A 56,496-nucleotide genomic window follows, 5' to 3' on the forward strand; every position below is an offset into this window, starting at 1 on the left:
CTTCGCAGTCGGGCGTCGAGGAACATCACGTCGGCCGCGACGACGGCGACGATCACCTCTCCGGCCGCGGCGACCGGTTCCGGCACCTCGCGTACCTCGAGTACTTCCGGTCCGCCGAATTGCGTCACGTGGACTGCCCGCATGGTCTGCCTCCTACGATTCCTTGTCGCTGACAACGACCAGCATGGAACCTGAAGCGGACTCGAGGTCAAACGCTACGGGCGGATTTCGCTCGGCGCGAAACGTGCGGTCGGATCAGGATCCGCCACCGCAACTACTGCTGCTGCCGCCACCACAGCTGCTACTGCCGCCGCCACCGCACGAGCTGCTGCTACCGCCGCTACAGCTACTGCCGCTCCCCCCGCCGCAACTGCTCGAGCTGCCGCCGCCGCCGCACCCGTGGTGGTGTCCGTCGTGGTGTCCGCCGTGATGCCCACCGGTCCAGTTGTCACCCGAGCCGCCCCAGAATGTGCCGGAGCCGGAGTCGAATTCGACACCCGAACCGCTCGCCGACCAGGGACCGTGCCCGGCTCCGAAGCGTGCCGCGCCGTCGCGGAACTGCCCGGTCGCATGGTTGATCATGTAGACGACGAAGGCGATGATGCCGCCGACCAGCAGCAGCGCGATCACCAAGATGACGAGAACCAGCACCATGCCGGAATGGTAACCGCGTTCGCTCTCGACGTCCCGTGTGGCCGATCCCGCTGCGGCGCGCCCGCGCCGCCGTACAGTGAGTCGTGGTGCTTTTTCGAACCAGAGAGCGGCGCCGGATCGATCTGGGCGAGGTCGATCGGGCTGTGGCGGCACTCGAACTCCCCGAAGCGGTCTTCAAGACCTGCCCGTGGCAGCCTCGGGAGCTGGTCGAGACCGGATTGCGTCAATGGCTGCGCTGCTGCGGCGCGGCGATGCGCGACGGCCAGGTGGTCGGCATGCCGTCGCACGCGGTGGACGAGGCGTGGCACGGGCTGATCCTGTGCACGCAGCGGTACGGGGCCTTCTGCACGGCCGCCTACGGGCGTTTCCTGCACCATTTCCCCGACGGCGACGATTTCGTCGTCTCCGGCGCGCCCTCGGGCGGGTCCAACGGCTCGATGACCGAACAACTCGGCCGCACGGTGGTGGCCTGGTCGCTGGTGGCGAAACCGGGCGAGGACTGTGTGCTGTGGGATCTGGACCGCCGGGTCGGCGTCGATCACCCGTGGGGAGTCGACGCGCGACGGGTGGCCGCGATCGAGGCGGAACTCGGGCGCTCGTCCGCCGTCGACTAGGTGAGTTTCACCCGCGCGGCGACGAACCGGAACGCGGCGGGCGCGAAGCGGCTGATCTGGAGTTGCAGCCGGGCCTCGGGGGTGATCGGGACGATGCTGCGGTCGCGTTCGACGGCGCGCACGATCTGTTCGGCGACCTTGTCCGGTGTGTAGCGCCGTCTGCGGTACAGATCGTCGTAGCGGGCCTGTCTGCGCTTCTCCTCCTCGGCGCTGACGCCGGAGAACGTGGTGGTCGAGACGATATTGGTATGTACGACTCCGGGGCAGACGGTGTGCACCGATATCCCGCGCCCGGCCAGTTCCGTGCGCAGGCAGTCCGAGAACATGAATACCGCCGACTTGCTGGTCGAGTACGCGCTGAAGCCCTGTTGCGGGCTGTAGGCGGCCATGCTCGACACGTTGACGATATGTCCGCCGAGTCCCCTGGCCGACATCGCGGCGCCGAAAGCCCGGCAGCCGTTCACCACGCCGCCGAGGTTGATCCGCATGACCCGGTCGAATTCGGCGGACGGTGTGTCGAAGAATCCGCCGGCCTGGCCGATGCCCGCGTTGTTGATCAGGATGTCGGGCACGCCGTGCACCGTGCCGACCTCGCTCGCGTGTGCACGCACCTGCTCCTCGTCGGCGACATCGAGCTGGTAGGCGTGCGCCGTCCCGCCCTCGGCGACGATCAGTTCCGCGGTTTCCTTCGCGGCGTCGAGGTTGATATCGGAGAGCACGATCTCGGCGCCGCGGCGGGCGAAGGCTCGCGCGGTCTCGCGACCGATTCCGCTGCCCGCTCCGGTGATGACGACCAGTTGGTCTTCGAAACGTTTTTTGTCGCCGTCGGTTTCGGCGCGGCGAAGGCCCCTTGGCGTGACGCCGTCGCGGATGGCGTCGATCAGTTCGGTCGTCGCGGTCGCGAGCAGTTCCGGATGGGAGAACGGCATCCAGTGTCCGGCGGGCACGTCGCGACGCCACAGCCGTGACACCCACTTGTGCGCGTCGTCGTAGCCCGCGGGCCGGATCGCGACGTCACGACCGGCGACGATCAACTGCACCGGCACCTCGGTCCTACGCTCACGCGGGGCGAGCATGCGCGGCAGGATGTTGGCCCGATAGATGAGCAGGCCCTCGATCGCGTCGCGCCGGAAGGTCGGGCCGAGGGAGATGTTCGCGGCCGGGGTGTCGTTCATGATCGAGACGATCCGCTGCCAGCGATTCTCCTGCGCGACCACGCGGAAGATCCGATCGAGTCCCGGTGTCATGGAGAAGACGGTGTAGCCCGAGGACAGCAGTTGGGTGAACGGCTGCCACAGGTTGCGCGGGGTCGGCCGAGAGAGCTTGGCGCGCACCCACTTTCCGAGATGATCGAGGTTCGGACCCGATACCGAGGTGAACGAGGCGACCCGCGCGTCGGCGCCGGGTTCGCAGACGGCTTCCCACACCTGGATCGAGCCCCAGTCGTGGGCGAGGACGTGAACCGGACGGTCCGGGCTGACCGCGTCGGCGACGGCGAAGAAATCGGAGGCGAGCGCCTCGAGACGGTAGTCGGCGGCGCGGTCGGTGCGGGTGGATCGCCCGTGTCCCCTGGTGTCGTAGGTGACGACGTGGAAGCGCTCGGCCAGCAGCGGCACCACCGCGTCCCAGAGGTGGTGGGTATCGGGCCATCCGTGCACCAAGACCACGGTTTCCGCGGCCGGGTCACCGTACTCGTAGGCGGCGATCTCGAATCCGTCGTTGCGCACGACCCGTTCGGTGACCGCCCCGTCGATATCGGTTGTCGTCATTGCGGTTATCTCCTGATTCCCGTGGTGTGCGCCGATGTCGTCACAGGTCGAGCACCAAACGCCCACCCTCGGCGCGCGACACGCAGACGAGCATTTCACCCGCGGCGTGCTCGGCCGCGGTGAGTACGGATTCGCGGTGTTCCGGTTCACCCGCCAGTATGCGCACCTTGCAGGTGCGGCAGAAGCCCTGACGGCACGAGTACGGCCGATCCGGGCGACGCTCCAGGATCGCGTCGAGCGCGGAGCGGTCCGCGGCGACGTCGAATACCTCACCGGTGGAGGCGATTTCGATCTCGAAGGGGTGCCCGTCGACGATCGGCGGCGGCGAGAACCGCTCGGAATGCAGTTCGACACGCCGGTCGCGGAGCGCGGCGGCGACGGCCGTGGTCATCGGGGTCGGCCCGCAGCAGTAGACGGCGGTCGTGGCGTCGACGCCGGGGAGCAGTGCCGCCGCGTCGGGTAGTCCGTGCTCGTCGTCGGTCCTGATCGTCACCCCGGTGCCGAATCCGGCGATCTCGTCCAGGAACGGAATGGTGTCGCGACTGCGGCCGGTGTACACCATGGACCAGTCGAGGCCGAGCCGTCGAGCCAGGCGTGCCATCGGCAGGATCGGGGTGATGCCGATGCCACCGGCGACGAAATGCACTCTGGTGGATGGTGATCCGTATCCGGGGACCGCGAACGGGAAGGCGTTGCGCGGTCCGCGCACGACGAGGGGTGTGCCGGGCGTCACGTGGTCGTGGACTTCGACCGACCCGCCGCCGCCCTCGGGGATGCGGCGCACGGCGATCCGGTAGCCGTGCCGGTCGGCCGGGTCACCGCACAGGGAGTACTGGCGGAGCCGCCCCGAGGGCAGTTCCAGATCGAGGTGCGCGCCGGGTCGCCAGCGCGGCAGTTCCCCGCGATCGGGGGATTCCAGGCGCAGGCTGACGACGTCCTGGTCGCGGGCCTCGATCCTGCGGTCGGTCACCACGAGGGCCTGCCTGCGGTCGCGTTCGGGCGTTCCGACCTCACGGCGGTTGACGATCGTCGTCCATTTCAGCCGCGCCGTCGCGACGGCGTCGAGCACGCGCACCGCTCGGTCACGCTCGCGTCTGCCGAACAGATCGGTCGGCAGCTGTTCGGGGACGGGCCGCGTGCTCACGATGCCCGGGCCGCGGGTGATGCCGCGAGATAGGCGACGGCCTGGGCGGTCGAACCCACCGATTCCGGGTTGTAGCCGGGTTCGAAGGTCGACAGCGCGCTGCGCAGCAGTGAGGGCATGCCGGGCAGCGCGCCCCGCCACATGGCGCCGAAGACGCGGGTGAGCAGGCGCGGGTAGCCGAGGTCGGGCAGCGCCGGATCCTGATGGACCATGAATTTGGTGCCGCGCACGACCAGGGTCAGGAAAACGGGGAAGACCAGGCTCATGACCGCCGCGCGCCGCAGGTAGCCCGCGCCGAAATACACCGCGACGTCGTGCGCGACGTGGCGATGTTCGACTTCTTCCGCGCCGTGCCAGCGGAACAGATCGGCCACCCGCGGGTCGGCGTCGAATTTCTCCAGGTCGGCATTGAGTATCCAGTCGCCGAGGTAGGCGAAGAAATGCTCGAGGCAGGCGATGATCGCGAGCCGCTCCACGAGTTGCTGGTCCCCCACCGCACCGTCGACGTCACTCGAACCCAAGGTCTTGCGGAAGAGGTATTCGGCTTGGCGCACATACGGCAGTGGATCGATGCCGTTGGCGGCGAACACCTCGCGCAGCACCCTGTCGTGCGTTTCGGCGTGCATGGATTCCTGGCCGATGAAGCCGAGCATCGCTTCGCGGAGTTTGTCGTCCTTCACGTACGGCAGCGCCTCGGAATAGGCGGCGCAGAACATGCGCTCGCCCTCGGGCAGCAGCAGGTTCAGCGCGTTGATCAGGTGCGACGCGATCGGTTCGGACGGCATCCAGTGCAGCGGGGTATCCGACCAGTCGAACCGGACGTTGCGCGCGTGCAGGGCGACCTCACCGGGATCGGTCTCCGGCCGCTGCTCACCCCAGCGAAGTAGCTTCATCGGTACTCCTCGATCTCACCCATCCACGCGGCGACCGCACCGGCGGTCACGATCGCGACACTGCGTCTCGCCGCGTGACTGTATCAACGATCATACGCATATATAGAACTGCAAGTAACACACATATCGTCGCGACTCGATATCGCAACTCATACGGATTGGAGCCGTTGCGAGAGGGTAATCACATAGTGAGAAATCGAGCCCGCTCACTGTGATCGATCACCCACCCGTTCGACCCAAAACTAGAACACGTTCTAGTAGGATTTCGCTATGGAACGATTAACCGGATTGGATGCCAGCTTCCTCTACCTCGAGACCGAAACCCAGCACCTGCACATCTGCGCACTGCTGCTACTCGATCCGGCCACGGACGGCACCGCGTACTCCTTCGACGCATTCCGCGAACACCTCGACCGAAGGCTTCCCCTGATCCCGCAGATGCGCCGCCGCATGCGTGAGGTCCCGCTCAACCTGGACCATCCGGTGTGGGTGGAAGACCCCGAATTCGATCTGGGCGATCACCTCCACCGCTGGCAGATCGCGGCTCCCGGCGGCAAGGACGAATTGGCCGACACGGTCGGCGAGATCGCGAGCACGCCGCTGGATCGCGAACGTCCGCTGTGGGAGATGCACGTCATCGAAGGGTTGGAGCACGGCAGGATCGCGGTGCTCTGCAAATATCACCACGCCACCGTCGACGGCATCACCGGCGCCGACATGCTGATGCAGCTGTGCGATACCGAACCCGACGCCGACCGGGCCGTGCCGACCGAGAAATGGGAGGCCGAACCGCAGCCCGCGACGTGGAAACTGCTGGCCGACGCCGTCGTTCGCTTTCCCGGACGGGCGGGAGTCGTCGGCATGGTGCCGAAAACCCTCGGCATGCTCGCCGGTTTCGCGCGGCGGCGGCGCAACAACGAGCAGGGCATGGCCCTGCCGCTGACCGCGCCCCGCGCCCCCTTCAACAAGGCCATCGGCCCGGACCGCGCCGTCGCGTTCGTCGAATCGGATCTCGATTCCGTCAAAAGGATCAAGAAGGCGTTCGGGGTGACGGTCAACGATGTCGTGATGACGGTGATCGGCGGCATCCTGCGCACCTACCTGGATAAACACGACGAGTTGCCCGATCGCTCGCTCATCGCCTCGGTCCCGGTGTCGGTCCACGACAAGTCCCGGCATTCCGAGGGCATCAACAAGGTGTCCTCGCTGTTCGCCGAACTCGGCACCGAAATCGACGATCACGCCGAACGGTTGCGCGCGGTATCGGCGGCGAATCGGCACGCCAAGAGCGAACACGAGATGATCGGCGCGGATTTCCTCCAGGACTGGTCGGAATACGCGCCGCCGAACACGTTCCAACTGGCGGCGCGGATGTATTCCGCGCTGCGACTGGCCGAATTCCACCCGGTCGTGCACAACCTGGTCGTCTCGAATGTGCCGGGACCGCCGATGCCCCTGTACTTCCTCGGACTGAAGGTGGAGGGCATGTATCCGTTCGGACCGGTCTTCCACGGCGCGGGGCTCACCGTCACCGTGCTGTCCAACAACGGGAATCTCGATTTCGGTTTCATCGGATGCCGGGAACTGGTTCCCGATATCGGCGCGCTCGCCGACGCGGTACCCGACGTGATCGACGAATTGCTCGTCGCGGCAGCCGAATCGTCGTAGGCGCGCGCCGACTTGTCCGCCACCGCCGTCGGACACCCGGGCAACGTCGCCCGGCGAACGGCACGGATGCCCCCTCCGCACGCGGCATATCTGTAACGTGTTACAGAAGTACGTTCGAGACAGACCGACGGAGGTTCGCGATGGGGCGATTGACCGGCAAGGTGGCATTGATCAGCGGTGCGGCCCGCGGTATGGGCGCGGCGCACGCCGAGGCGATGATCGGTCACGACGCCCGCGTGGTGCTGGGCGATATCCTCGACGACGAGGGCGCCGCGTTGGCCGAGAAACTCGGCGACAACGCCGCCTACGTCCACCTCGATGTGCGCGACAAACAGCAGTGGCTCGATGCCGTCGCCGAAACCACCCGTCGTTTCGGCGCGCCGAATGTGCTGGTGAACAATGCCGGCATCGTCAACGGGAACCTGCTGGTCGATTTCGAACTCTCCGAATGGCAGCGCATCCTCGATATCAACCTGACCGGCACCTTTCTCGGTATGCAAGCGGTGGCATCGGGCATGATCGAGGCACGCGGCGGATCGATCGTCAATATCTCCTCGATCGAAGGGATGCGCGGCAGTCCCGGCCTGCACGGCTACACGGCTACCAAATTCGCGGTGCGCGGACTCACGAAATCCGCGGCACTCGAATTGGCCCAGTACGGGATTCGCGTCAACTCGGTGCATCCCGGATTCATCAGCACCCCCATGACCGAGGGGATTCCGCCGGACTTCCTCCAGATCCCGTTGGCCCGGGCGGCCGATCCGTCCGAGGTGTCGGCCCTGGTCACCTTCCTGGCATCGGACGAATCCTCGTATTCGACGGGTTCGGAATTCGTCATCGACGGTGGTCTCACCGTCGGCGTGCCGCACAAGAGTCAGTGAGCCGACACCCAGGGAACTCCGACCGTCAGGACCACGAGGGGCGGTAGCGCCAGCAGGGCCAGGCACGCGGTCGTATTGATCCACTTGTATTCGACGATCAGCCCGACGAATTCACGCAGGACGGCGCTGGGCAGGTAGTAGTACGCGGTGCGCGCGCCGACGACCTCCGCGTCCAGTTCGAGTCTGCGGGCCAGGATCGCGGTGCGCAGGATATGGAAATTGCTGGTGACCAGCACCATTCGCGTGCTCCCACCTCGATCGTTCAGCAACTCCTTGGTGAACAGCAGGTTCTCGTTGGTATTGGTCGACCGATCCTCGTGCACGACCGCCTCCGGAGGCAGACCGTTGTCGACCAGGTATGTCGACATGGCGAGCGCTTCGGAAACCTCCTCGTCCGGCCCCTTCCCACCGCTGGTCACCACCACGGGGCTTCTGCCCGAATCGAATTCGGCGCGGAAGACGGCGAGCGCGCGATCCAGACGCGACGCGAGCAACGGCGGCACCCGTCCGCCGTCCAGACCCGCGCCGTGCACGACGATGGCGTCCATACCCGGCTGGTAGCCGAGCCGTCCGTAGAGGAAGGCGTAGACCAGGAAGGCGATCAGCGACAGGCCGAAATAGCCGATCGCCAGGGTGACCGACGCCGCGCCGACCGCGATCCAAATACTCTCGGCGACAACGGCTGTCACGAGGAGAACATAGGGAACCAAGAGTACGAGCCCCGCACCGAGCGACAGCACATTCGGAATGCGCACCCCCTCACGGGCCACCATCTGCACACCGTTGCCGACCAGCAGCCCCGCCAACGTCAACACCGCCACCGGCGAGAGAACGATCATCACCACCGCCAGCAACCGCAGCATCCCCTCACCCGCCGCGGTCACCAGCGACACCCCCGCGAAGAGCGCTCCGAGTAGCAGGAAGACGCCATTGCCGAGCCGACGCCGATCGGTATGGAACCGCGCCGCGAACACACCGAACATGACCAGGCCGATGGCGAGCAATATCACCTCGCCACGGTACGCGGGGTGTCAGCGCGGGCACCGGGTGGAGGTGGGGTTCGGCAACGGACGGGTTCATCGCGTGACATGCCCCGGCCTGTGCAGGCATTCACCACCCCCGACGACAGGTTCCCGCGAATTCCCGCCGCGATTGTCCGCGCAGGCCGTACCCCACCGTTCATGCCCTCAGGCGAACACCGCCGACCGATCCTCGACCAATCGCAACCGCCCCGAGGCGAATACCCGCTCCGGGTCGACGGCGTCACGCACCGCGCGCCATTCGTCCAGCCGCGGATACATCGCGCTGATCGTCTCCGTGCGGGAGTCCCGGGCGAAATGGAGTCCGGAAAATGGGTGGCCGGGCGGGTCCGGGACTCGAGAGGATCGGTGGATGTCCGCAGCCGTCTATCTGATCACCGGCATACAGGCCGCAGGGAAATCCACCGTCGCGCAGGCGCTGGCCGAGCGCTTGCCGCGGTCGGCGCATGTGCGCGGGGATGTCTTCCGGCGTTTCGTGGTCGGTGGACGGGCGGAGATGTCGGGGGATCCGAGCGCCGAAGCGGTCGAGCAGTTGCGGTTGCGGCACCGGTTGGCGGCGCGTACCGCCGACGAGTACGCCGAGGCCGGGTTCACGGCGGTGTTGCAGGATGTCGTGCTCGGTGAGTTCCTGCCGTTCACCATCGGACTCATTCGGACCAGGCCGCTCTACGTCGTCGTGCTCGCGCCGCGACCCTCCGCCGTCGCGGCGCGTGAAGCCGCGCGGGACAAGTCCGCCTACGGCACCTTCACGGTCGAAGCGCTCGACAGCGCGCTGCGCGAGGGCACACCGCGGCTGGGTCTGTGGCTGGATACGACCGATCTGTCCGTCGCGGAGACCGTCGATCGAATCCTCGAGCAGGCGCGGCCATGGTCTTCCTGATCGGGCGATGACGTCAGCGCAGCGCGCCGGGACCCGTTCGGGTCGAGCGATGCGCGGCCGACAACCCCTCGTCGCCGAGAATCTTGCCGACGGGCACGTCGGCCACGACGCGAACCGCATCCAGAACGACCGCCCGATCTCAACTCAGCCGATGTGCTGCCAGCAACTCCTCGTCGCCGAGGATCTTGTCGATGGGTCCGTCGGCCACGACGCGGCCCGCGTCGAGAACGACCGCGCGGTCGCAGACGCGCTGCGCGTACGGCAGGTCGTGGGTGACCAGGACCAGGGTGGTCGGGAGGGCGAGCAGGATGTCGGCGAGTTCGCGGCGCGCCACCGGATCCAGGTTGGCCGCCGGTTCGTCGAGGACGAGTACCTCGGGGCGACATGCCAGGACGGTGGCGAGTGCGGCACGGCGGCGTTCGCCCAGCGAGAGCCGGGCCGGGGAACGATCGGCACGGTCCGACATCCCGACCGCGTCGAGGGCGAAACGCACACTTTCGGAGAGTATTTCGCCGCGCAGGCCGAAGTTGGCCGGACCGAAGGCGACATCCTGTTCGACGGTGGGCATGAACAGTTGATCGTCGGGATCCTGGAAGACGACTCCGACGCGCTGGCGGATGACGCGCACCGTCGTCCGATCGAGGCGGACCGCACCGATGTGCACTTCACCCGATGTCGCGGTGAGCACGCCGTTGAGGTGCAGCATCAGCGTGGATTTGCCCGCGCCGTTGGGTCCGAGCACCGCGACGCGTTCTCCCGCGCCGATATCGAGGTCCACCCCGTGCAGCGCGCCCGTGCCGTCGGGATAGGCGTAGGTCAGGCCGACCAGGCGCACGGCCGCGGGCTCGGTCACCGCAGCACCCACGCGCAGGCGCAGACACAGATCGCCGCGACGGCGGGCGTGACGCCGAATGACCACTGTCTCCTGGTCGCCGGTTCGGTGCCGAATTCGGTGATGACGCCGGTGAATCCGCGCGAAAGCATCGCCAGATGGACGCGTTCGCCGCGTTCGTAGGACCGCAGGAACAGGCTTCCGACACCGCGTGCGGTCGCGCCTATCTGGCGGATCGTGCGCGGGTCGTCGCCGCGCGAGATCCTGGCCAGGCGCATGCGGGCGGCCTCGTCGGCGATCACGTCCACGTATCGCAGCATGAGCACCACGATCGTGACGACCATGGCTGGCACGCGCAGTCGGCTGAGCCCGCCCGGCAGCTCCCTGATATTCGTGGTGGCCGCCAAGGTCAGTGATATCGCCACTCCGACGGTGCCTTTCGCGATGATTCCCCAGGCGGCGTAGAGGCCGGTGGTCGACAGCGATATGCCGAGAAAGGTCGTTCTCGGCTCCCCCGCCGCGAACGGAAGCAGGACCGCGAGCACGACGAACGGCAGTTCGATCAGCAGTCGCGGGGCGATCCAGCGGAGCGGGATTCCCGCCGACCGCCACAGCGCGAACAATCCGGCCACGTAGACCGCGAACGGCCAGAACAGCTCGCGCGGTGTGGCGACCACGGCGAAGACCGCGACGACGGCGCACACGATCTTCACTTCGGCCGGAACGCGGTGCACCGGCGAGCTGCCGGGCAGGTACAGCCGGTGGCTGACGGTGGTCACCTAGGTCGACTCCGGTTCGGGCAGGCTCGATCCGGGCGAGACGCTCGTGGCGCGTCGGCTGTTGCCCGCCCTGATGACGCGCACCACCGCGAACAGCGCGGCGAAGGCCGCGGCCACACCGAGCACGCCCGCGATGCCGGTGAGCCGGTCGTCACCGTCGACGGTGTAGTCGGCCAGCGGCGAATGCGCCAGCGCGTGATCCCGGGCGTTCCGCGCGATGCATTCGCCGCGCAATTCCTCTGCTCCGCCGACCTCGACCACCGTGCACCCTCGTTGCGTGGTGGCGTCCAAGCCGTCGGGGTGCGAACTCGCCGCGTAGGACAGCACCCCCGCCACGAGCAGGGCGACGGCGGCGAAACCGAACAGGAATCCGTTCGTCGACAGCGCGACACGGCGCGGGGATCGCCGCGCGCGTTCGGTGGCGCGGAGCAGGTAGACGAGGTCGGGTCGGGCGTTGACGACGGCGACCACCGTGATCGCGGTGATGATCCCCTCCCCGACGCCGATCAGCGCGTGCGTCGCGAACATGTACCAGGCGACGGTGCCGACGGTGGAACCCGCCGCACCGCCGATCGCGTATTCGACCACGAAACCCATGGCGGCACAGATCGTTCCGAGGAGCGCGGCGACGAACGCGACCACACCGACGCCGCCGCGTTTCGCCAGGACCGGCAGCAGTCGGCGGGCGAGGAAGTAGCCCACGGTCACACCGATGAGGGCCATATTCGTGATGTTCGTCCCCAGCGCCGTCAGACCGCCGTCGGCGAACAGCAGTGCCTGCACGATCAGCACGATCGCCACGCACAGCGCCCCGACGTAGGGCCCGACCAGGATCGCGGCGAGCGCGCCGCCGAGCAGGTGACCGCTCACGCCGGGCAGGATCGGGAAGTTCACCATCTGCACCGCGAAGATGAACGCGGCGACCAGACCCGCCATCGGCGCCGCGCGTTCGTCCAGTTCGGCGCGCGCCCGCCACACCGCGTAACCGAGCCCCGCGAGCGCGACGACCGCGAAGATCAGCGAGGTCGGTGCGTCGACGATGCCGTCGCTCATATGCATCGCCAGGGTGGTGTCGTTCACCCCCACAGACGATACTCGCAATATATGTTCAAGTGAACCGATATGTGAACATTGCGTCGACCGGCCATCGAGGAGAGAACGGCAGACCAGGACCGTGGCACCGAGCCCCCAGCTGGACCCCGAGGACGCCCGCACGGAAGTGCCGGGCCTGGACGCGGCCGGTATCGAGCACTGGGCGCGGCGCTTCGAACTGCTCTCCGACGCGAACCGGCTCCGGCTGCTGGTCTGCCTGCACCACACTCCGGACCAGAGCGTCACCGACCTCGCCGCCGCGGTCGGCATGTCCGCGACCGCGGCCTCGCACGCCCTGCGTCTGCTGCGCTACCAGGGCTGGGTCACCGCGTCCAAGACCGGACGGATCGTGCGCTACCGCCTCGCCGACGAGACGATCCACCAGCTCCTGCACTGGATCGGCGCCACCCACGCCGCCGAACACTGAGCCGTCCGTCGGGCGATGGACGGCGCAGCGCGCGAAGGTGATTCACGCACCGCTGTTAACCCCGGCGACGACACCCGCGATCAATATCCGACGGCCCCGAGCCATCCACCACCCCCTCCGGTTCGGGGCCGTCTCACCAATTGACCCGGCATCCCGACGGACCCGCGGCCGTCGGGCGTCACTTCCCCGACAGATCCTCCGAGAGATCGCGTGCCTGCACGCCTTCGGGCAATCGGACTTCCTCGACCGATTCGGGTCGGTCGTCGTATTCCAGGCGCAGAGCCCGGCAGATGGTGGCGTGCATGTCGTAGAGGGTGGTGATGTAGGTGAGTTCGAGGATCTCCCGGTCGGTCAGATGGGCTTTCAGTACGTCGAAGACCGCGTCGGCGACCCGACCGCCGTCGTAGACGAGGGCGTCGGTGTAGGCGAGCACGGCCCGTTCGAGCGGGGAGAAGCAATCGGCGACCTGCCAGTGCGGGATCGCCGCGATGGTCTCCTCCGGTACGCCGAGTGATCGCATCTGCTTGCAATGCTGGGAGAAGACGAACTGGCTGCCACGGGCGTAACCCGCCCGGCACTGTCCGAGCTCGCGCAACGTGGAATCGAGTGTGGCATCGCGATATACGGAGAAACCGCGCACGGCGTGGCGGAACACCTCCGGCGACTGCGCGAAGACCGTCCACCAGTCGCCGGGCGTGGCGTGAACGGTGCCGTGGTCGACGGCGGGATCCCTGTCGGGGCCGAAGAGCCGGTCGTAGAAGTACAGGATCCGCTCGTCGGTGACTTCGGCGCGGGGCACTTCACGCAGTCGGGGCATGACGCTGTTCCTTTTCGGTGCGAGGCGGGTTGCGGTCGGCGGCGGTCCTCGGCGCGTGCGAGACGTCGTCATCGGTGAAGGTTCGCGTCCAGCAGGCGAATTCGAGCAGAATGCCGTCGGGATCGCGGAAGTAGAACGACCGGACGAAGGTGCCGGGATGGACCTCGCGCGACACCCCGGACCGGCTGTCGTCGTGGTTGAGCACGCGACTGACCTCGATCCCCTCGGCGCGCATCCGCCGGTGGTACTCGTCGAACCGCTCGGGCGGCACGGTGAAGGCCACGTGATTCATCGATCCCACCGCGCTGACGAGTTCTCCCGCGTCGGGCAGCCCCCTCGGTGCCGAGATTCCCGGGACGGCGTCGGGGGCGTCGGCGAGCCAGAAGAAGGCCAGGGCGTTGCCGTTACCGCAGTCGAAGAAGAAATGCTGTCCGAGATTCCCCGGCAGTTCGATGGTCTTGATCAGCGGCATACCCAATGTGCCGGTGTAGAACTCGATCGTGCGGCGCATGTCGGAGCACACGAGGGCGAGGTGGTTGATGCCCTGTAGTTCGTATCTCGGATCGGTCGAAGTCACGGGAGTCCTTCCGGTGAACGCCGCTGCCGCATGCCACCGATTCGACGGCGCGATCGTGGGAACGGTCGACGGCAGACGACTCGACAGAAGATGACTTGACAGTCATGTCAAGGTGGTGGAAAGTCTGAGCCGTGGCGAAGTCGGCTGTCAATAGCGCACCGGCCCCGATGGACACCCTGCTCATCGATCGCACCGCGCGCGCGATCGCCCGCCGGCAGTCCCACGGACCGGTGCGAGGAGACAGCCTGTGACGATTGATCCGGATGACCACACGCCGCCCGGACCGCTCGAGGGTTACCGCGTGCTCGAACTCGGAACGTTGATCGCGGGTCCGTACTGCGGCAGGCTCCTCGGTGACATGGGCGCGGATGTCATCAAGATCGAAGCGCCCGACCGCCCCGATCCCCTGCGCGAATGGGGTCAGGCCGCCGGCGGGCACCAATACTTCTGGGCCGTGCACGCCCGCAACAAACGCTGCGTCGGTGTCGATCTGCGCACCGATGCGGGCCGCGCGATCTTCCTCGAACTCGTGCGCACCGCCGATGTGGTGGTGGAGAGTTTCCGCCCCGGAACCCTGGAACGCTGGGGGCTCGGATACGACGTCCTCGCCGCGATCTCACCCCGGCTGGTGCTGGCGCGGGTGTCGGGCTACGGGCAGACCGGCCCGTATTCCGCGCGCCCCGGGTACGCCTCGGTCGCCGAGGGGATCAGCGGATTGCGCCACCTCAACGGATTTCCCGGGCAGGCGCCGCCGCGGATCGCGCTGTCGCTCGGTGACAGTCTCGCCGGACTCTTCGCATGCCAGGGCGTTCTCGCGGCACTGCTGGCGCGTGAACGCACCGGACGCGGACAGATCGTCGACGCCGCCCTGACCGAGGCGGCGCTGGCCGTTCAGGAATCGACCGTGCCCGATTACCACAAGACCGGGCACGTCAGACAGCCGTCGGGCACGCGCCTGGACGGGATCGCGCCGTCGAATCTGTATCGCGCCGCGGACGGGCTGTGGGTGATCATCGCGGCCAACCAGGACACGGTCTTCGGACGACTCGCCACCGCGATGGGCACACCGGAACTGGCGTCGGACCCCAAGTACGTCAACCACACCGCGCGCGGCGAACACCAGGACGAACTCGACGAGATCATCGCGGCGTGGGCGGGGAAATACACCGCCGCCGACCTGATCGAACTGCTGACCGGATTCGGCGTCGTCGCGGGCCCGGTCAACACCGTCGCCGAGGTGATGACCGATCCGCAGTTCACCGCACGCGAACTGTTCGTCGAACACCGCGACCCGTCGGTCGGTCCCGGTGAGGCCGGATTCGATCCCGAACCGGCGCGCGGTGTGGGTGTGGTGCCCAGACTCAGCGACACACCCGGCGGCGTCCGGTGGGGTGGCCCGAGCAGGCCGGGCACCCACACCGACGAAGTTCTCGGCGAACTGCTCGGCTATGACGGCGAACGACTGGCCGCACTGCACGCGGCGGGCACGATCGCGTGAATTCGACCGCGCTCCGGCCGCCGCACGACCTCTCCCCTCGCGCGAAGGAGCGTTGACATGAGCTACAACCACCCCGAGGGCAGGGCGGCCGAATCGGCGGCGGCAATGCGCGCGTTCATCGACGACGAGGTCATCCCCGTCGAATCCATCCTCGCCGTCGAAGGCGATACCGCGCGCACCACATTGGCCGGACTGCGAACGCGGGCAAAGGAACTCGGCCTCTTTGCACTCGGTCATCCGGCGGAGCTGGGCGGCGGGGGTCTGCCGTTCCTCGACTTCGTCTATCTCAACGAGATCATCGGCCGGTCCGAATTCGGTCAGCTGGCGGTCGGTTCGGTGTCCATGCAGGACACGCTCATGCTGCATCGGCACGGGACCGACGAACAGCGCGACCGCTGGATCGCGCCGCTGGTGTCGGGAGAGATCCTGCCGTCGGTCGGACTGACCGAACCGGAGGTCGCCGGCTCCGATCCCACCCTGATCGAAGCCCACGCCGAACTCGACGGCGATCACTGGATCATCAACGGACACAAGTGGTTCACCACCGGCGCGGCGCAGGCCGCGTTCTGCACCGTCTTCGCCCGCACCGAACCCGAGTCCGCGCCGAGGCACGCGCGCATCAGCGCGATCATCGTCCCGACCGACACACCCGGATTCGAGATCGTGCGTTCGATTCCGACGATGGGCCACGACCCCAGCGACCACTACGAGATCCGGCTGACCGATGTCCGCGTGCCCGCCGCGGCACTGCTCGGCGCGCGCGGTCAGGGGTTCACGGTGGCACAGGATCGCCTCGGACCGGGCCGGATCTTCCACGGTATGCGCTGGCTCGGTCAGGCCCAGCGTGCCTACGAACTCATGTGCGCCCGCGCGAACACGCGTTTCGCCCACGGGTCACTGCTCGCGGACAAGGGCGAGATCCACCGCTACATCGCCGAATCCGCCGCCCAGATCCACGCCGCGCGGCTGATGACCCTCGATGCCGCGCGGGCGATGGACGCCGGGGAGGACTATCGCGTACACGTCGGACTGGTGAAATTCTGGAGCGCCAGGATGCTGCACGACGTCATCGACCGGGCCATCCAGGTGCACGGCGCGCTCGGCCTGACCGCGGACACGCCACTGGAGCGCATGTACCGGCAGGCGCGCTACGCGCGGGTGTACGACGGACCCGACGAAGTGCACCGCATGTCGACCGCGCGCCGACTGCTGCGCGATCCGGGGGCCGCGCCGTGGCTGTGACACCGTCTCGTGACGAGGGAAGTGTCGAATTCGGGCTGCGCGTCGAACAAGTCGATGTCGTCGAAGACCACGAACCGGCCGTGACCACCCTGATCGACGGTATCCGCGCGGTGCTCGGCCAAGCCGTCGGCACCGAGATCGTCACCGCCGAGATCCGCCGGTTCACCGGAGGCGCGAGTCGCGAGGTGTACGCGATCCACGCCACCGACCGGGACGGCGCGCCGGTCACGGCCGTGTTGCGCCGTGACCCGCCGGGCCACGGTGACCCCGCTCGGATGCGCGCCGAGGTCGCGTGTCTGCGGGCCTCCGCCGGGGCGGGTGTCCCCGTCCCCCGGGTCCTCGCCTCCGGGGACACCGCGCCCGGGATCGACGCGCCTTATCTGCTGATGAACACCGTCGGCGGCGAGTCGATACCCCGCAAGCTGCAACGGAATCCGGAATTCGAGGCCGTGCGCGCGGATATCGCCGACGAACTCGGCTACGTGCTCGGACGGATCCATCGCACACCGCTCGACACACTCACCGCACTCGACGACAGCGATCAACTCGACACCATCGAGCAGATCTATCTCGGCTTCGCCGAACCCCGCCCCGCTGTGGAGGCGGGGCTGCGCTGGCTTCGGGAGCACCGCCCGCCCCCGCGCCCGGTCTGTCTGGTGCACGGAGATTTCCGGCTCGGCAATCTGCTGATCGATCCCACCGGAATCCAGGGCGTGCTGGATTGGGAACTCGCCCACCTCGGCGATCCGATCGAGGATCTCGGATGGCTCTGCGTCCGGGCGTGGCGCTTCGGCGCGTCCGCACCGGTCGGTGGGCTCGGCGGTCGGGAACAGTTGCTCGACGGCTACCACCGTGCCACCGGTGACCGCCCCTCGGCGGACGAACTGCACTGGTGGGAAGTGTTCGGCACACTGAAATGGCTGGTACTGAGCCGATTCCAGGCCGAACGTCATTTCGGCGGAACCGAACGCTCGCTCGAACTCGCCGCGATCGGGCGGCGGGTGTGCGAATCCGAATTCGACCTGATCGACGCGCTCGATCTCCTCGATCCCGCCGTGCCCGGACCGGCGCCGGAACCACCGGGCGCCACCGTGCACGACCGCCCGAGCGTCACCGAGATCCTCGAACTCGTCGCGGCGACCCTCGCCGACGATATCGGCCCGGCGTTGTCCGAAGACGCCGCGCGGCAACGCTATCTGCTGCGGATCTGCGTGTCGCTGCTGAGGATCGGCGGGCGAGAGTTGACCGAGACCGGCGTCAGGTCCCAGGTGCGGGAATTGCTCGGCCGGGTGGACTGCATATCGGAGGCGGCTCTCGCGGAGAAGATCCGCTCGGGGGCGCTGTCGTACGAGGAGAAGGACGTCCGGGCGGCGGTGACGGCGACGGTGCTGGCACGGTTGCGCGCGTCCAATCCGGGATATGTTGCCTGAGCGTCGGTTTCGCCATACGAATTTGACCGCGGGCGCACGCTTGTCGTCCGCGCGGTGGCTCCGCACGTGCCGTCCCGGGGCGGGTGTCAGCGCTCGCGCCCGACCGGCTCCGTCAGAGCCGGACCAGTTCGCTGGAGAGTAGACGGTCGCCGTCGATGTACTGCGCCAGCTGCGCCGCCGTCAGCTTCGCGGCCAATGTGTCGTGCTCGCGGACGATGTCAGCGGCATCCTCGGCATTGATCTCGGCGAAGCTCTGATCGTTGTAGTACTCGATATAGGTGTAGAGCCCGCGCTCGCCGCCGTCGTAGGTGTACACGACCGCGAAGCCGCCGAGGGTCGGATCGAGGGTGTAGTCGGTGCCGTCGAGTTCGACGACGGTCCGGAGGGTACTGGTGAGGTTCATGGATCTCCGTGCGCCGCTGATCATCGAGGTCTGTTCAATTCGATCCCGGGACAGAATTGAATGTCAATGTCGGCTACGCAACACTCAGCCCGCGCGCACCGCGACGGCGTCCTGCGGCAGTTCGGCGGACCGGTCGCATTTCTCCAGCTGACGCCCTTCGATGTCGACGTCGGGCAGGATCCGGTCGATCCAGTTCGGCAGATACCAGGCGTGCCTGCCGAGCAGGGTCATGAGCGCGGGCACGATGATCATCCTGATCAGGAACGCGTCGAACACCATGCCGATGGCCAACGCGAAACCCATGGTCCTGGCGATGGTGTCGGGCAGCAGAACGAACGCGGCGAAGACCGAGACCATCACGAAGGCCGCCGAGGTGACCACCCGCGCACCGTGCCGGAAACCGACGACGACCGCTTCCCGTGCCGCGGCGTCGGTCTCCGGGCCGTGCGCGTATTCCTCGCGCATGCGGGTGACGAGGAAGACCTGATAGTCCATGGCGAGCCCGAACAGGATCGCGATCAGGTAGATGGGAACGAAACTGATCACCGGCTCCGGGTCCGCGACCAGGCCGAACCAGCCCTTCTGGAAGACCGCGACGGTCGCGCCGAAGGTCGCGGCGATGGACAGCAGGAACCCGAGTGTCGCGATCAGGGGTACCGGCAGCGAGCGGAACACCAGCATCAGGACCAGGAACGCCAAGCCGACCACCAGCGCGAGGTAGGGAATGAGCGCGCCGTAGAGGGCGACCGCGAGATCCGACATCATCGCCGTCTGCCCGGCGACCCCGAAGCCGATGCCGTCGCGGTCGAGGAAGGAGCGTTCCAGTCCGCGGATATCGCTCACCAGGTCACGCGTCCGTGTCGTGCCAGGCCCGGAATCCGGGACGACCACGATCAACGCGCCGGTGCGGTCGGCGTTGAGCTGCGGCGGCGCGACGGTCGCGACGCCGGGCAGATTCCCGATCGCGGCCGCCAGGTCGCGGTAGACGGATTCGGGCCGGGAAGTCCCGCTCCCGTCGACGGCCACGACGAGTCGACCGACGACGCCGTCGCCGAAACCCCTTCCGAGCAACTCGATGGCCGGTTTCTGATCCGCTGTCGCCACGTCCATTCCGAGTTCGAGGTCGGCGGCGGGCAGCGCGAACACCCCGAGCGCCGCGGTGGTCGCCACCAGCGCGAGCACCGGGCGTGCCGCGATCCGGCGCACCCACCGCGCACCGTGGGAATCCGCGCTGTCGGGTTCGTCACCCCGGCGCAGGCCGGGCACGCGCAGCGCGAACGCGCGCCGTCCGAGCAGGCCCAGGAGTGCGGGCAACAGGGTGAGCGCGGTCACGACGGCTACCACCACCGACAGCGCGGCGGTGTATCCGAGCATCGACATCAGCGGATTGTCGACCACGCGTAATCCGACGAGGGCGATCACGACGGTCATGCCCGCGAACACGACCGAGGATCCGGCGGTGCCGACCGCACGACCCGCGGCATGACCGAGATCGTCGGTCGCGTTCATCTCGTGGCGGTAGCGCGACACGATGAACAGCGAATAGTCGATGGAGACCGCGATGCCGATCATCGACGCCAGCAGGATCGAGGACGAGTCCATCTCGAACAACGCGGTCGCGCCGGTGAGTAGCGAGACCGAGATGCCCACGCCGAACAGGGCGGTGACGATCGGTAACGACGCCGCGACCAGCGAGGCGAACGCGATGATCATGACGATCATCGCGATCCCGAACCCGACCGATTCCGCGGCGGCGCTGTCGACGCGCTCGGCGCTGAACACGCTGCCGGTCGCCTCCGCCCGCAGACCGTTCGCACTCGACCGGTCGAGCACCTCCTCGAACGCGGCGATCTCACCCTCATCGATGAGATCGAATGTCGTGGTCCAGGTCAGTTCGACATAGGCGAGGGTGCGGTCCCGACTCACCCTTTGCGCGCCGACCGGCTCCCCCAGCGGATCGACCACCGCCTGGGGAGCCGCGAGATTCTCGAGGCCGCGCAGCCCACGCACCAGTTCGTCGATGCGCGCCCGATTCTCCGGACTGTCGAGTGTGGCGCCCTCGGGCGCCTGGAAGACGACCTGGGCGGCGGCGAGATCGCGGCTGCCCCGCAGCTGCGGGAACTTGTCGTCCATGATCTGCTGTGCGCGTTCGCTTCCCGAGCCCGGAACGGAGAAATCCGCGACGAAGGGTTCGGCGGCCAGGGTGGTCGCGGCGGCGCCGCCGAGCAATACGCACCACGCGAGAAGGACTGTGAGGCGATGCCGGAAAGCGAAGCAGCCCAGTCGATACAACATCGTCGCCATCGGCCTCAGACCTTCTGCTCGGCTCCGGGTCCCGAAGAGGGCGCGGATACTTCATCGCCGCGCGACGCGCACATCACCTTCGACCACCCCGAGCGGTCGGCGCGCGCTCGATCGCGGGCGCCTTCGTTCGACAGAGTCTCGTTCAGTTTCTGACTCATGTCAATGAAATGGATGGGCTCGATCAACCGACGCAGGCTGTTCAATGCCGTTGAATGACCCGAAAGCCGGGTTTTCAGCTCGAGCAAGGCGGACAGCGACGCGATCAGTTCGCATTCGACTGACTATAGTCATTGCCTCGTTCACCGGACCGACGTCAATAGCGCTAGGGCTTCGGCGACTCCGAACGCAGATCCAGCTCCGTTCCGGGATCGATCGCCACCTGTTTGCTCGGACTCACGCCGAGTGCGGGGACCCGCAGATCGACCTCGTCGGCGGAGACGCGTTCTACGACTGTCGCGCGCGGCTTGCCCACCATCCCCATCGGACCCGATGTCGGGATCGACGTCGATACTTTCGCCGTGGCGTTCCGTCGAGGCGGATCAGCTCAGCGCTGCCGCGACCACTCTCCCGACGGCGGCCTTCGTCAGATAGTTGACCGCGCTGTGCGGCGCCGACCCGTTGTCGACGAACGGCAGGGTGTGCGGCACGACGCGAGAATCGCGCGCGGGCGGGAAGTACGGCTCGAGGTCAAGATGTGCCGCGACCAGATCGTCGCGGTCGACCACATTGGTCCACGCGGACACGGCGTCCGGCACTCGCGGTGGTGCGGGGCGGAGTCTGTCGTAGACGATACTTCGCAGACCGAGCGGCGATCCCAGCGTCAGGAACGACACCGGCCCGGTGGTGCGATGCAATGCCTCGTAGGCGACCACCGAACCGAGAGAATGTCCGATCACCAGGCGGGTGTCGGCGTCGACGTGTTCGAGAACGCGGTCCTGAGCGCACTGTCGCACCGTCTCCTCGGTCAGATAACTCGACACCTGGGATACCGCGCGCCACACGAACTTTCCGGCGAGACCCAGACCGAACGGCGCGAACCATCGCAGCCGCGCGAGCGCGTTCAGCGCCGGCCTGAGGGCGGCGGCCGGACCTTGCGCGCCCTCGCCGGCACCGTCGATATTCAGCAATCGGCGGGTGGCTTCGGCTCGATCACGGGGATCCGCGGCGTATTCGGCCGCCGTGCGCAGCCATTCGACGCTCAAGCGTTCCGCCAGATCCAGCGCGGCGAGATCCAGCGCGGTGTCATCGAGTGCCCTCCCACCCGATCCTTGCGCGTCGGGGTCGGTGAATCGGTCACCGTAGTAGGCCATTCTGGTCGTGACGCCGGAGGGTCGGCTGTCGCGCCACAATCGGTCCGCCAGTTCGTGGTGTCCCGCGGTGCGCACTCCCCCGGCCAGGGCCGGCAGCCATTCGGCCTCCAGGGAATCCGCGGACAACTGCTCCTGCGCGATGCCGTGCACCAGCACAATCGTCGACAACGTGACTCCGATGGGTTCGACCTGTGATTCCCCGCCCGGCCGAACGTGATTCGCCACGCGCCGACCGCGGGTCGATGATAACCGGACGCCGGAATCACCCGTTGCCGCCGTGCATGCCAACACGACGGCAACGGGCCCGGGAGGTGGCAGCTTCCCGGGGTCAGCGGGGCGGAGGTGGTGTCGCGTTCTGCTGAGCCGCCTCCTGGCGCGCGATGCGTTCCTCGTGGATTCGGATCAGTTCGCGGAATCCGATTCTGTCCCACTTCGGTTTCGGCTGGATCCCCCAATCATCCTGCGCGGTCTTCTGTCCCGCCGCCTCGGGTGGTCCACCGAACGGTGCGCCGCCGAGTGGGTAGGGATGTTCGCATTCGACGGTGTCGTCGGAGTAGCGGACCTTCATCAGCTCACTACATATCTCGGTGAACGACAGTGTCGGCCAGCCGTACCACAGCGCGAGCGCGGGCACGGTGAACGCCCCTTCGATGACCAGGGCGAACAGACAGACGAAGATGCCGCGTTTGAGCCACTTGTGCATCCCCGCGTACGCCGGGGTCGTGCCGAGCGGTAGTTCCTTGTCATCCGAATTTCGCTCTGTGGGTGCGATTTTACTCATTGTCTCGATCCTCGGTGGTGTATTCGGTTCAGTCGGAGAAGATTTCGCGGTTGACCGTGTGCAGGTACGGAATCGCGAGGAACGGGGTGATGTAGAAGATGTCGTAGAGCCACCAGCCGATGACCGGCAGGACCACGCCGTCGTAGCGCACGTCGGCGTACATGGTCATGTTGAACGTGTAGCCGATCCAGATGACGAGACCGAACCAGCAGGTGACGATCATCCACTGGTGTCCCCACCGCTTCATCTGGAGGAACGCGATGGCCGCGGCGATACGCATCGGGAAGACGGTCAGCATCAGCGCGACCTCCCAGCCCTTCTCGCCGGGTGCGCCCGCACCACCGATCCACAATTCGTTGTAGTGCCAGAAATAGCCCGCGTCGAAGAAGTTGCCCCAGGCGGTGATGATGACGCGGTTGATCAGGGTGTGGTTGGCGATCAGGTCCAACGCCCAGCCCAGACTGTTCAGCGCGGCGTCGAGAATGACCAGATACCCGATCAGCGTGACGATGATCGGTCGCACCGACAGCCCCGACTCCTGGGCTCTGCGTTGCAGCCACACCCCGCGCAGGAAGATCGGCAGACCGACGACGCCGAGCACCAGCGTGCCCATCAGCAATGTGCCCGCGGTGAGCCACCAATCGGCTTCGCGTTGGGCGCGTTTGCTCTGGTCGTGGTGTTCGTCGTAGGCATCCGCGCTTTTCGCCGGTGCTGCGGCACCGCGGCGAAGCTGGAAGGTCGAGAGTTTCACGGTGGCTCCTACCAGTCCCGGACCGAGTACATGTGCAGCTGGATGAGAAACATCGCCAGCAGAAATCCGTAGGCGAAGATCTGGACGGCGATCAGCGCTCGGCGTCGCCGGCGATCCTGGTCGTTCATGGGCGGTGCTCCCTACTTCCGGAGAGGTTGCGCGAGTGCGGTTTTCGGTGGTCCGATTCGCCGGTGCGGCGACGGCATCAGAAGGTCCCGATATTGCGCATCACCCAGTACCAGAATCCGATGACCGCGCCCATGGATCCCCAGGCGATGACCAGACGCACGATGTCCTGCCACATGATTCGACCTCCGTTGTGATCGTGTCCCCGACTGCCGAGTCGAGTCGAAGTTCGGTGCCGGCACGGTCATCGGATCTCCATGCCGCGCAGCGTGAGCGCCACGTAGTTGTCGAGCATCGCCGCGCGCGTGGACCTGGATGCGCCGCTGGTCGTCAGCAGCGCGTAGAGGCCGAGCAGGAAGAACACCGCGGCGTGGAACGGGTTCAGCCCCGCATACGCTTCGCCCTCGTCGCGAGCGCGGGCGAACTCTTCGACCACCAGGACGATCACCGGGTGGTCGGTCCACTCGTCGTCCTCGGGACGATTCGGCAAAAAGTGCAGCCCGAGAAGATCTTTGAACAGGACGGAACCCACCCGCCGCTCGACCGTCAACACCGAGCGGACCACCTCGTCCAGGGCCGCCGCCAGATCGTGCGGTTCGGCGAGCCGGTGCGCCAACCGCTTGGCGATCCGCACCTCTTCCCGCCGTTCCAATTCGAGGAGCACGTGCTCTTTGCGGGGGAAATGGAAGTAGAACGTCGCGCGGGCGACACCGGCGTCCGCCACGATGGCGCCGACGTCGGCCGCTGCCGCGCCGCTTCGACGGAATTCCGCGAGGGCGGCGTCCAGCACACGCCGTCGCGTCCGGAGGCGCTGGGCTTCACGCCCATCCGGTGTGGTCCTCGCCTCGGTCATGGAGATGTTGGTACGCGATGATACTGACTTAAGTCAATGTTTTATTTCAGTGACTTGTATCAGCCAACTCTCTGAAAAAGTATCTCTAGCTGGCACTAGTATGATGTCAAGCTGACTGGAATCATGATATTGCACGGGACACGCCCCCAGACTTCGATGAATGAACTACACCGTGCGGATCCGACGACACTCCGCACACCGAGCCGACCCGCGATCGCCCGGTGCACCATCCACCTCGCCGCATCCGACTTGGTACTTTGACCACCAGGAGTTGATGGAGCGGCCCGAAAGGAATCATGCCGACGGAGGGCAAGGTCCCGGCGCGGGAGCTGAAGCGTCGCCAGACTCGCGAGCGCCTGCTCGGCGCGGCCATCAGCGAGTTCAGGCGCAAGGGCATGGTCGCGGCCGAAGTCGGGGAAATCGTGTCGGCGGCCGGAGTCGCGCACGGCACGTTCTTCTTCCACTTCCCGACCAAGGAACACGTGCTGATCGAACTCGAGCGGCGCGAGGAAGAGCGCATGGCCGAGGAACTCACCCGGTTCTTCAAGAAATCGCCCGACCTGCCGTCGGCGCTCACCGAAATCGTCCGCGTGCTACTGGCCCTCGAACATCGCCTCGGCACCACCCTGTTCAAAGACTTTCTCGCACTGCACTTCTCCACCACGCGACCACCCCAGGAGGAGTGGCGCCAGCACCCGGTGATCGTCGCCGTGGTCGAGGAACTGGAGCGAGCCCGTGACCGCGGGGACATTCCGGCGGGCACCGACGTGTTCTACAACGCGGTGTTCTTCCTACTGGGTTTGTACGCCCTGCTGATCACCATCCCCGATATCGCGTCGGTGCGGGAGCCGGTCATCGAGAAATACGTGACCACCGCGTTGCACGGCATGCTCGGGCCGAGTGGATCCTGACGCGAGGGCCGTTTCCCCGACCGTCGGTGGTCGTCCGATCCACCGTGCATCGATTTCCGAAACCGTGAACCTCATGCCGCGAGTCCGCGTAGTGTCCGGACCTCACGACGATCCGGACCGGAGGCGAAGGCGATGGCGACAGCAGTTCGACGACGGAAATTCCGGGCACCGACCACCGGCATCGCAGCCCTCGCGGCACTATCGGCCCTGTTCATGGCCCCCGTGACCGCCGCCGCGTCCCCCGGCGCCTGGACCGCCGCGCGGTCACCCGCCGCGGCACCACCCGGCCCCGAGGTGAACCTGAACGACTACTGCCCGGACCGGGGCGCCGACGCCCACCTCGCCGACGGCCGCACCGTGTATTGCACGCCGGTCCAGGGCACCGACGCCCTGGTCTGGTCCTACAGCCGGGGTCCGCTCACTCGCGATCCCAACACCCGCGGCTACACCTGTGACGACGGCCGATGCCGTTTCCCCGACGGCAGCGACGTCCCCGGATACCAGCGCTGCGGAATTCTGTGCGGCGAACCTCCCACCAGCGGCGATGTCCAGAGCGGCTTGGCCGACTGCTTCGAGGCGGGCACACCGTTCGAGGAATGCGAGCGCCGGATTCGATAGGGCGCGGCCCCACATCGGACTTCGCTCGCGACACCGGGTCAGATCGGTGGTCGCCGGGATCGCGGTGACGCACGAAGCGCGCCGCCGCGACCCCGTCGGCGTCACACCAGCGTCAGCGCGAAGGCCGCCAGCCCGACCAGGACCGCGCCGGTGAGCACCTGCACGCGGCAGTCGATGACGCACATCAGGGACAGGAAACCCGGCATCGACCCGCCGTGGCGCGTATGCACGATCGCCAGCGCGCTCGACAGGCAGCGCCCGAGCGACACCGCAGCGGTGATCCATGACGCGGTGATGGGGGTTTCGGTCACAGCACGGCTAGGGCGACAGCGAGGGATCGATGCCGACTTCGGGAGACTTTCTGGCGCTTTCCAGGCCTCAATACGAAATCGACCCCTGACCGGTCATGCTGATGCGCTGGTCAGGGGTCGTTTACTGCTCCCCCATCTGGACTCGAACCAGAAACCTGCCGATTAACAGTCACGCGTAAGCCCCCTAATACCAACATACCAATACGATCTGCGCGACGAAATATGCAGGTCAAACCCACCGTCTCATGAGGTATGATGGTATGACTCACCATGAGTTGTTGGTACTAATCTCAGGACCAACAGATGTTGGTACCTACATTTTATGGCGTCGGACGACCACGGCAGGGCGCCAGGAACAGGGTTAGAACCGATGGGAAAATCCACCAAGACCAAGCGCGCCGACAATGGAACGGCGACCTGCAAATGGGATGCGAAGAAACAGCTCTACCGCGCGTCTCAGGCCAACCCACATCCCACCGGCAAGCCCCGGCGGCTCGAAGCAACGAGCACGATCCGCGACGACGCACTGGAGAAGCTGCGCCGCAAAGTCGCTCGCGCGGAGAAGGGTCTGACCCCAACCCTTCCCAGGGGCACCGTCGGCGAATACCTCGAAACCTGGCTCGCCTACATCCAGTCCCGACGCGCGCCGAAGACCTACCGCAACTACAGCGGCGAAATGCGCCTCCACGTCATCCCCCGCATCGGCGACAAGCAACTGCGCTCGCTGAATGTCACCGACATCAACGACCTCTACGACGACATCATGATCGCCATCGCGCGCAGCGGAAACGGCACAGGCATCGCGACCACGCGCTCCATTCACCGCACACTCAACTCGGCATTCAATACCGCCGTCGCTCGTGAACTGATCGACCGCAACCCCGCCAAGTTGGCCGAGCAGCCGAAGGCACCCAGGCAGACTCGCCGCTCCCTCAGCGCCGACCAGGCCATGACACTGCTACGCACCGGCTACCGCGAAAACCATCCATTCGCCACACCACTGGCCATCATGCTGTTCACCGGTGTTCGTCTCGGCGAAGCCATCGGACTCACCTGGCCAATGGTCAACCCGTCGACCAAACTCGACGGTACCGGCGGCACCGTGGAAGTCATCTGGCAACTGCAAACCCACGCCCGTGACCACGGCTGTGGAACGCAACGCGACGACGGTTCATGGCGCTGCGGCAAAAAGCGCGGCAACATGTGCTCCAACCCCGTGGACACGATGCGCCCCGACTACGAGAACATCCACATCGACAGAAGCCTGTATCTCACCCGCCCCAAGTCGGCAGCCTCGATTCGACTGCTGCCCATGACACCTCAGCTCAACGCATTCATCACATGGCAGGCCGCCAAGACGTTCAACCTCACCGACAACCAGCACCAGTTCGTCACCCTCGATCCGCGCTTCACCGAGTCGCGCCCGATCCCACCGAAGTACGCCTGGACGCTTTTCAAAGACCTGATCAAGATGGCAGGTCTGCCCGAGGACATCATCGCCCACGAGATGCGGCACACCACCGTCACGCTGCTGACCGAAGCCGGTGTCGAAGCCGCGGTGATCCAGAAGATCTGTGGCCACACCAACGCCGCGACCACCGGCATCTACACCCACGTCAATCAAGCATTGGCAGCCGGCGCGCTCGGCCAACTCGACAAACTCATGAACCTCGGTCTTCCCGGGCCGAATCCGGCACTCGTCGCCTGACGACCGAAGCCCCCGTAGGCCCGGCAACGACCTACGGGGGCTCGTAGCCAGGAAGGAACCCTGGTGCGCGACATCTGATCTGGGAATTGACGGTGCAGCGGTCCGTGGCCGTTAACAAAGCACCTCACCGACGGGGCATCGTTTGGTTGCGAAACCCCTGCCTCCTCACGGCCCGATTGTCTGACTTCGCACGGCCGAGCCAAGGGAAAAACGCCCTTGACACGACCTCACTCAGTTTCAGGATGGCCAGCAGGAAGCAGGGGAAGGGAAGTCACCCGGACATACCGAACCAACCGATGGACCGCCGACATCGTCAGAGCCGACGGACCACCATCAGGTCGTCGGCGTAATTGAACTCTATGGAACCTTCTATCGGGGTGCCATCGGTTCGATGGATATTCCCTCCGAAGGCATGCGCGGTCAGGAACTCGTCCGGATCACCCGGCATCGTTCCCTCGCGATGTTCAGGTAGCAACGATCGCGTGGTCTTCACGGTCATCCAGAGGTCGTGCGAGTCATGTGACCTGATCACATCGCCAACTTCGATGCTTGCTACAGGTACCGATTCGGTTTGCACCGCAACACTGTACGTCCAAGATTCCCGAAGCACCCGAACATCAGACGCAACCGACCGATCCGTGGCCACGCAAGTGCACTCATGGGATGATCTTGAACATGCCTATGCTTTCGCGCCACCTCCGCTCTCAGGTGAACAGACAGGCGATTCAGTGCGCGTTCCTCACCCTTGCGGTTGGGATCTTGGCCGTCGCGTGCGGGAGCTCAAGCACAGAATCCGACACCAGCACCGACCAGGCCTTACCAGCCCACTTGTCTCCTACTGCAACGACTTTGCCCAAGACCATCTCGAGCGTCCCCCGCGAGCCCGCGTATCCAGCCAAGTTCGCGAAGGAATTTAGTTCGACGCAATGGGCGACCATCTCATCGATCAAGTACGGAACGTATGTGTGCAACAGCTTCGATGCTGGATACTTGCCTACCGCAATCATCGATGCCGTCTACCGGAGCCTGCATGCGCAGGAACAACCCCCCTCGCGGTTTCGGGAATGGACACGCGCCGATGCCGAATACATCGTCTACGCGTCAGGGGACAACTTCTGCCCCGAGTACTCGGATGCACACGAGTAGCTGGCGTGCCGATGGATTGCGGTTCGCGCCATGGACGTGCAACGTCCGGGGCAACACCACACCGAGCTGACCTGCGCGGATGAATTGCTGAACAAAATCCGTCGAGGGACAGCCGTATGACGATGAAGCCACCGCGTCGGCGTAGCGCGCCCGTCGCGGACCAATCTACGTAGTTCGATGTGGTCATATGCTTTGTCGGCGTGCAACTTCGCCGGTCGACGTCTGCGCGGACCACGTGGCGACCGCACCGCCGGGATCGCTCGAGCCAGCGGCCGCAGCGCTTCGGCGTCGTTGGTATTTGCCGCCGAAATGGCTACGGTCAGCGAGATTCCGGCGCGATCGGACAGCACGTGCAGTTTCGAGCCGGACTTGCCGTGGTCGACCGGGCTCGGGCCGGTCATGGCGCCCTCTTTTCGCTCGTAACGACGCCGCATCGACCACCGCTCGCGACCAGTCGATCAAGGCCTCGCTACCCAGCTCGTCGAGACCGCACGATGTAGTCGCCGCCACAGACCCGCTTCGGTCCAGGCAGTGAACCGGCGATGCGCCGTCGGAACGATCACCCGAACGAAGGCGGCAACATCCGCTAGGCGCAACCGCTGGTCAACACGAACACCACCGCGGTGAACACCGCACGCTCATCGACCGGCGCGGTCCCGCCACCCTGCGCACGCGCCTCGAACCTCGGCAAAAACGGCTCGACCAGCGCCCACAACCCATCCGACACCAGACGCTGCGACAGAACATCGACCACGACCAGACATTATGCAGCACAACAAGCTACGGCACACGCTGAACGAACTACGACGACGTGAGACACGGTCTAAGTTTGCCTTATGAGCGATTCAGCGGACCAAGTGATTGTCATCGGCAAGTTCGAGCAGTTCAAGGTCGATAACTATCCGAAGCTGTCCGATGACGACGCCTTCGAACGGTTCGCCTCTGACCTACTACTCAGGCAGTATGGCACCGAACCCGCAGACATCGAACGCGGCCTTGTGTCGGGCAGCAATGACGGCGGTATCGACGGGGTCTTTCTGTTCCTGAACCAACGTGAACCCGTGAATCCGGATTCGGTCCGACTGACGAAGCGCAAAAACGCCCTTGCCGGTTTGCAGAACGGCGTCTCGTTGGACGTCGTAGTCGTCCAGACGAAGAAGGAGAAGTCTTGGGACACCAACGTATTTATGAAGATCGAGAGCGCCTTACGGGCGATCTTCGATGATCAACAGTCGGCTGCGGACCTGAGGGCCTTCCCCCTGAACGACGACATCGTCGAGAAGGCCATGACGTGGCGAAAGTTGCGAACCAACCTAGCGATGCTGGTGCCGGTCGTACATTTCCACGTCTACTACGCCGCCTTGGCATCACAGAAACACGTGAACAGCTACATGACTACGAAGGCAAAACAGCTGAAGGGCTGGCTGAACGGCAGCCTACCAACAGGAAGCACGACGACAGTCGAATACGTGGGCGATGCGGGGTTGGTTACTCGGCTGCGCGACAGCACTGATTTCAAAGCGAAGCTGGTGCTGACGAAACTGCCGGTTCGTGAGGGGAATGCACTGGTGGGCCTCGTTTCGGTAGCGGAGTACGTCAAGTTCCTTCGATACGAGAAGACTGCGACCATCCGCGAAGAGATGTTCGAGGTCAACGTGCGGGACTACGCTGGCTCCAATGTTCGCGTCAACGACGCAATCGGAAAGACCCTCGCGAGCGATTCGGACTCCCGGTTCTGGTGGCTGAACAACGGAATTACGGTCATCGCAGACAAAGCAGACAACCCGCTTGAGCTGGAATGGGTCCTGACAAACCCGCTGATCGTCAACGGCCTCCAGACCTCCCATGTCATCCATGAGCAGGAGGTCGCCAAGGCCATCACGAAGAGTCGGCTGCAGCAATCGATCCTCGTCCGCGTCATCACCGAATCAGATCCCAACGTGCGTGAAGCGGTCATCAGCGGAACGAACAATCAGACAGCGATCGCCAGCCTTCAACTGCACGCCAACGAAGGGAAGCAGCTGCGCATCGAGGAGTACCTGCGGCCGAACGGTTGGTACTACGAACGACGTCGATACCAGTATCGCGGCGAAAAGGTTCCCGCGAGCAAAATCCGCACTATGACGGAGGTCGGACAGGCCGTCATGGCGACTCGCCTTCTACTCCCCGATACCGCACGAGCACGGCCCGCGTCGCTACTGGGCACAGCTACGGGGTGGACAAGAGTCTTCGCGCCTGGCGAATCGGAGGAGTTGTACCTAAAGGCGCTGGTAGTCGTTGATGCGGTCGATGACTATCTGAGGACACCCGCGGCCAAAGCGATAGCCGACAACGCGACGAACGCGCGCTTCTACCTGGCCGCAGGCTATGTCCTGGAGGCGTCGAGGGTGAAGAAGCTCGACGACTTCGCGAAAGTTCCGACCGCGAGCCTCAAGGACAACCCGACTTCATCCACACTCGCTGCCCTGCACACGTTGCTCAACGCGGAGGTGAAGATGCTCGATGACGGTAAGACGGCGGTGGATCGCATATTTAAAGGTCCGTACCTCAAGGTCGCTTTTTTCGGGAAAATCCTCAGTGGTGGCTAATACACCTGACGGCACCGTCTGCGGCACTCGTCAAATCCAATTGCCCAAGTCGAAATTATGGCCAAGGTCGTCGTAGTTGCCGTCGGTGCATAGCTTGTCGCGAGCCAATTAAGGCGGCAGTTCAATGATGAGGGAGGGGCCGCCGATCCGCGGCTCACCGTAGCAGGCAGCAACAGTCGCGGAGCGAACCGGCGTTGAGCGTCAGATTGCGGCGTCCGGGATCAGAGTTTGCCGGGGATCGCGGCCTACCTGCACGCGATCCCCGGGCACGCGCACGAGGAAGTGCTAGTCGCTCACAGTAGGCCCGATGCTCTATTGCACCGGTAGCCAGCCGGTTTCAGCTGTCGTCGGCATTGGCCTCGTCGGACTCCGCCATGACGTTGCCGACGAGCGCGGGCACGTCGATGGCAGTGCGCGCGGGCCGTGCGCGACCCTCTGCAAAGGCCAAGCGCGCGGCCGCCAGGTCGGCCAGTCGTACCGCCTGGATCACGATGACGCGCCGGAGTCCGGCCGAGACCTCACCGCGCTCGTGCGCGACTGCTGCCACGCGGGCCAGCGTCTCTGCCCGGCGCGCGATCCGCACATCGGGGTGTTCGCGGTCCTCGCGCATGTTCTCGGGGATGAGGTCGAAGCGGTACGCCGCGGGCAGGGCGACGATCGCCGAGACCGGCGGGATCTTCTCGTTAAGGATCGCCTTGTACTTCGATTTCTGAATAGCGCGCACGTATGCCGAGTACTCGATGGCGTCTACTAGGGCACGCCGTACTTTGGCTGGCTCCTGACGAAGGTGCTGGACCGGGTACAGCTCCATCTCGGCGACTTCGAATGGGTCGAGGATCCGGTAGGCCAGGGTGTCCGAGCGCTGCCCGCGCAGGTGACGGCCGATGCGGGTGCCGAAATCCTCGGTGGTCTGTCCGACGTAAATCGGTTCGCCGTCATAGTCGTAGAAGGCGTACACGCCGATGCATTTGGTCAGTTTGTCGCCGCTCGCGTCGTCCACGGTGTCGAGGGCTTCGGACAATTTCTCGCGAAACCCCTGCACGAAACGGGTCGGCATCGACTTCTTTGTCGGCGGCTTCCTGTCTGGATCGTTGTAGCTGGCGATTCCTCTACTACCCAACGACGTGATCCTCATCAATCAACACGGCAGGGGCAAGCTCACCCTTGACCAGCGGTTTTAGGTAGTTCTCGGCGAGCCAGCCGACCGCGGGCACAGCCACGGCGTCGCCGAAGGCGAATTGCACCTGGGAGTCCCGGAATCCGTCTATGTTGTACTGGTCGGCACCCATCAGGGCGGCGTACTCGACGCCAGTCATCCAGCGAATGTCAACCTTGCCGTAGCCCATGCGGACGACGGCCTGCTTGGATGATCCGCCGCGCGCGGTCCGCAGGCAACCCGACACGTCGTCTGAGCGCATCTCCCAGACAGGGACGCCTCCGCGGGTGCGCCTGTAAGCGGTGCGGAATTGGTAGCGACGACGCTGACGGCGCAGTCGGTCGAGCCGGTCGCGCTGCACCTCCGACATGGAGTCGAGGAACGCAGATACTCGCTCGTCGTCCCACCAGCGAGGGTCTTCGCTGGGCAGGCGCTCCAGTTTGTCGCCGAGGCCTTTGACGAGGTGGTTGGGCGGTGTCGGCAGTGGTGCGCGGTGGGTCCGTAGTGTCGGGTCCCCGAAGAACGCCTCTGTCCAGGCCGGCCGTAAGGGGTGCTCGATCGCGTCGGACTCGACCAGCTCGCGCGATCCGACGAGGAACATCCGCGGCCGGGACTGAGGGACGAAGCGGCGCGCGTCGATCGCGAGGATGTCGACCGAGTAACCCAGTTCGTTGAATTCGCGGATCGCGGCGGTGAGGTCATCGCCTCCGTGCGAGGTGGACAGACCGATCACGTTCTCAAGCACCACGGCTGCGGGGCGCTCGTCCTCGGGGATGGCGCGCAGAACGCTGGTGAATGCGTAGAAGGCCGAGGACTCGCGGCCAGCCAAGCCCGTGCGGTTCCCCGCTAGCGACAAGTCGGTGCACGGCGAACTGGCCCAGGCCAGGTCGGCGGCGGGCAGAGTCGCAGGGTCCACGTCGTTGACGTCGCAGACGACCATTACATCGTCCTCGAACTGCGCGCGGTACATCTCAGCCTTGTCCGGGGAGATGTCGTTGGCCCAGGCGGTCTCGAATCCGGCCTGGTCCAAGCCCATCCGGGCGAGCCCGACACCGGCGAAGAACTCCAGAACGCGGGGTCGCGGGCGCAGCGGAATGACAGGCATGTGATTAGGGTAGACGTCCCCCGACCTAGCTCGTCACAAATAAGCCAGGCGCGTTGTATTGATCACACCGACGATGCGGATAGCATCGTCGTGTGGCACCCGAAGACCAGACCTGCCCGCGGTACGGGGCAGATAACGGCTATGACAAACACGGCTGCCGGTGCCACAAAGCTCACAGCACGAAGTCGCGCGAAGACATGCGCAATGGCGGATGAACGGGACGGCCGGGAGCTGGGCGTCAACGCCCGCCGTGCGCAGGTCTATGGTTTCGAACCGCCGGCGCGACACGAAACCTGAGATCGCGGTCCGGAAGCTGCTCCATGCCAGGGGTTTTCGGTATCGCGTCGACTACGCGCCGGACCGTGGACACCTCAGGAACCGGGCCGACATCGTGTTCACGCGAGCGAGAGTAGCGGTGTTCATCGACGGGTGCTGGTGGCACGGCTGTAAACAGCACCATCGAGCCCCCAAGGCAAACAGCAACTATTGGTCGTCCAAGATCGCGAGGAACACCGAGCGCGACCGATACGTCAGCGAGATGCTGCGTGAGCGCGGCTGGACGGTACTGCGGTTCTGGGAGCACCAGCGAGCGGCGGAGGTCGCCGATGAGATTGCTCGGGAGGTCTCCAACCGATCGTCTAGGAACATGGATACCCAGATAGTTACGACTCATGTCGTGAGCGATCAGAAATAATAAATGTACTCGCGCCGGTATCACCGAACTACCTCGTCCGCGCGCTGCAACCGGCAGGATCCACCGCGGTGAAGCCCCGGTCGAACTGACTTTCAGCTCGACGAGCACGCCAGCAGTCTGGGCCAAATGGATGCGATGAGGGATCTTCGCAGGCGAATCGGTGAAGGGTTGGGAACACCCACCAACAATGGACCACACGTTTCAAGTGGATGATCGACTTCAGCGTGTCTTGTCTTTGACGAGGTATTCGAGTCGGTAGGTGGGGTGCACGTGGACGGGCCTGCTCTGGCCGTCGAAGAGGACGCGCAGGCTCGCGTCGGGAGCGCTGACGATCGTTCCAAGCTGGGGGTAGCCTCGGCCAGTGAACCGGACGCGCCCGTTCTTCTCTGCTGGAACGTTGTACGTTTCGCAGATCCATTTGAAGCTCATCTGCGCAGCTCACGGACGGCGTGACCCCATTGCGGTGACGGTCCGGGCGTCCATCCCTGCGGGGTGCGGGTGTTGCTCATGCTCTGGCGCTGTCCTTGTTGTGATGGTCGTACATGGCGAGTGGAAACCTCTCTAGGGGCAGCGTTTCCGCAAGGGTTCAGGCTGAGAATCCGTAGGGGACTTCGAGTCCCAGTCGGCGCATTCGAATCTCGAGCAGATCGGCGCGAATGCCGATGAGTGCGGCGAGGCGATCGAGGCGGATGTCACCGAAGCCCTGGAAGTGAGCGATCTCCTCGAGCAGGTCACCGTCAGGGATTGCCGGGGGCGGGTAGTTGGTGCTGCCCTTGCGGCGGGTGCCGGCGATGGTTCCGATGCTGATATCGGCTTCGACCGCCCACGGTTCGTGGTACTGCTGCGACGGCAGCGGTTTGGACCGTTGGAGCGCGTTCACTTCATCTGCCGCAGGTTGGCCACGATCGAGTGCGACAGCTCATAGAGGTCGAGCACCTGGGGGCCGTGTGGGGAGTCGATCCATGCGCCGTTGCCGGTGACATGGACCGCGGTGAAGGTCCCCAGGAAGCCGGTCAGGGTGGCGGTGACCATGGCGACTTCGGCAGAGGCAGCGTCTTTTCCGGCCTTCACGGCCGAAGTCTGCACGCTTGCGGTGTCGTTCATCATGGGCGTTCGGGCTGCCAGATGCTGCGCGGCCGGTCATCGAAGATGTTGGGCGCGAACTCGGCGAGGTGGGCGCCGATCATCTCGGCGATGCGATGGATCTGGGCGTCGGCGAGTTCGGTGTCACGCTTGGTGAGGAATTCCAGCCAGGCGCGGTAGTTGCCGGTGAGCACCATTTTTGTCTCGGTCATGTTGGGCAGGAACTCGCGCGCGGCTTCGCGGGCTTGTTTGCGGGCGACACCCTTTTCGAGGTAGCGGTCGACGTTGCGTCGGTATCGCTCCAGCGCGAAGTCGGCCGCGTCGTTCAGATCGGCGATGGCCGCGTCGTCGCCTTGGTATAGCGGCGGGATGACGAACCGGACGTTGGTGTCGTCGACGAAGCGCTGGGAGAGTTGGCTCGGCGAGATGTGGCGGTGGCGGACCATTTCGTGGGAGAAGCTGCGCGAGATGCCGGTGAGGTAGTAGCTGGCGTGGGCGTGCTCGAGGATGCTGAGATCTTTTTTGCGCAGGATGTTGTCCATGTAGCCTGCGGCGGTCGCAGTCTCCGGGACCGGCCGGTGGAAGGACTGGTAGCAGGCTCTGCCCGCGAACTGGGCGAGTTCTTCACCGTCGTTGACCGCGTCGATGCTCAGGTCGTAGTCGACACTCGCGGGCGGCTCGAAGAGAGTGGATCCGACCAACTCGACTTTCGGGGTAACAAATACTGCCATACCGCAATATATTATGAGGCATGAAGAAGATGTATGCCTTGACATGTTCAGGCATTACTTGCCTGAACATGCTGTAGCGTCCCGCATTCAGCCACGGGTGGCGATGCGGCCGAACAGCGGTACCCGCAGCCACCGATGCTGGCGATGCAGATGCACTACGAGAAATCCGAATGATGCGCCCAGCAGGGTTGGGGGCATTTCGCTGTGAACCCTGCGTGGATGTGGCTAGAAGTCGCCCGGCTCGAGTTCGGTAAAACAGAACCAGTTCCGGACTACCTGCGCCATCTGACGCGGTTCCGACCGGTTCGCTGCGTTCAGCGCGCGCGTCTCCGCCTCTCGGACGAAGTCGTACGCTACATCGTCCAGTGACGAGATACCGTGTCCCCCTCCCCCGGCGGCTGAACCTGGAAAGTCACCGGTCTGCTGCAAAGAGGCTGCGAACGTGAGTATCCCCACGATTCTTGTGTGATCTTCTTGTCTGTAGAAATCGCATCGACCGGTCGCGCAGTTGCGGTACACGTCATAGACGGCGTCGCGAAATACGAGTGCCGGTGGCATCTTCCATCTGCCGGGGTTGTTGTGGTAGTCCAACGATTGTACGAATAGTGTCCCGGCAAAGTTGCCAGCTGTGTGTAGTTTTTCTGCGCAGGACCGTGCGCTAGTGGTGTAGCTCGCGGCTGATGATGCAGCAATAGCGAAGAGGCCGAGGACGATCGAGACGATCACACCCACGGCGGCCCAGCCTTCCCAGCTGTGCAGGCCGCGGCTGGGAGAGGGCTCGTATCGCGGGTCCGGCTCTTCGCCGGATTCGGGTTCTGACACCGACCGATCGTATGTGTCGATCCTGTGGGCGCAACACGTCGGCAAAGACAGTCGAGCACACGGTGGATACGAGAACTGCTGCTGCACAAGGGCAACCGAGAATTCGTTCCGGCAGGCTCGAATAGCAAACTCGATGTGGATGGCAGGGTGGAAACGAGGACTTGCGGCGGTTCTCGGCTGGTGTCGGGCTGTGCACCGAATAGCGAATCAAGGCTTAAAGGCGCGCAGGTAGGCGGCGGCATTGGCGGCCAGTGTCGGTGAGTTGGTGCCGGTGGCTTCGACATGGAGCAGGCTGTCGTTGTTGACGGTCGTCCCGGTTGCGGTGACGGTCGCGGTAGCGCTGCCTCCGAATCCTGCTGCGGAGGCAGCGCTGCCCGTTGCCACGGCGACGCCGTCCAGGAACAGGCGCAGCGTCACGGTGTGGCTGACAAAGCTTCCAGACGGCGTGCTGAAGGGAATCGAGCAGGTCAGGAATACGCCTGTTCCGGCGAACGGGATGACTACCTTGTTCGAGGTGACGACGGTGCCGGGGTAGGCGGGGTCGGCTGCCCAGCCGGTGACTTGGCCGTAGGTGCCGCCAACGGCGTAGGAGCCGTTGCGGTAGGCGCTGGCCGGGGTGAACACCGCGGTCCAGATCTCTGTGGTGCCGATGCTGATCTTCTTGATGTCGGTGGAGCCGATGGAGACCTTGGGGATGGCGGTCGTGGGTGAGGACAGGGCCATTACGCGGTCCTGAAGTAGATGGTGTTGCTGTCCTTGCTGCCGATCGCGGTGTACTGGGCCTCGGTGCCGACCCACAGGGTCAGGGTGCGGGCACCCGAATTGTCGCTGCCTGCTACGTATCCGGTAGCGAGCTTGGACAGGGCGATGGCGGCTGCCGTGGCGATCGACGTGTTGGTGACCGATCCGGCGGTTGGTGTGCGCGTATCCGAAAGGCGTGTGTCGTCACCGGCGGCGGCCGTGGTCGAGGTGGTGCCGAGGGCCAGGCTCGAGGTGCCGGCGCCGATCGCGCTGCGCGCCGCTGAGGCTGACGCTGCGGTGAGCACCGATCGTCCGGTCACGGTGGAGTCGGTGATGTCGGCTGCGGTGGTGGTCACCGTGCCGGTGCGGCCGTTGACCGAGGAGACGGGCGAGCCGGGGTAGACGCGCTCTCTCCAATTCGCGAGGGTGCTCGACGGTTCGGCGATCAGCTGCCAGTCGGTGTTGGTGTCGGTGCGGGTGCACCAGTCACCGCGTTGACCGGTCAGAGCGAGCATGGATGTCTGGTTGGCGACCGCGCCGAGGAATTCGGTGAGCGCGACGGCGGGGATGATGCTCGCGGGTAGCTTGCCGCTTCCGTCGACCTGGACCGCGGTGTCGGCCAAGCCGAGGCTGGTCTGCACTGCGGAGGTCATGTCGGACTTGGGGATGCCGGGGCCGGGTTTCTGGTAAGCGCTGTCGGCTTTGCTGAGGCTGGTGGTGACCGCGGAGGCGAGATCGCTGCTCGGGATGCCGGGTGCGGGTTTGGTGTATTTCGCGGTGACCGCGGAGAGGTCGGCCTTGTCGGCCCATCCGGTGACGAAGGGGTGTTCGAAGGTGCCGCCGAGTTCGCCGGGTGTGCTGCCGGGCAGCATGACACCGCCTTTGATGGTGGCCTCGGCGTTGGGGATGCCGGTACCGACGGTTTCGGCGGCGGCCTCGGCGGAGGCTTGGGCATCGGCGGCCGAGTCCGCGGCAGCGGTTTCGGAGGCTGCGGCAGCACCAGCGGAGGTGGATGCGTTGTCGCGTGCGGTTTCGGCGTCATCGCGCGCCGTCGCTGCGATGCTGGCGGACGCTGCGGCAGCGGTGGCGCTGGTCTGCGCGCCGTCGCGCGCGGTCCCTGCGGTGGTGGCCGAGGCTGCGGCGGCAGTTGCTGAGGTGGAGGCCGATTCGGCGGCGGTGGCAGCCCCGTCGGCGGAGGCGTCTGCGGTCGTCGCGGATGCTGCGGCGGCATCAGCGCTGGCGTCTGCGGCGGTCGCTGCTGCGGTGGCGGTGGCGGCATGGTCGTCGGCTGCGTCAGCGGCTGTGACCGCGGTGGCGCGCGCGGTCTCGGCAGCGGTGGCGCTGGCAGCGGCGGCGACTGCGGAGCTGGTGGCGGCGGTGAGGGCTGGGACGGCGACATCGACGATCGTCGGCGACTGGGTCATCGTGAGCCGGAATCCGGAGCTCGTGGCGATGACCGACTCGATTCCGCGGCCGGGGTCACCGGTGTCACCCTTGACCTCGAGGCCGTCGCCGTCGTCGGGCCAGTCGAAGCCCGACCACATGTAGACGAGTTTGTCGGCCATCACCAGATAGCCCTGTCCCGCATCGGATTCGGTCAGGTCTTCGGGTAGTCCGGCATAGTTGGCGACCACTCCTGCCAGGTTCAGGCCGCGCCCGTCGCGTCCGGTGATGGGTACCAAGATCCCCGAAGGCATCTGCGCGCCGGTGCCGAGACTGGGCGCGCTCGGCGGTAGGCCAATGATGAAATCGGTCATCTGTCCACCTTCCAGCGTTTGACGCGCCCCTGCGCAAGGTTGATCGGCTGCGCTGTCGGTGACGGCCGAAACATGAAGTAGAACGGGTCGCGGTCGGCGACTTCGGCCGCATCGGTGACAGTGATGTCAAGGTTGGCGTATTCGGCGAGGATGTCGAAGTCCCATCGCATCGAGGCGCTTTCCGGTCCGACGAGTAGATAGAGTTCCGCGCCGGCGGGAAAAGGGTCCACGCCGTCGCCCCATCGGAACTGCCATTCCAAACCGGAATGCTGTCGTAAGTGCAGAGTGCCTTTGAGTGGTTCGTCGCCGATTCTGAATATGTTCATGGCTTGGACCGCCATTCCGGGTCGTCGGCGTCCATCGCGGCGTACAGCTCGTCCATGAAGCATCCTTCTGGGCCGGACTTGCACATCATCAGCCACAGGTCGCCGTAGGGGTCGATCCGCTTGAGCGCCAACATGTCTCGCTCGATCTCGCGAATGTAGGCAATGACCGCGGTGTTACAGGGCGCGGTGGTAGGCATTCCGACAGGGTCGTAGTACGGATCGCACTCCCTTACCGCGGCGTACAGCGTCGGGACGGCGAATTCGTGGATGTAGGCGCGGGCGGCGTCGAGGTTGGTGTGTCCGATGTAGCGTCGTGCCCCGAATCCGTCGTAGGCGTTCGCGACCAGGAACGCCTTGATGTTCTTCAATTTGTCGGTCACGTCTTACCTCAGAACCAGGAACGGGAGTTTGTCGCTACTGCCGTAGTTCAGCGACGATTCGGTGATCGTCGACGGGATCGTCGTGGTCGACCCGAAGTAGCAGTAGTTCTTGCGGGGGAACATGGTCACCGGCGGGTTGAGGTCGGTCAGCGTGGTGCACATCAGGCTCGAGCAGGTCTGGAAGGCGTTGGTGACCTGGAGCAGTCCGACGCCGAAGATGTCGTTCTGCGCTGCGGTGATGACGGTGCCGAGGTTGAATCGGTACTCGGTGTTGGTGGCGGTCATCGATCCCTTGAGGTCCACGGCGGCCGAGATCGGGTTGAGTAGTGTCAGTGCGCCGGTGGTGCGGTTGACGGAGAACACGCCTATCACGAACTTCTGGATGCCGAGGAAGGTCACGGCATCGCCGGTGATGAACCCGACCTCGGTGTAGGTGCGGTTCTTCGCGGCCGAGATGTAGGCGATCTCGAGGGTGTTGCCGCCGTTGCCCGCGGGTTTGTACTGCGGGGTGGCACCCATGCGATGGGTGTGGCTGGAGTCGCCGCTGCCGCCCGAGGAGGTCGCGCTCGCCGCGCCGTAGGTCAGCTGCGAGCGCGGGAACGTCGAGTCCTCGTTGGCCAGGATCGTCTGCCACAGCGGGCTGCCGACCGGGATCTGTGACAGCGATGGTTTGGTGCTGAGCGGGTCTTCGACATGGTCGACGAAGTTCGACCGCGCACGCCCCATCGCCAGGCTGATGCCGCCGGTCATGATCGAGATCGCGGTGTCCTCGGTCATGTCGAACCCGAATCCCGATCCCCACCGATAGGCGGCGTCGTCATCGGGTTCGCCGACCGGATAGGTCATGTCAGCCCGCCTTCTCTGCGGTAGGCGGCGAGTTCGGCGCGCAGGGCCGCGACTTCGACCATCGCGTCGGCGAGTTGAGTCTTGGTGTCGGCCAGTTCGGTGCGTAGCTCCGACAGCTCGGATTGGTGGCGTGCGGCATCGGCTGAACTCTGGCGCAGGACGCTGTCGAGCTGAGCGGCGACACCGGCCAGCTGGATCGACAACATCTGGTTGCGTTGGTCGTTGAGCAGTTGAGCGGCGACCTCGATCCGGGCGCGGCGTTCGATGCGCTTCTCTTTGAAACCCGAGACGAACCTGAAGATCGGCGCGATGATCTCACGCACCTTCGGGACCGCTGTGGCCAGCGCGGTAACGATCGCGACGCCGATCATCGCCCACACCACCCACGGATGGTTCTCGGGGCTCACGCGATCACTCTGCGGTCTTGGCGCGAATCGCCTCGCCGGAGATGTTCTGCAACAGCGAGATCAGCGCGGCGCCGGCCGCAGCGGAGACCGCGAACTTCCAGTCGACGCCGAGCAAATTCGTGGTGTCGAGCAATACCGCCGAGCCCAGCGCCTGAGCGAACGTGCGTGCGGCGCGCTTGCCGGCGTCGATCAATCCGGCTTTGGTGAAGAAATCAGCCATGGTCATCAGTCCTTCGGGTCGACGCTGGGAGAAGTGGTGGTGCAGGCGGCATGACACCCTTGCTCGCGGTTCTGGGGGGCGAGGGCTGCGAGTTTGGCGTCGATCTCGCGGACGTAGTCCATGAGCTTGCCGTGATAGACCTCGTCTGCGGGCTTGTCGGCGCGCAAATCATGGAGGCTGGGCAGGCCGGGCTCGTCGCCCTTGTCGCGGCCACCGAGGATGTGCTCACGAATGTCCTTGACGTCGGAGCCGATCGGGCCGACGTAGGTCTGCAAGCATTCGAAGATCAGCGTCTTGAGCTGTTCGGGCGTATAGGGCATGTCATTCTCCCGGGATGAGAAGAGGGATTCGAGTTCCAGGCGGGTGCCACGGAAGGCGTCTACGTCGAGGGAGAATCCGGCGACTCGTCCTTTGTCGGAGAACTGGAGGATCGCGACGTGGTTGCCGCCGTAGGGCTCCCAACCGGGTGAGGTGTCGCCTGGGTAGAGCGCGCTGGCCACGTCCGAGCCGTTGACGTAGCGGCTGGCCATCAGTGGCGCGAGCCCGGACAGATCGGGGCGGCCGAGATGGGTATCCCAATACCAGCGGGGCAGGTAGGTGAGGTTGACGCGGTAACCCAGCGCGGTGAGTTCGGAGGCGACCGCGCCTGCGAGGTCGGGGTTGCCGGAGCCGATCTCGACATCGAGCATCACGGGAATGCCGCGATCGGGCTCGACGCTGGCGTAGTAGTGAGCCTGTGCGCCGGGATCACCCTCTCGCACATAGATGTAGGCACCGAACAGCAGTCCGGCCGCGCGCGCGCCGTCGCGCTGCTCGTAGTAGGCCGGGTTGGTGTAGTCGCTGCCCTCGGTCGCTTTGGCCAGCACGAAGCTGAAGCCCTCGGCCGCGACCTGCCACAGATCCAATCCCCGCTGATAGGAGGCGATGTCGATGCCCCACCACAGCATCTGCCCCGGCGCCGGAATATCGGGAGTCGGTGTGGGTTGTCCGGCCGGCGGGGTCGGCAACCAGCCCATCGGGTCGATCTGGGATCCGGCGCGCCACACGGTCGGATGCACTTCGAAATGCAGGTGTGGCCCGGTGGATCCACCGTTCGCGCCGACGAAGGCGATGACCTGTCCGGCGCTCACCTTGGAGCCGACGCGCAGGCCGGTGGCGAACGCGTCCCACATATGGCCGTAAACCGTAGTGCCGCCGCCGACTTGGGCGGGGTGGTCGACCACGATCCATTGTCCGAAGCCGGAAGCGGCGCCGATGTAGACGACGGTGCCGTCGGCGGCGGCCAGGATCTCGGTGCCGTCGGCGGCGGCGAAGTCCAGGCCGTAGTGCATCTCGCCCCAGCGGGGGCCGAAGGGTGAGGACAGCACATAGGTGCCCTCGCGCATGGGCATAACACGATGAGTGGTCAACGAAAAGCTCCCGGACAGATGGGCCGCCGCGCAGAAGGGGCGGAGAGCGACGCCGAAGCCGCCACGTGTGGAGAACCGGCCCGCCGCTGCTGCGGAAACCGCGGGAAGCGGAACGGCGGGCTCGGTCTGACCTCATTATCGGATGGGCCGAAGAGGTCCGCCAGACTATTCGTCGAGCACCCGAGCGTAATTCGGCGGCGTCGGCGGGTCGGGAATATCGCCACGCTGGCGGAATGCGTCCAGTAGTGCGCCGCGTTCTTCCGGCGTCAATCGGTTGATGTCGGGCAGACTGAATCGAGGCGGCGGCGCGGTGCCCATCTTCACCCATGCCGAGGCCGGGTTGTAGTGCGATTGCTGTCCCCGGAACGGGCGCTGGAATTTCTTGGTCTGCTGGGGGATGTCGGAGATGTCGACCTTGCCGTGCGCGTCCGCCTTGGCAGCAAGATAGGGGCCGAAGACATATCCGAGTTCGACCAGGTGTCGGGAGATCGCGGCGGCCCACTGGGGCGGGATCGACGTTCCAGCGTGTGCGCCTGCCCCGACCCCGGGAACATTGCGCAGTGCCCACGCGAAATGTTCCTCGGGGTTTTCCATGTCGGAGTTTTCCAACAGTTTGAATCCCATGCGGGTTTTCCTCTATTCAGTTGTCACAGCACGCCCAGGTCTTGAATGAGCGAGATGGTTTCCTGTAGCGCTTCGAACGCGCGTACGACCGGGTCGCGGTTTTCGCGGCTGCCCAATGCGACAGTCCACGTCGGCGCGGTGTCGCGGTCCCATTTCAATGTAACCTGGACGACCCGATTGACGAATATCTTTCCCGGCGGCATCCCGCGGACCGTCGTGCCGACGCGGTCGCCCAGATAAAAATGGCCGTAACCCTGGGCACCTATGAGGAATGGCGCCCCGTCGACGATGGTCGCCTCGTGGCGTACTTGCTGCGATGTGGCGTACATGCCCGCGCGCATCGTGAGCAGCCAGCCCAGAGTGTAGGCGCGGTCTCCGACGGCGTAGTGCTCGTGGTAGTGGCTCCATCCCAGCTTTTGGGCCCGGTTGATGTTCTTCCACTTGCCGAACGCCAGAATCGTGTTGTGGTTCCAGAAACCGCCTGCGGCACTGTAGTTTTCGAAACCCGGGACATGCAGGTCGTAGAAGTCCTGCTCGCCGCGGGATTCGATGGAGACGATGCGGGCATGGTGCACCGCCGCGCCTTCGCCGATGCCGACGTAGTCCTGGTCGGGCACCGGTTGGGACAGGGTCAGGGGGCGGGTGAACGCCCGCGGGATCCGGTCGTGGTCGGCGACGGCGAGGGTGTCGCCCGGATGCAGTAATTGCGCACGTGTCCAGCCGTTTTCGGTGAGGAACCGGTGCTGTCCGGTGACTGTGATAGCGCGACCGTCTTCGAGGGTGAGTTCGAACAGTTCGGCGCTGCCCTTCTTGAACGCGAGCGAGGCCATCGCGGCGACGCGCTCGCCGGTGGAGGTGATCGACCACACCCGGAACGGAGCCCCCAGTACGGCAAGAGAGTCGATCCGCTGCGCACCGTCAGGGCCGTCGATCAGAGTGTCCCCCGATAGGCAGTCGGTGTACAGCGGGCGTAGCAGTTGCTCCAAGCTGCCACCGATCGGTGGTATGACCACTGCTGCGGCAATCGCATCGCCCGCAGCCTCGATCCCTGCCCCCACCAGCTCATTCACGTACGGCATGGACTTCCCGCCAGCCACCACTCCGACGTCGGTGGCGGGCTGCACTGTGAACTCCGAGGTCTGGATTCCGGTGTGCGGGCTGTCGCGCAGGATCACCCACGGCGCTTCGGGCAACGTGCCCTTGAAGTCGGGGTCGAGGTAGGGGGCGGGCGGGTCGACGTTGGGGTCGTCGATGATGTCGATACCGGCGTCGAGGCCGTCGTCGTCGATACCGATGACCGCCTTGACCAGACCGTCGAAGAGATTGCCGAAGAAGCTGGTGAGCCCGTAGGCACCGGATTTGTCGACCAGGTCGATCACCAAGCAGCCGTGGCGCAAGTTGGCGCCGGGCCACGGATCGGGATCGCCATTCAAATAGCGGCGGAAGGTCCATGTGACTTGGGCGTCTGCACAGATCTTCTTGCTGGCCTCGTACAGCGATTTCATGCGCGACACGACCAGCGCCGGCAGGGATTGGTCGTTGTCGAATATTCCGGGCGCGACAACCATCGACCAGTTGCTCTGATCGAAGTCGAACCAGCCCGACGGATCGAGGGGGTCATCGGGCAGTGACCAGAGTGAGGACTCGACCCTCATGATGTTGACGAGGGCGGTCAACTTCAGGCCGGAAATCGCTGGCAGGAAAACGGCCCACTGCTTCGGGAATTGCAGCTCCGGGGGCAGCGCAGGGTTGGGGTAGCAGATCAGGTGCTTGAGTTCTTCGAAGTCATGCTTGAATGTCATGACGAGCACTCCGGTGCCGTCTGCTTCGGTTCGGACGTTGAATTCCGCCATCCGCCCGCTCCAGCGAATGCCGTCCTTGTCCACTGTGAGATGGATGTTGTCGAGGCGGTTGTCTACATCGACGACCCACTCGCTGATGTAGTAGTCCATCGGCAATTCGAGAATCGCCATGCCGGTTTCGCCGTCGATCTCGGTGCATTCGACCGACATCACACGGGCGACACGGCCGCGCAGATTCCAGTCGCCGTCCCACAAACGCAGCAGCGGCGGCATCAGACGCCATTGACGCTCGGATTCGATCGCGGCTTCGAATTCGGCGAGCACGGAATCGAAATCCAGGGTGGTGGTCATTCCAGCCCCCACGGACGTGACCAGCCGCGTGTGCAGCGCACCTGGATTCCGACGCCGACGGTCGCGTTGGAAACCGCGACCGGCAGCACCGTCGGTGGCAGATACGGCGGCAGCGGGTAGTTGAAGGTGACGCCGTTCATCAGCGACCAGACTTGGGTACCGGCCGGGTCGCGCAACATCTCCTCGAACGGATCGGTGTTGATCAGGAAGGTCTGGCCCGCCGCTTGCAGCGGCATGACGATCTGCCGGTTAGCGTCAGCGACAGCGCGTTTGAACACGTTGCTGCCCAGGCTCAGGTCCGGCACCGTCCAGCGCGCGCCGCCTTGCAGCACCCACCGCATCCACAGTTCATTGTCTGTCGGATTCGAGACGGTGACCGAACCTGTTCCCGCGGTGCCGGATTCGAGCACCCAGGAATCAGTTTGATCCTCGGCCTCGTACCACCAGGGGTCCGAGGCGATCACGGTCATGACCACACGCGCGGACTGGGTGATCTGCGGGTCGCGCTCAGGTTTGAACATCGGCTGCTCGCCGAGGCGGACTTTCAGATAGCGGCGCCCCGATTCCTCGGTCTCGATCCACAGCTTGGAGTCGCGCTCGTAAGACCAGGCTTTGCGCCAGCGCGAGTCGTTGAAAAGCCAGGTTTCGCCCGATTCTCGGCCGACCCAGACCCCGAAGGTGATGTCGCGTTGTAGATTTCGCTTGCCTCGGTAGGTCGAGCCGATCTGGTGTGCGTGGGAGGTGTAGATGGTGCGCACCGGAGCGTCGTAGATGCCTTCGACGTCGGTCCCTAGCAGCACACCCTCGGCCCCCATGCCGCGCCCGGATAAGGTGATCAGGTCACCGTCGGGGCTCTCCAGCTGGACGAGCGTGCGATTCTCCATCAGACCTTCCTCTATTCGGTTGTGGTGGTACGAGATTCAGACGCCGCGGCGCATGAATGCCATCGAGTCCTGGCGTTGGCGGATGGCGTTCTTGCGCATCGCCTCGTCCATGTCGGCGACGTGGTAGTGGATGTGCTCCTCGACCACGCGTGGGCTGTTGCCGATCGCCTCGTTGACCTTTTTCTGGATGTACTCCACACCCAGGTTCTTGTCGTCGTTGCGGTGGATCTTCACCGCCTGGGACAGGACGCCCTCGCCGGTGATTCCCAGGTCGGAGGTGAGCTGGTTCCAGTTCGCCTCGGCGAAGCCTTTACCAGCCTTGTCGAAGATCTTCTGGTAGTGCTCGGGCTTGCGAATCTCCATCGCGGCAGCCAGATATGGGTCGGGTGTCTCGGTCGCCGAGGGCACCAGGCCCTGATCGGCCGGGGACACCGGGTCGACCCAGTCCGGCACAGCGGCACCAGGATCGGCCATTGTCGCCTGCTTGGTCGGGTCGGTCTCACTGGCGAGCCCATCCCCTGCGCCAGTGTCGGTGTCGGTGTCGGTGCCGGTGCCGGACTTCTGGGCAGACTTAGCCTTGTCGTTCCCGCCCGCCAGCCCCCGAATGCGCATGGCGATCGCGGCAGCGACTTTGCTCAGCTGGTCGACGAACTCGTTCGGCCCGGTCGGGATCGTGAACTTCAAGCCCGGAACCATGCCCGCCAGCCACTGAAGCTGCCCGATCATGGTTTGCCACGCCTCGTTGGTGAAGACCGGTTCGCGCTTGCCGCTCATGTTCCAGCCGACCGCGCCGTTCTCCAGCCAGCCGCCCTGGTCGTAACCGTGGCCCTTGCCCCACATCGAACCCAGGTCGTCGCCCCAGCGCGACCGGTAGTAGCGCAGCGCCGCGGAGATGTTCGCGTCCGGGTTCGTGCGGTCATTCGGCAACGCCGGGTTGCGGTACGCGGCAAAGGTTCCCGGGATGATCTGGAGCAGGCCGACACCCTCGTTGCCGCCACTGTTGATATCCTGCACCGTCTGCACGATGTTCGGATCACCGTGGGACTCGGTGTCGATCTGGGCTTCGGTCAGCGCGATGTTGCGTTCGTTGACCTCCCAGCCCTCGCGCTTGAGCGCCGCGATGATCTGCGGTCGCCACTGACGCGCACCAGCCGACACGTCGAACGCGGTATCACCGGCGTCCATGGAGGATTGCGACAGCATCGACTGCACCGCGCCCAGGACCTGGTCGAACATCGACGGGGCGACCTGATCCATCCCGGCCTGGCCCGGGGTCATCGACTGACGCATCATCGCCAGCGGGTCGAGCAGCTTCTCCCGCACGAGTTCGCCGATATTGCCCAGCCCGTTGGAGCCCAGCGCGGGCATCACCGTATTGCCCAGCTCGCCGAGCGCGCGGGCCAGCGCGACATGCACATGGTTGCCGTGCTCTGCCATGGTGCCCGCCCCGTAGGTCGACATGCCGTCACCGACATCGCGCATGTTCTTCACGTTGTGCGCGAACGGGTGATGGATCAGCTCCAGGGTGTTGGACAGGAAGTTGGAGCGGATCCACGCCGCTAGCTGCCGCATCTCCGGCGTCGAGGACTGCCCGTTGGAGAAGTCCGCGGCTTGGCCGGTCGAGTGGTAGCCGTTGTCTGTGTAGCGCAAGCCCGAGGTGAGCGACATGTTCGGCCAGCGTTCGGCTACCGCGGACTGCATCGAATCGACGATGCCGCCGTTGGAGTAGGCACCCTGGATCCGCTGCACCGCGGGCACGCCACCGCGACGGGCGGCGTCGTTGACCGAATGCACCCATTCTGGTCCGTAGGCGCGCACGACCTCCGGTCGGATGATGCCCTCGCCCTTGCCGACGGCGATGACACGGTCGTCGACGCCGGGCTGGTAGCCGGGGATGACACCGCCGCGGTAGTAGCCCGGGATCCCGGGGATGGTTGTGGTCCATTCCGCCAGCGCGGGTAGAATCTTGCGGACCTCGTTCCAGGCGTTCTTCAGCGCGCCGTTGAAGACATTGTCGATCAGCCACTTGATCGGTTCTGCGACAGCACGTTTCATGCCGTCGAAAGCTGTCGTGGCGCCGGTCGTGGTTGTGGAGAACTTGGCGACCATCTCATCGAGCCCGCGCACCAGGCTCGGCAGCATCACCTCGGTGATCTCGCGTGCGTCCTCGCTCATGACCGGGCGCAACTTGGACCAGTCCGACAGCGCGCCGTCGGCGATGCTGTCTCGGAACACCACACCCAGGCCCTGGATCGCGCCGACCAGCTGCTCGAGTTTCGGGGTCGCACCCAGGACCGCGTCGACCAGAGCGGTACCCATCCGGGTCGCTTTATCGGTCGCGCCGTCGAAGGCCGGGGTCAGGCGATCCCTATACCCAGCATCCACCGCGTCGACGTAGTCGTGGTACGCCTTGAGCGAGCCGGAATAGTCCGGTACCGCCATCGCGACCGGCACGGTTTTGGCCGGCGCGGGTGTCGTCGCAGCCGCCGGTGCCGCAGGTGCCGGTGCCGCAGGAACACCGAGCAAGCCGGGAAGCATCGGCGCGGAGGGCGTCGCCGGTGTGGCAGGCGCTGCCGGGGTCGCGGGCGTCGGCTGTCCGGCAGGTCCGGTCAGGATGCTGCCGAGGGTGCCGGGGACTATCGTCCCGGCCGTGGACTGCGCCGGGTCGGCCACCATCGGAGTCAGACCCGGTACGAGCACCGATGTCCCGGTCACCTTCGGCGGCTCGGGTGTTCCGGTCGTGGGCTTGCGGCCGGTGAACGAGGTCTCCAAGACCTGGGCGGACAGGCCCTGCTTGGTCAGCAGCGAGTCCAGCGCCGCGCCCTCGAGCCCATAGGACTCCAGCCGTTGCTGGACCGTCTTTCGGATCTCTTCTGTCGCGGCCTGGGCGGCGAGCACTGCGGATTCGGTGGAGCCGGTAGCGCGCAGGTTGGCGTCATAGGCGGCCGAGGCCAGCTCGTTGTAGCCACCACCGATATCGCGCAGGATGTTGTACAGCTCGCGACCATTGCCCGTGGTCGCGTCGAGCTCGCCACCCGAAAGCAGCTGACCGCCATTTTCGTCGAGGGTGAACCCGTTGAGCTTACTCAGATGCGCGTACGCCTGGACCCGCGCGTCGTCGAAAGTCAGGTTGTTGGAGGTCTGCCGATCCAGCGCCGAGGTGAGCTTGTCAACCGCGTCGGCGGCCTCGAGGAACCCCGACTTCATATCAGCGATCGTGCCGGTCAGTCGTGACGCGGTTTCCTTGCTGCGATCGAGAATGTCGCGCATTTTCTGGATGCGCTCCCCCGCCAGACGACCGCCTTCGCTCGCCTCGCCGATGCGGTTCTTCAGGTTCGCGAACTCCGCAGCCGTGCCGGACACGCCGCGGGTGATCTCGTCGTCGCCGAGCTCCTTGAGAGCTTCGCGCACCGCGCGGGCGGAGTCGGCGGCCCTGTCGCGAGCGGCGGCTTGGGGTGTGTGTTCCTCGCCCTTGGGGGAGGTCAGCGCCGAGGTGCCGATCAGGTCGGACATGTGCGCGCCGATGTTCCACCACGCATTGTCGTTGAACTGCTCGCCGTACTGCTGCATGAAGGTGGACTTGTTGGCGACGTCGGCGTCTAGATCCTCGCGCAGCTTCTTGACCCCGTTGAGGATCACACCGCGCACGTTCTCGTCGGAGACACCGCCGGACTGGTTGAGCGCGGCTTGAACGTCGGCCTGCCAGTTGACTGAGTATTCCGCGCGTTTGCGGATCGCGGTCTCGTGGGCCTCCCACTTGGCACTCGAATCGCTGATCGCCTTGTTCAGAACCGTCACCGCGATCAGCGCGGCGGCGATACCGACGGTGAACCAGCCGCCGATCGCGGCAGCCATGCTCGAAAGGCCGCTACCCATCCGCGACACCGCGGTCGCCGCGTTGGTCTGCATCGACCTGAAGGTGTTCCCGACACCAGTGCCAGCGGTGGTGAATGCCCTGGTGACGGTGTCCTTGGCATTGATCGCGGCCACGCCGATACCGGTGAACAGGGTGCTGGCGGCGCCGGACCCGAACAGCCTGGACAGTGTGCGCAGCGCGTACATGCCGGTCAGCGCGGTGACCAGGCCGTTGACCAGCGCCGCAGACGGCCCCCAACTGGTCAGGGCGTCAGCGAGTTTCGCTACTCCGCTGACGAGCAGGTTGATGACGTCGAGAGTGGTGCCGAGGTGGTCGACGATCGGGCCGAGCAGGTCGGCGGCGGCCGAGCCGAGCGAGCCAAGCAGGGTGGATATCCGGTCTGCGGCGTCGCCGATCTTGACGTAGATGTTGCGGATCTTCTCGGCGCCCTCAGCGGATTTGGACCAGTCCTCGAAACGCTTGGTGGCATCGACGATTCGGCCTGTCATCGAGTCGCCCTCGACGTGCAGCGCCGCGAACATGCCCCGGATTCCGCCCGCGACATTGGCGATGATGTGGCCCCACTCGACCATCTTGTCGATGCCGCGGTCGATCGAGGCGTTCAGCTCGCCGGACTCCTTGGCCAGGCTCAGTCGCGCCGACCATTTGTCAGCGGCCTTGTCGATCTCCTGGCCGAGCTTGGGCAGCACGGCAGACCCCGCAGTGGTGAGGTCGACGAAGATCCTGGTCAATGGGGCCGCGGCGTTGGCCAGACCGCTCATGAGCCCGTGGGTGTTGGCAAGGAACGTGGCATAGTTGCTTTTGGTTTCCGGCGAGGACAGCACCGCCAGCGAGTTCTTCAAGCCGGTGCTGATCTCGCCGTTGATCGCCGCGAAACCGAGCTTGATCAAAGGCAATTGGGCATCGGCGAACTTCTGCAATGCCGGACCGAGCCCGTCGGTGAGCGCATCCTGTGCCGCGAATTTGACGTCGGTGAGCGCCGGTTTGATGGCGATCAGGTCGTTGACCAGCCCTTGGGCGTTCGGGGACAGTTTCTTCATCAGCTCGGCGAGCTTTTGATCCTCGCTGGTTCCTCGCGCGATCTCGCGGGCAGCTTCGGCGACCTTCTCCTGGGCCTGCACAACCCGCTCGGCCGCGTCGGCATTGGCTTTGGCGACCTGATTGGCGGTATCGGAGGCTGCGGTCTGGGCCTCGACGATCGCATCACGCGAATCGGCGAGTGCTTCTTTCGCCGATACGACGCTGTCGTCGCCTTCGACACCCTTTTGGTTGGTTTCGGCTGCCTCGGAGCGCTTTCGGGCATTGTCGCGGCGGACCTGGTCGAGGTTGAAGTCGGCTTCGTCTCGGGCCTGGATCGCTTCGGCGACATCGAGTGCGGTCACACCGTCACCGCCGCGAGAGAACAGATCCTGGAGGTTCTGGCGCGCACGTTGAGCGGCGAGCACCGCGCCGCGCTCGTCCAGGGCGGTACCGCGCAAGGCGTCGTTGACGGCTCGGATCCGGTCGACCGCGGCCTTGCGGGCGTCGTTGAGCGACTTCTGTGCGCGCTCGGAGGACTTGAGCGCGGACTGCACCGACTTCTCGGCGCTGGCCAGTTGCCGTTGCCCTGACAGATAGGTGTCGCCTGCCGATTCGCGGGCGTCGTCGAGTGAGCGTTGCGCGTCACGTTCGCGTTCGAGTAGGTCCAGGCGTGCTTCGCCGTCCTGGTTTGCAGCTTCGAATGCCGCTTTTACCGCGCCGCCGACACCAGAGAAGCCGAGGGCCATCGCGGCGATGCCGGTGCCGACCGCCACCAGAACCGCGGGCAACGCGGCGAACACCGTCAACGCCTGGGTCGCCGAGGCGATCAGCGGCACCAGCCTGACCGCGCCCAGGGTGGCGACGGTAGCGGCGGCGGCGGTGGCGACCTGCGTGACCGACGCGAGTGAACGTCCGACGTAGATGATCTTGTTGTTGAGCGCGAGCAACTTCTGTCCGGCATTGAGGTCGACACGCTCCATCGCGCGCGAGACCCGCCCTTGACCGACGCGCGAGCGCAGATTCTTGGTCGTGCTACTGGCAAGGTCGTCGGCGTTGGTGCGGCGGTAGAGTGTTTCTTTGAGCCGCGCCTCATGTTCGACCGATGCTTGCTGAGCCTTGTTGTATGCCTCGATCAGCGCATTGCGGTGCGCCTGGTCCTTGAAGCCGTCCTCTGTCGCGTTGTTCAGCTCTATCGTCGTATGGATGCGCCGCTGCTCTATGGCGTCGGAGCGCTCCATCAGCGCCTGGTAGGCGACCTCGATGCGGTCACGCTCGGTTCCGGCGTTCACCGCGGCCTTGATCGCCTTTTGATCCTTGGGCAGTACCGCGCGGCCTCGGCCGTTCTTCTGCCGCAGTCGACCTGCCAGCTGGGTGATGGTCAAGCGGTCGTAGGAGTCGGCGTCGCCCGTTTGGCCCGGCGCCCGATACCTGGACTCGAAATACTGTTCGTGGACCTTCTCGGAGATCTTGGCGACTTCGTCGGTGCTGTAATGCAGACGCTTGGCAACCTGCTCGAAGTTGCGTTTCGATTCGTTCACACCGCGTTCGATGTTGTCACGCTGAGTCTTGACGGTGTCGATGTCGCGCGCCAACCGGAACATCGTCGTCTCGTGTTTGCCGACTCGGTCCGCCGCGGCGCGGCGGGTTCTCTTGTCGGACTTGGGGTCGGCCTCGATCAGGGCCTGCACGTCCAAGGCTGCGGCGTGGGCTTTGCGGGTCTGAGCCAGGCGCTCGTTGTAGGCGTGAAGCTTCTGCCCTGCCGTGTCCAGGGATCGCGCCAGAGTCCGCCAGTCGGCCGCGTACTTCTTGGCCTCCATCGAGGTGGCGTCAGTGTCTCCGATCGCCTTCTCGGCTCGTCTGACATTTCGGGTCGCGCCGCTGCTGTCGCCATCGACACCACCGGTCAGGCCCTTCTTGAGGCGCTTGCTGGCCTTGTCGCCCAGTCGTGCGCGGGCGTTGTCGCGGCGAACATGTAGGGCTTCCAGCTCCTTGGCCAGCCGCTCCTGCTCAGCGGCCAGCTCCCGAGCCCGCGTCAGCTCGTTGTCGTGGCGTTTCTTGTCGGCGGCTGCCTTGCGCTCGTCGCGGACTTTGTCTGCCGTCGCCCTTCGTTGTGCGGCCTGTTCCTGCCCAAGGGCGAACAGCGCCGCCTTGCGTTCGAGCTGACGCGCGGTGGTGGCGTCCGCGCGGGCCTTGGCGCGCTCGGCGGCTTCGGCGGTCTTCTCGGCCTGGGACTTTCCCGTCGCGACTTTCTTGGTGGGCTTGGGCTGGCGGTCGTGGGCGTGCTTCTTACCAGCGGAATAGCCTTCGGCGGCGGCCTTGGCGGCGGCGAATCCGGCCGCGTAGTGAGCCTTCTTGTCGACCTCGGCGGTGATCTCGGTGGTCGTGACCTCACGCCCTGCCGCGTCTTGACGCATCCCCTGCACCGCGGAGGCGACCTTCTTGCGAAGCGTCCTCTCGAACTTGCTGAGGTCAGGACTCACCACAATTTTGACGTGACCTGCGGTTAAGCTCATGGCGTGACCTCGGGGGTGGCGGGGGCGAAGCCCATTTCGGCTAGGGCGACATCGACTTGCGCGTCGTCGTCGGCGGCGGTGTGACGAGCGCGCACGACCTCGATGGCAGGGACCGGCCGCGGAATGTATTGCGGCTTCGGGAGGGTCTTGCCTTCGGGCAGATTGACCCCGATCAGCGTCAGCTGCAATTGCTGGATGTAGTCGGCGATCATCATCAGCATCTGCACTTGCAGGTCATGACCGGCAGACGAGGACGGTTCGAGCTTCGGGGATTCGACTGTGTCGCCAGCTTTTTCGGCGGCTTCGCGCTCCTCCGCGAAACGACGCTCGGCCACGTCGAAGTCCATTTCGATGTCGGCCTGATAGCGCGAACCGGCGGGCAGTTGCTTGAGGAAGCGGCCCAGTTTCGACCACGGTAGATGCCCGCGGAAAAAATCGAGGAGATCCACATTCCAGTAGGCGTGCAGATCCCATTCGATCGCCTCGTAATGCCGGTCGAGAAGCGCTACGAGGCCGACGCGCCCCCCGGGAAATCCTCGGCACCCTCGCCCGCGCCGTCGGTGAAGTGCTGGTTGATTTCGTCTATGAGCGCCAGGGTGACCTCGATCGGCTCATCCCGGATCGCGATCCACACCGCACCGAATACGTCCGCGCCGACCAGCGCCTCGAGCATCGGAATGAGGTTGGAGATCTCGGTGTCCTCGTTCGCGGTGGTCAGCTGCGCCAGTGCCAGCGAGCGTTCCAGACCGACGGGCGCGGTGATCAGAACCGGCGGATCGCAGGCGTCGAATACATACGGCTTGTGAACCTTGAGGTTGCTCTTGGCCTCACGAACCAGCTTTGACCAGGCAGTTTCCTGGATGGCCTCCTCGACCGGTTCGTCGACGGGGATGTCGAGCACATCGCTCGGCGACACGGTGGAGGCGACCACTTTGGGAGTGACACGCTTTTTCGGGGCGGCCTTCGCAGCAGTAGGCACAGTAGCTCCTGGATTCGTTATTCAGTTGTGGGCGTGCGCGGTCGGTTACTTGCTACCAGGACGCACGGGGCGGACCGGCTTGCGGTCTGGATCTGTGGCAGCACCCTCGACAGGTTCGGCGACCGGCTCGACAGCGGGCCTCGGTGCGGGAACGGGCGTCGGTGCGGGCGCTTCTGTCTTGCTCTCAATCTTGAAGCGGTATCCGCGGCAAACAAGATTATTGGCTTCGTGTGGTGTTCCAGCGGGAACCTCGACGCCAGCGGGGTCGACCATGATGCGGGGGTAAGCGGGCATGTGATGCTCCTCGGACGAGGGGGAAACAGGGAAAGAACGAACAAGGGATGTCGCCGCCGCCGACTGGGCGCAACCCGGCGACATCCCTTGTGGTGGAAAGCGTTACGGAGTGGAGGCGATGAAGCCTGCGTCGAGGGCGCGGGCCTTCCAGCCGGGGCCGCAGAACACGGTTTTCACCGCGTAGCCCTCGTCCTCGTCCAGTTTCGCCCGGCCGGTGATCGCGTATTCGATCGCGTTCTCCTGCGACCAGGTCTGCGCGCTCACGTCGGTGACGGTGAACTTCGGGCACACCTTGATCACGTAGATGGTGTCGGTGCCCGCGCCGTCGACGCCGATGAAGATGGCGCGGTGGTAGATCACCGACGGGTCGGTCGGGTCGGTGAACTCGGTTTCACCGGTGGTGGCGTCGAATTCGACCGTCGACAGAT

General features: G+C 65.4%; 57 protein-coding genes and 3 pseudogenes (2 of these 60 only partly in view). 14 read left to right on the top strand and 46 right to left on the bottom strand.

Annotated features, from left to right (window positions below):
* A protein-coding gene (locus tag DAT37_RS05610) for a zinc-binding dehydrogenase (RefSeq protein WP_109523620.1) crosses the window boundary here: on the bottom strand, positions 1–143 show its 5' end (the start). It extends 853 nt beyond the left edge of the window; only the first 143 of its 996 coding nucleotides appear in the window; the start codon lies at positions 141–143; its stop codon lies beyond the left edge, outside the window.
* A 112-nt stretch (positions 144–255) separates the two neighbouring features.
* The gene (locus tag DAT37_RS05615) at positions 256–654 is read right to left on the bottom strand and encodes a hypothetical protein (RefSeq protein WP_109523621.1); all 399 of its coding nucleotides are present in this window, start codon (positions 652–654) and stop codon (positions 256–258) included.
* 86 nt (positions 655–740) lie between these two features.
* Here DAT37_RS05615 and DAT37_RS05620 point away from each other — a divergent pair, with 86 nt between their 5' ends.
* Positions 741–1,268, top strand: coding sequence for a glycine-rich domain-containing protein (locus DAT37_RS05620; protein ID WP_198654110.1), 528 nt, complete (start codon positions 741–743; stop codon positions 1,266–1,268).
* Here the strand turns inward: DAT37_RS05620 and DAT37_RS05625 are convergent.
* Genes DAT37_RS05625 through DAT37_RS05635 form a run of 3 tightly spaced genes read right to left on the bottom strand, consistent with a single transcriptional unit; the run spans position 1,265 to position 5,074 of the window.
* Positions 1,265–3,037, bottom strand: coding sequence for an SDR family oxidoreductase (locus DAT37_RS05625; RefSeq protein ID WP_109523623.1), 1,773 nt, complete (start codon positions 3,035–3,037; stop codon positions 1,265–1,267). The two genes, DAT37_RS05620 and DAT37_RS05625, sit on opposite strands and share 4 nt — an antisense overlap.
* Before the next feature lie 40 nt (positions 3,038–3,077).
* Positions 3,078–4,184 (bottom strand): PDR/VanB family oxidoreductase, encoded by a 1,107-nt coding sequence (locus DAT37_RS05630; protein ID WP_109523956.1) that lies wholly within the window; start codon positions 4,182–4,184, stop codon positions 3,078–3,080.
* The gene (locus tag DAT37_RS05635) at positions 4,178–5,074 is read right to left on the bottom strand and encodes a metal-dependent hydrolase (RefSeq protein ID WP_109523624.1); all 897 of its coding nucleotides are present in this window, start codon (positions 5,072–5,074) and stop codon (positions 4,178–4,180) included. Before DAT37_RS05635 ends, DAT37_RS05630 begins: the two co-directional genes overlap by 7 nt.
* A 270-nt stretch (positions 5,075–5,344) precedes the next feature.
* Between DAT37_RS05635 and DAT37_RS05640 the strand changes: the two genes are divergently transcribed.
* A complete protein-coding gene (locus DAT37_RS05640) occupies positions 5,345–6,742 on the top strand; it encodes a WS/DGAT/MGAT family O-acyltransferase (protein WP_109523625.1) in 1,398 nt (465 codons plus the stop codon).
* 140 nt (positions 6,743–6,882) lie between these two features.
* Positions 6,883–7,623: a glucose 1-dehydrogenase gene (locus DAT37_RS05645; RefSeq protein WP_109523626.1), complete on the top strand. Its 741-nt coding sequence runs from the start codon at positions 6,883–6,885 to the stop codon at positions 7,621–7,623.
* Here the strand turns inward: DAT37_RS05645 and DAT37_RS05650 are convergent.
* Both DAT37_RS05650 and DAT37_RS05655 read right to left on the bottom strand, forming a co-directional pair.
* Positions 7,617–8,633: a YdcF family protein gene (locus DAT37_RS05650; RefSeq protein WP_109523627.1), complete on the bottom strand. Its 1,017-nt coding sequence runs from the start codon at positions 8,631–8,633 to the stop codon at positions 7,617–7,619. The two genes, DAT37_RS05645 and DAT37_RS05650, sit on opposite strands and share 7 nt — an antisense overlap.
* A gap of 177 nt (positions 8,634–8,810) precedes the next feature.
* The gene (locus DAT37_RS05655) at positions 8,811–9,017 is read right to left on the bottom strand and encodes a D-arabinono-1,4-lactone oxidase (RefSeq protein WP_109523628.1); all 207 of its coding nucleotides are present in this window, start codon (positions 9,015–9,017) and stop codon (positions 8,811–8,813) included.
* On the opposite strand from DAT37_RS05655, the gene DAT37_RS05660 reads away from it, so the two are divergent.
* Positions 9,016–9,543 (top strand): AAA family ATPase, encoded by a 528-nt coding sequence (locus DAT37_RS05660; protein ID WP_109523629.1) that lies wholly within the window; start codon positions 9,016–9,018, stop codon positions 9,541–9,543. The two genes, DAT37_RS05655 and DAT37_RS05660, sit on opposite strands and share 2 nt — an antisense overlap.
* A 139-nt stretch (positions 9,544–9,682) precedes the next feature.
* On the opposite strand, the gene DAT37_RS05665 is transcribed toward DAT37_RS05660, so the two are convergent.
* The 4 genes and pseudogenes from DAT37_RS05665 to DAT37_RS44795 all read right to left on the bottom strand — a co-directional run.
* On the bottom strand, positions 9,683–10,408 hold the full coding sequence (locus tag DAT37_RS05665; RefSeq protein ID WP_109523957.1) for an energy-coupling factor ABC transporter ATP-binding protein: 726 nt from the start codon (positions 10,406–10,408) through the stop codon (positions 9,683–9,685).
* The gene (gene cbiQ / locus DAT37_RS05670; protein ID WP_109523630.1) at positions 10,393–11,154 is read right to left on the bottom strand and encodes a cobalt ECF transporter T component CbiQ; all 762 of its coding nucleotides are present in this window, start codon (positions 11,152–11,154) and stop codon (positions 10,393–10,395) included. Before cbiQ ends, DAT37_RS05665 begins: the two co-directional genes overlap by 16 nt.
* Positions 11,155–11,490 (bottom strand): PDGLE domain-containing protein, encoded by a 336-nt coding sequence (locus DAT37_RS44790; RefSeq protein WP_408637371.1) that lies wholly within the window; start codon positions 11,488–11,490, stop codon positions 11,155–11,157.
* Positions 11,491–11,571: 81 nt separating this feature from the next.
* Positions 11,572–12,213: pseudogene (locus DAT37_RS44795) on the bottom strand (energy-coupling factor ABC transporter permease); the annotation flags it as partial.
* A gap of 115 nt (positions 12,214–12,328) precedes the next feature.
* On the opposite strand from DAT37_RS44795, the gene DAT37_RS05680 reads away from it, so the two are divergent.
* On the top strand, positions 12,329–12,673 hold the full coding sequence (locus DAT37_RS05680; protein WP_405180229.1) for an ArsR/SmtB family transcription factor: 345 nt from the start codon (positions 12,329–12,331) through the stop codon (positions 12,671–12,673).
* A 178-nt stretch (positions 12,674–12,851) separates the two neighbouring features.
* On the opposite strand, the gene DAT37_RS05685 is transcribed toward DAT37_RS05680, so the two are convergent.
* Positions 12,852–13,490, bottom strand: coding sequence for a carboxymuconolactone decarboxylase family protein (locus DAT37_RS05685; protein WP_109523632.1), 639 nt, complete (start codon positions 13,488–13,490; stop codon positions 12,852–12,854).
* Positions 13,474–14,067, bottom strand: a complete 594-nt coding sequence (locus tag DAT37_RS05690; RefSeq protein ID WP_109523633.1) for a VOC family protein — start codon at positions 14,065–14,067, stop codon at positions 13,474–13,476. Before DAT37_RS05690 ends, DAT37_RS05685 begins: the two co-directional genes overlap by 17 nt.
* A 247-nt stretch (positions 14,068–14,314) precedes the next feature.
* Here DAT37_RS05690 and DAT37_RS05695 point away from each other — a divergent pair, with 247 nt between their 5' ends.
* The 3 genes from DAT37_RS05695 to DAT37_RS05705 are packed head-to-tail and all read left to right on the top strand — an operon-like array spanning position 14,315 to position 18,237.
* Positions 14,315–15,565, top strand: a complete 1,251-nt coding sequence (locus DAT37_RS05695) for a CaiB/BaiF CoA transferase family protein (protein ID WP_408637367.1) — start codon at positions 14,315–14,317, stop codon at positions 15,563–15,565.
* Positions 15,566–15,622: 57 nt separating this feature from the next.
* On the top strand, positions 15,623–16,807 hold the full coding sequence (locus tag DAT37_RS05700) for an acyl-CoA dehydrogenase family protein (protein ID WP_109523634.1): 1,185 nt from the start codon (positions 15,623–15,625) through the stop codon (positions 16,805–16,807).
* Positions 16,798–18,237 carry a phosphotransferase gene (locus tag DAT37_RS05705; protein ID WP_232839532.1) on the top strand — a complete coding sequence of 480 codons (1,440 nt, stop codon included), beginning with the start codon at positions 16,798–16,800 and terminating at the stop codon, positions 18,235–18,237. Before DAT37_RS05700 ends, DAT37_RS05705 begins: the two co-directional genes overlap by 10 nt.
* A 112-nt stretch (positions 18,238–18,349) precedes the next feature.
* Here DAT37_RS05705 and DAT37_RS05710 read toward each other — a convergent pair whose 3' ends face one another.
* From DAT37_RS05710 to DAT37_RS05735, 8 genes are all read right to left on the bottom strand, one after another.
* The gene (locus DAT37_RS05710; RefSeq protein WP_157978305.1) at positions 18,350–18,640 is read right to left on the bottom strand and encodes a hypothetical protein; all 291 of its coding nucleotides are present in this window, start codon (positions 18,638–18,640) and stop codon (positions 18,350–18,352) included.
* 84 nt (positions 18,641–18,724) lie between these two features.
* Positions 18,725–20,944 carry an MMPL family transporter gene (locus DAT37_RS05715; protein ID WP_109523636.1) on the bottom strand — a complete coding sequence of 740 codons (2,220 nt, stop codon included), beginning with the start codon at positions 20,942–20,944 and terminating at the stop codon, positions 18,725–18,727.
* Positions 20,945–20,949: 5 nt separating this feature from the next.
* Complete coding sequence (locus tag DAT37_RS43875; protein ID WP_198654111.1) at positions 20,950–21,129, bottom strand: hypothetical protein; 180 nt, start codon at positions 21,127–21,129, stop codon at positions 20,950–20,952.
* 137 nt (positions 21,130–21,266) lie between these two features.
* Positions 21,267–21,416, bottom strand: a complete 150-nt coding sequence (locus tag DAT37_RS43880) for a hypothetical protein (protein ID WP_157978307.1) — start codon at positions 21,414–21,416, stop codon at positions 21,267–21,269.
* Positions 21,417–21,483: 67 nt separating this feature from the next.
* Positions 21,484–22,422, bottom strand: coding sequence for a hypothetical protein (locus tag DAT37_RS05720; protein ID WP_109523961.1), 939 nt, complete (start codon positions 22,420–22,422; stop codon positions 21,484–21,486).
* Positions 22,423–22,582: 160 nt separating this feature from the next.
* Positions 22,583–23,035, bottom strand: a complete 453-nt coding sequence (locus DAT37_RS05725) for a hypothetical protein (protein ID WP_109523637.1) — start codon at positions 23,033–23,035, stop codon at positions 22,583–22,585.
* A gap of 28 nt (positions 23,036–23,063) precedes the next feature.
* Positions 23,064–23,786, bottom strand: coding sequence for a hypothetical protein (locus tag DAT37_RS05730; protein WP_198654112.1), 723 nt, complete (start codon positions 23,784–23,786; stop codon positions 23,064–23,066).
* A gap of 370 nt (positions 23,787–24,156) precedes the next feature.
* On the bottom strand, positions 24,157–24,765 hold the full coding sequence (locus tag DAT37_RS05735) for a TetR/AcrR family transcriptional regulator (RefSeq protein ID WP_109523639.1): 609 nt from the start codon (positions 24,763–24,765) through the stop codon (positions 24,157–24,159).
* 296 nt (positions 24,766–25,061) lie between these two features.
* Here DAT37_RS05735 and DAT37_RS05740 point away from each other — a divergent pair, with 296 nt between their 5' ends.
* Together DAT37_RS05740 and DAT37_RS05745 are read left to right on the top strand one after the other, a co-directional pair.
* Positions 25,062–25,676 carry a TetR/AcrR family transcriptional regulator gene (locus DAT37_RS05740; protein ID WP_109523640.1) on the top strand — a complete coding sequence of 205 codons (615 nt, stop codon included), beginning with the start codon at positions 25,062–25,064 and terminating at the stop codon, positions 25,674–25,676.
* Positions 25,677–25,808: 132 nt separating this feature from the next.
* Entirely contained in the window at positions 25,809–26,294 is a 486-nt protein-coding gene (locus DAT37_RS05745; protein ID WP_109523641.1) for a hypothetical protein, read from the top strand.
* A 101-nt stretch (positions 26,295–26,395) separates the two neighbouring features.
* Here the strand turns inward: DAT37_RS05745 and DAT37_RS05750 are convergent.
* A pseudogene (locus tag DAT37_RS05750) lies at positions 26,396–26,566 on the bottom strand (methylamine utilization protein); the annotation flags it as partial.
* A 409-nt stretch (positions 26,567–26,975) separates the two neighbouring features.
* On the opposite strand from DAT37_RS05750, the gene DAT37_RS05755 reads away from it, so the two are divergent.
* Positions 26,976–28,313, top strand: a complete 1,338-nt coding sequence (locus DAT37_RS05755; RefSeq protein WP_198654113.1) for a tyrosine-type recombinase/integrase — start codon at positions 26,976–26,978, stop codon at positions 28,311–28,313.
* A 313-nt stretch (positions 28,314–28,626) separates the two neighbouring features.
* On the opposite strand, the gene DAT37_RS05760 is transcribed toward DAT37_RS05755, so the two are convergent.
* Positions 28,627–28,890, bottom strand: coding sequence for a hypothetical protein (locus tag DAT37_RS05760; RefSeq protein WP_157978308.1), 264 nt, complete (start codon positions 28,888–28,890; stop codon positions 28,627–28,629).
* A 272-nt stretch (positions 28,891–29,162) separates the two neighbouring features.
* Here DAT37_RS05760 and DAT37_RS44800 point away from each other — a divergent pair, with 272 nt between their 5' ends.
* Positions 29,163–29,459, top strand: coding sequence for a DUF732 domain-containing protein (locus DAT37_RS44800; protein WP_198654146.1), 297 nt, complete (start codon positions 29,163–29,165; stop codon positions 29,457–29,459).
* A gap of 137 nt (positions 29,460–29,596) precedes the next feature.
* Here DAT37_RS44800 and DAT37_RS45270 read toward each other — a convergent pair.
* Positions 29,597–30,213: pseudogene (locus DAT37_RS45270) on the bottom strand (IS5 family transposase); the annotation flags it as partial.
* 82 nt (positions 30,214–30,295) lie between these two features.
* On the opposite strand from DAT37_RS45270, the gene DAT37_RS05775 reads away from it, so the two are divergent.
* Positions 30,296–32,047, top strand: a complete 1,752-nt coding sequence (locus DAT37_RS05775; RefSeq protein ID WP_109523645.1) for an AIPR family protein — start codon at positions 30,296–30,298, stop codon at positions 32,045–32,047.
* Between the two features lie 337 nt (positions 32,048–32,384).
* Here the strand turns inward: DAT37_RS05775 and DAT37_RS05780 are convergent, their stop codons facing one another.
* Both DAT37_RS05780 and DAT37_RS05785 read right to left on the bottom strand, forming a co-directional pair.
* Positions 32,385–33,182: a GIY-YIG nuclease family protein gene (locus DAT37_RS05780; protein WP_232839533.1), complete on the bottom strand. Its 798-nt coding sequence runs from the start codon at positions 33,180–33,182 to the stop codon at positions 32,385–32,387.
* A complete protein-coding gene (locus DAT37_RS05785) occupies positions 33,160–34,308 on the bottom strand; it encodes a DNA cytosine methyltransferase (protein ID WP_109523647.1) in 1,149 nt (382 codons plus the stop codon). Before DAT37_RS05785 ends, DAT37_RS05780 begins: the two co-directional genes overlap by 23 nt.
* A 211-nt stretch (positions 34,309–34,519) precedes the next feature.
* Between DAT37_RS05785 and DAT37_RS05790 the strand changes: the two genes are divergently transcribed.
* Entirely contained in the window at positions 34,520–35,002 is a 483-nt protein-coding gene (locus DAT37_RS05790) for a very short patch repair endonuclease (protein WP_109523648.1), read from the top strand.
* A 219-nt stretch (positions 35,003–35,221) separates the two neighbouring features.
* Here the strand turns inward: DAT37_RS05790 and DAT37_RS05795 are convergent, their stop codons facing one another.
* The 20 genes from DAT37_RS05795 to DAT37_RS05895 form a co-directional block, all read right to left on the bottom strand.
* Positions 35,222–35,431, bottom strand: a complete 210-nt coding sequence (locus DAT37_RS05795) for a hypothetical protein (RefSeq protein WP_109523649.1) — start codon at positions 35,429–35,431, stop codon at positions 35,222–35,224.
* A gap of 157 nt (positions 35,432–35,588) precedes the next feature.
* Entirely contained in the window at positions 35,589–35,882 is a 294-nt protein-coding gene (locus tag DAT37_RS05800; RefSeq protein ID WP_109523650.1) for a hypothetical protein, read from the bottom strand.
* Positions 35,879–36,109 carry a hypothetical protein gene (locus tag DAT37_RS05805; protein ID WP_157978309.1) on the bottom strand — a complete coding sequence of 77 codons (231 nt, stop codon included), beginning with the start codon at positions 36,107–36,109 and terminating at the stop codon, positions 35,879–35,881. Before DAT37_RS05805 ends, DAT37_RS05800 begins: the two co-directional genes overlap by 4 nt.
* Positions 36,106–36,816, bottom strand: coding sequence for an FAD-dependent thymidylate synthase (thyX, locus tag DAT37_RS05810; RefSeq protein ID WP_157978310.1), 711 nt, complete (start codon positions 36,814–36,816; stop codon positions 36,106–36,108). The genes DAT37_RS05805 and thyX overlap by 4 nt, the downstream gene beginning before the upstream one ends.
* 225 nt (positions 36,817–37,041) lie before the next feature.
* Entirely contained in the window at positions 37,042–37,638 is a 597-nt protein-coding gene (locus DAT37_RS43885) for a hypothetical protein (protein ID WP_157978311.1), read from the bottom strand.
* Between the two features lie 207 nt (positions 37,639–37,845).
* A complete protein-coding gene (locus DAT37_RS05820; protein WP_109523654.1) occupies positions 37,846–38,361 on the bottom strand; it encodes a hypothetical protein in 516 nt (171 codons plus the stop codon).
* The gene (locus DAT37_RS45275) at positions 38,361–40,136 is read right to left on the bottom strand and encodes a phage upper tail fiber protein (protein WP_232839534.1); all 1,776 of its coding nucleotides are present in this window, start codon (positions 40,134–40,136) and stop codon (positions 38,361–38,363) included. Before DAT37_RS45275 ends, DAT37_RS05820 begins: the two co-directional genes overlap by 1 nt.
* On the bottom strand, positions 40,133–40,525 hold the full coding sequence (locus DAT37_RS05830) for an LtfC-like domain-containing protein (protein ID WP_456320111.1): 393 nt from the start codon (positions 40,523–40,525) through the stop codon (positions 40,133–40,135). The genes DAT37_RS45275 and DAT37_RS05830 overlap by 4 nt, the downstream gene beginning before the upstream one ends.
* Entirely contained in the window at positions 40,459–40,842 is a 384-nt protein-coding gene (locus tag DAT37_RS05835) for a hypothetical protein (protein ID WP_109523656.1), read from the bottom strand. Before DAT37_RS05835 ends, DAT37_RS05830 begins: the two co-directional genes overlap by 67 nt.
* A gap of 3 nt (positions 40,843–40,845) precedes the next feature.
* A complete protein-coding gene (locus DAT37_RS05840) occupies positions 40,846–41,688 on the bottom strand; it encodes a hypothetical protein (protein ID WP_109523657.1) in 843 nt (280 codons plus the stop codon).
* On the bottom strand, positions 41,685–42,095 hold the full coding sequence (locus DAT37_RS05845; protein ID WP_109523658.1) for a hypothetical protein: 411 nt from the start codon (positions 42,093–42,095) through the stop codon (positions 41,685–41,687). The genes DAT37_RS05840 and DAT37_RS05845 overlap by 4 nt, the downstream gene beginning before the upstream one ends.
* A gap of 4 nt (positions 42,096–42,099) precedes the next feature.
* Positions 42,100–42,315, bottom strand: a complete 216-nt coding sequence (locus DAT37_RS05850) for a holin (protein ID WP_157978313.1) — start codon at positions 42,313–42,315, stop codon at positions 42,100–42,102.
* A 5-nt stretch (positions 42,316–42,320) separates the two neighbouring features.
* Positions 42,321–43,724: a peptidoglycan DD-metalloendopeptidase family protein gene (locus tag DAT37_RS05855; RefSeq protein WP_157978314.1), complete on the bottom strand. Its 1,404-nt coding sequence runs from the start codon at positions 43,722–43,724 to the stop codon at positions 42,321–42,323.
* Positions 43,725–43,889: 165 nt separating this feature from the next.
* Positions 43,890–44,348: a phage gene 29 protein family protein gene (locus DAT37_RS05860; RefSeq protein WP_109523661.1), complete on the bottom strand. Its 459-nt coding sequence runs from the start codon at positions 44,346–44,348 to the stop codon at positions 43,890–43,892.
* Positions 44,349–44,371: 23 nt separating this feature from the next.
* Complete coding sequence (locus DAT37_RS05865; protein ID WP_109523662.1) at positions 44,372–46,501, bottom strand: Gp37-like protein; 2,130 nt, start codon at positions 46,499–46,501, stop codon at positions 44,372–44,374.
* Positions 46,498–47,385, bottom strand: coding sequence for a phage tail protein (locus DAT37_RS05870; protein WP_232839535.1), 888 nt, complete (start codon positions 47,383–47,385; stop codon positions 46,498–46,500). Before DAT37_RS05870 ends, DAT37_RS05865 begins: the two co-directional genes overlap by 4 nt.
* A gap of 36 nt (positions 47,386–47,421) precedes the next feature.
* Positions 47,422–54,795, bottom strand: a complete 7,374-nt coding sequence (locus DAT37_RS05875; protein WP_157978315.1) for a transglycosylase SLT domain-containing protein — start codon at positions 54,793–54,795, stop codon at positions 47,422–47,424.
* On the bottom strand, positions 54,792–55,244 hold the full coding sequence (locus DAT37_RS05885) for a hypothetical protein (RefSeq protein WP_109523666.1): 453 nt from the start codon (positions 55,242–55,244) through the stop codon (positions 54,792–54,794). Before DAT37_RS05885 ends, DAT37_RS05875 begins: the two co-directional genes overlap by 4 nt.
* A gap of 56 nt (positions 55,245–55,300) precedes the next feature.
* Positions 55,301–55,774, bottom strand: a complete 474-nt coding sequence (locus DAT37_RS05890) for a hypothetical protein (RefSeq protein ID WP_157978316.1) — start codon at positions 55,772–55,774, stop codon at positions 55,301–55,303.
* Between the two features lie 396 nt (positions 55,775–56,170).
* Positions 56,171–56,496, bottom strand: the 3' portion of a protein-coding gene (locus DAT37_RS05895; protein ID WP_109523668.1) for a phage tail tube protein. 340 nt of this gene lie beyond the right edge of the window; only the last 326 of its 666 coding nucleotides appear in the window; its start codon lies beyond the right edge, outside the window; its stop codon occupies positions 56,171–56,173.

Source organism: Nocardia aurea (assembly GCF_003123685.1).
Taxonomy (GTDB): Bacteria; Actinomycetota; Actinomycetes; order Mycobacteriales; family Mycobacteriaceae; genus Nocardia; species Nocardia aurea.

Bases quoted from the DNA above. Each gene is read 5' to 3' on its own strand.
- DAT37_RS05850 (WP_157978313.1), bottom strand. From the start codon at position 42,315: ATGGCTGATTTCTTCACCAAAGCCGGATTGATCGACGCCGGCAAGCGC.
- DAT37_RS05785 (WP_109523647.1), bottom strand. From the start codon at position 34,308: ATGCCTGTCATTCCGCTGCGCCCGCGACCCCGCGTTCTGGAGTTCTTC.
- DAT37_RS05875 (WP_157978315.1), bottom strand. From the start codon at position 54,795: ATGAGCTTAACCGCAGGTCACGTCAAAATTGTGGTGAGTCCTGACCTC.
- thyX (WP_157978310.1), bottom strand. From the start codon at position 36,816: ATGGCAGTATTTGTTACCCCGAAAGTCGAGTTGGTCGGATCCACTCTC.
- DAT37_RS45275 (WP_232839534.1), bottom strand. From the start codon at position 40,136: ATGACCGATTTCATCATTGGCCTACCGCCGAGCGCGCCCAGTCTCGGC.
- DAT37_RS05625 (WP_109523623.1), bottom strand. From the start codon at position 3,037: ATGACGACAACCGATATCGACGGGGCGGTCACCGAACGGGTCGTGCGC.
- DAT37_RS05635 (WP_109523624.1), bottom strand. From the start codon at position 5,074: ATGAAGCTACTTCGCTGGGGTGAGCAGCGGCCGGAGACCGATCCCGGT.
- DAT37_RS05740 (WP_109523640.1), top strand. From the start codon at position 25,062: ATGCCGACGGAGGGCAAGGTCCCGGCGCGGGAGCTGAAGCGTCGCCAG.
- DAT37_RS05700 (WP_109523634.1), top strand. From the start codon at position 15,623: ATGAGCTACAACCACCCCGAGGGCAGGGCGGCCGAATCGGCGGCGGCA.
- DAT37_RS05735 (WP_109523639.1), bottom strand. From the start codon at position 24,765: ATGACCGAGGCGAGGACCACACCGGATGGGCGTGAAGCCCAGCGCCTC.
- DAT37_RS05645 (WP_109523626.1), top strand. From the start codon at position 6,883: ATGGGGCGATTGACCGGCAAGGTGGCATTGATCAGCGGTGCGGCCCGC.
- DAT37_RS05830 (WP_456320111.1), bottom strand. From the start codon at position 40,525: ATGCTTCATGGACGAGCTGTACGCCGCGATGGACGCCGACGACCCGGA.
- DAT37_RS05870 (WP_232839535.1), bottom strand. From the start codon at position 47,385: ATGGAGAATCGCACGCTCGTCCAGCTGGAGAGCCCCGACGGTGACCTG.
- DAT37_RS05745 (WP_109523641.1), top strand. From the start codon at position 25,809: ATGGCGACAGCAGTTCGACGACGGAAATTCCGGGCACCGACCACCGGC.
- DAT37_RS05685 (WP_109523632.1), bottom strand. From the start codon at position 13,490: ATGCCCCGACTGCGTGAAGTGCCCCGCGCCGAAGTCACCGACGAGCGG.
- DAT37_RS05615 (WP_109523621.1), bottom strand. From the start codon at position 654: ATGGTGCTGGTTCTCGTCATCTTGGTGATCGCGCTGCTGCTGGTCGGC.
- DAT37_RS05865 (WP_109523662.1), bottom strand. From the start codon at position 46,501: ATGACCACCACCCTGGATTTCGATTCCGTGCTCGCCGAATTCGAAGCC.
- DAT37_RS05795 (WP_109523649.1), bottom strand. From the start codon at position 35,431: ATGAGCTTCAAATGGATCTGCGAAACGTACAACGTTCCAGCAGAGAAG.
- DAT37_RS05755 (WP_198654113.1), top strand. From the start codon at position 26,976: ATGGGAAAATCCACCAAGACCAAGCGCGCCGACAATGGAACGGCGACC.
- DAT37_RS05860 (WP_109523661.1), bottom strand. From the start codon at position 44,348: ATGGGATTCAAACTGTTGGAAAACTCCGACATGGAAAACCCCGAGGAA.
- DAT37_RS05715 (WP_109523636.1), bottom strand. From the start codon at position 20,944: ATGGCGACGATGTTGTATCGACTGGGCTGCTTCGCTTTCCGGCATCGC.
- DAT37_RS05640 (WP_109523625.1), top strand. From the start codon at position 5,345: ATGGAACGATTAACCGGATTGGATGCCAGCTTCCTCTACCTCGAGACC.
- DAT37_RS05820 (WP_109523654.1), bottom strand. From the start codon at position 38,361: ATGGCCCTGTCCTCACCCACGACCGCCATCCCCAAGGTCTCCATCGGC.
- DAT37_RS05780 (WP_232839533.1), bottom strand. From the start codon at position 33,182: ATGAGGATCACGTCGTTGGGTAGTAGAGGAATCGCCAGCTACAACGAT.
- DAT37_RS05775 (WP_109523645.1), top strand. From the start codon at position 30,296: ATGAGCGATTCAGCGGACCAAGTGATTGTCATCGGCAAGTTCGAGCAG.
- DAT37_RS05725 (WP_109523637.1), bottom strand. From the start codon at position 23,035: ATGAGTAAAATCGCACCCACAGAGCGAAATTCGGATGACAAGGAACTA.
- DAT37_RS05660 (WP_109523629.1), top strand. From the start codon at position 9,016: ATGTCCGCAGCCGTCTATCTGATCACCGGCATACAGGCCGCAGGGAAA.
- DAT37_RS05840 (WP_109523657.1), bottom strand. From the start codon at position 41,688: ATGACCTATCCGGTCGGCGAACCCGATGACGACGCCGCCTATCGGTGG.
- DAT37_RS05790 (WP_109523648.1), top strand. From the start codon at position 34,520: ATGAACGGGACGGCCGGGAGCTGGGCGTCAACGCCCGCCGTGCGCAGG.
- DAT37_RS05710 (WP_157978305.1), bottom strand. From the start codon at position 18,640: ATGAACCTCACCAGTACCCTCCGGACCGTCGTCGAACTCGACGGCACC.
- DAT37_RS05805 (WP_157978309.1), bottom strand. From the start codon at position 36,109: ATGATGAACGACACCGCAAGCGTGCAGACTTCGGCCGTGAAGGCCGGA.